Below are 53,411 nucleotides of genomic sequence, written 5' to 3'. Positions count from 1 at the left end.
TCGCGGCTTGCTGGCAGGAGGCGAGCGTCTCGTAGCGGGTCTCGACCAGGCGTGCCTCGGCGCACTGCGTGGCGCCATCGCCGCAACCCATGATCGCCATCACGTAAACGAAGGGACCCATCGTCTCTCTCCTGCCGGCCGACTCAACCAACCAGCTCGCCGCCCGTTGCATTGGTTTCGCCCGCGATCCTTCCTACATCGACCAAGATGCAGAATTCTGTGACCGGGGGCACTCAGGGAGATTCCCTAAGCTGGGGCGTCTTCCGCCGCTTCCTTCCCTATCTCTGGCCGGCGGACGACAAGCGCGTGCGCCGGCGCGTCGTCTGGTCGATGGTGCTGGTCGTCGTCGCCAAGGCGACCACCCTGATGATGCCATTCGCCTACAAGGCGGCAATCGACCGCATGGCGCCCGGGCTGGAAGCGGGCGTGAGCGTCGCCGGGGCGCTCGTCATCGCCTATGCCGGCGCGCGCTTCGCCGGCGTCTTTTTCGACAATGTGCGCAACACCGTGTTCGAGCGGGTCGGACAGGACGCGACCCAGCGGCTCGCGACCAACGTCTTCCGTCACTTGCACGAGCTGTCGCTGCGCTTCCACCTGGAGCGCCGCACCGGCGCCGTCACCAAGGTCATCGAGCGCGGGACCAAGAGCATCGACATCATGCTCTATTTCCTGCTGTTCAACATCGCGCCGACGATCATCGAGCTGGCCGCGGTCGCGATCATTTTCTGGGTCAAGTTCGGCTTCGGCATGGTGGCGGCGACCTTTATTATGGTCGCGGCCTATATCGTCTTCACCCGCGTGGTGACCGACTGGCGCAACAAACTGCGCGAGCAGATGAACGATCTCGACACCGGCGCCGTCGCCAAGGCCGTCGATTCGCTGCTGAACTATGAAACGGTCAAATATTTCAGCGCGGAAGACCGCGAGGCTGCGCGTTACGAGAAGGCCGCGCGGGCCTATGCCAATGCGGCGGTAAAGTCGGAGAACTCGCTTGCCTGGCTGAACATCGGCCAGTCGCTGATCACCAACCTGATGATGGCCGGCGCCATGGCCTATACCGTCTGGGGGTGGAGCACGGGGCGCTTCACACCCGGCGACGTTGTGCTGGTGAACACGCTGCTCGCCCAGCTCTTCCGGCCGCTGGACATGCTCGGCATGGTCTACCGCACCATCCGCCAGGGTTTGATCGACATGGCTGCGATGTTCGACCTGGTGGACCAAAAGGCCGAAGTGGTCGACCTGCCCAACGCCCAGCCGCTGATCGTCAGTGAGGGCCGGGTGAAGTTCGACAACGTCCGCTTCGGCTATGATCCCGAGCGGCCGATCCTGAAAGGCGTCAGTTTCCTCGTCCCCGGCGGCAAGACGCTCGCGATCGTCGGTCCTTCAGGTGCCGGCAAGTCGACCATCGCCCGGCTCCTGTTTCGCTTCTACGACGTAACGGGCGGCAGCATATCGATCGACGGGCAGGATATCGGCCGCGTCCAGCAGCGCACGCTGCGTGAGAATATCGGCATCGTCCCGCAGGACACGGTGCTGTTCAATGACACCATCGGCTACAACATCGCCTATGGCCGCGCGGGCGCGACCCAGCAGGATGTCGAGGTCGCGGCACAGGGCGCCGCGATCCACGACTTCATCGAGAAGCTGCCGGACGGCTATCAGGCGCAGGTCGGCGAACGCGGCCTGAAGCTTTCCGGTGGCGAGAAGCAGCGGGTCGCGATCGCCCGCACCCTGCTCAAGGACCCGCCGATCCTGATCCTCGACGAAGCGACCAGCGCGCTCGACAGCCGCACCGAGGCCGAGATCCAGCGCACCCTTCGCGATGTCTCGGCCCAGCGCACCACCATCGTCATCGCCCACCGCCTCTCGACCATCGTCGATGCGGACGAGATCGTCGTCCTGAACGACGGCCGCGTTGCCGAACGCGGCACCCACGCCAGCCTGCTCCGCCAGAACGGCCTTTATGCCGAAATGTGGGCGCGCCAGGCGGCGGAAGCGGAGCTGGAGGAGGCCTGATCGGGCGACGAAAAAGGAGCGCTGCCAGCTTACAGGCTGGCAGCGCTCCCGGTTGTTTCCGATCAGCGGAGGTTTAGGCGTAGGTGACGGTCGCTCGCGACCGGCGCCGCGAAGCCGCGCCGATCACGCCGAATCCGGCGACCAGCATGGCCCAGGTCGCCGGTTCAGGCACAGCCGTGACCGTGAGGTTTACGCCCGTCGAGTCGTTCGAGTAGTTGCCGGCATTGTCGAGTCCGAACCCGACAGCCTGGGACGCCGTTAGCGTAAAGGTGCGCGTGTAGGTGAAAACGGGATTGGAACCGTCGATCGTCCCCAGAGCAGTGAAGATGAGCGGCAGGCCACCCGAGGTGGTCTCGATCAGATTGATCCCCACACCAGTCGGATTGATGTCCTGAATGTTAAACGTGGCCGTGAACTTATAGGAGCCTGCCGTCGGCGCCACGAACGCGATGAACGTCTGGTCGGTGTCGTCGTCCGGATGCGCCAGCAGACGATCCTGCGGCACGTTCACGGTGCCGTATTGAAAGGCGGGCGATCCGCCCTTGGTGAAGCCCGGAACATCGTGATTGGGTGCCAGCTGCAGACACAGCGAGTTGTCGATGAAGCAGTTCGTGTTTGCCGTGAAGAAGCTGCCGGAAACGCCCGGCGTCGCGGCATTCGCTTCGCCATAATAAAAGTTTCCGGCACCTTGCGTGCCGTTGAAGCTGGTGAACGCATCATAGGTCTGGGCCGTTGCCGGACCGGCCAGCACCAACGCGCTTGCAAGCGCGACACAGTAGATTTTCATTTGAAACCCCCTTGGGCGAGTCGATGTCTACAGGACTCGCTGAGCGACCATTACACCGATTATTAACCAGTTAGAACATTGATTTTTCAAAGCTCGACTCGAGCGCGAGCACTTCCGCTTTACCGCTCCAGCCGCGCATGCAAAGTCGAGCGATGGCCGAAGCGGATGTTCGGAAGGCGTTTACTGACCAGGCTCAGTTCTGCGATCGCTCGGGCGCGCCGCTGACCGCCGCTATCGTGGGCGCGATCGGACTGGTGCTGGACGGCTCGACCGAAACCGGCCGAAGGGCCCTGGGCTGGTCGGGCGATCCGCGAGGCAGTGCCGACTCGGTGCCGCTCAGGCTGGCAGGCGGCTTTCACGCCTTGGCGAGACGCGGAGTGGAACGGCGGTTGACCCGTCTCTACAGAGGCGAAATCGAGAACGCGCACGCCGTGGTCGCCGAAACGCTGCAGCGTCGTGATGCCGAGCTCGTCGGCTGGCTCGACTCTCCCCCACAGACGAACGAAACAGGGCGCGCGGGGGCGATCATGGCGGGCCTGATGCTGCTCGCCGCGGAATACCGGCTGCCGTTTGAGCTGATCGAACTCGGCGCGAGCGCCGGGCTCAACCTCAACATGGACCGGTTCGGCTTTGTGCTCGGAGGAGTTCAGGCGGGCGATCTCGCCTCACCCCTTCAGCTCGCCCCTTTGTGGGAGGGCGGCCACCCTCCGGCCGCAGAGGTCAAGATCTTGGCGCGGCGCGGGGTCGACCAGAACCCGGTGCGCACCGCCGATCCTGCCGAGCGCGAGCGGCTGATCGCCTATTGCTGGCCCGACCAGCCGGAGCGGATGCAAAGGCTGCAGGCAGCGCTTGCTCTCGCCGACCTTTCCCCACCGCCGCTGGAGCAAGGCGACGCGGCCGACTTCGTCGAGCGCTGCCTGGCCGAGCCGCAGCCGGACGGCATGTGCCGTGTCGTCTATCACACGATCTTCTGGACTTATCTGCCGGCCGACAAGCAGGAGCGGATTCGCAACGCGCTAGCCGGCGCCGGCGCGCAGGCCACGCTCGAACGTCCGCTGGCCTGGCTGCGCTATGAGCTGCAAGGAGAGACGGGCGCTGCCGAACTGCACCTGCAGACCTGGCCGGGCGGCCGCGAGCGCCACCTCGCCACCGGCCACCCGCATGGCAGCCGGATCATCTGGCACGCCTAGCTGCTGGACCCCGGCCTTCGCCGGGGAGCAGCACCCTTTGGTTAAAACCTTCTCAACCATCTTCGGCGAAACAGGCACGTCACAAAGGGGTGCCCCGATGAAGTTGAAGCTCCGCTCGTTCGAACTCGGCCGTGTGCTTGAGGAGGCGCCGGCCGGCACGCGCTGGCTGTCGCTCGACTGTTTCGACACTTTGGTCTGGCGCGACACGGCGACGCCAGCGGACGTGTTCGCCGATCTGGAGTTTGCCGGCGGTGCAATGGAGCCGCGCCGCCGCGCCGAAGGTGCCGCGCGCCACAATGCCAAGCTATTCCGCGACAGCTTCGAGGTGTCGATCGAAGAAATTCACGGCCGGCTTCGCCCCGGTGGCGACGTTGCTGCGTCGGTTGCAGCTGAGCTCTCGGCAGAGGCGCGTCACTGCTACGGCTTCGAGCCGGTGAAGACCCTGATCCGCAATGCCAAGGCGCGCGGGCTGCAGGTGATGATCGTGTCAGACACCTATCTGAACGAAGACCAGCTTCGCACCCTGATCGGCCAGGCAGCCGGTCCCGATATCGCCGACGCGATCGACCGCATCTTCCCGTCCAGCGCCTATGGCATGAACAAGGCTGACGGGCTGTTCGAGCCCGTGCTGGAGGCGCTCGGCCGCGCGCCGGCCGAGATCGTCCATGTCGGCGACAACTATGTCGCCGACCAGGTCGCGCCGTCGGAACTCGGCATCAACACCGTTCACCTGGTGCAGTTCGACGAACAGGCGAAGACGCGCCTGCGCCTCGAAGCTGCGGTCGGCGCCCTGATTCACCCGGATGCGCGCGTCACCAGCCCCACTTTCCAGCCGCACCGTCCGCTCCTCTCGCTGCGGAACGAAGACGACGCCGCTTTCGCGCTCGGCCACGACGTGCTCGGGCCGCTGCTCCGCTCCTTTTCAAGCTGGCTGCGCGACGAGCGGGAGGCGGTCGCTGCAGAGACTGGGCGGAAGACGCACCTCCTGTTCCTGCTACGCGACGGCTTCCTGCCTGCCGAGATTTTCGAGGCGATCCATGCCGAGCCGACGCAGCGCGTCGAGATCAGCCGCCAGACCGCCTCGCGTGCCAGCCTGATCGACGAGGACGCGATCCGCGCGCGTCTGCTCCACGACGGCAAGCGCAACACGGTCGAGGTGCTCGCGCGTCAGTTCCACTTCAAACAGGGCGAGCTGGCCCGGCTCGGCAAGCTGGACGTGTCGGCCAACGACCCGAAGTTCGTCGAGCAAGTGCTGAAACCGGATACGATCGGCACCATCGTCCACCGCTCGGCCCGCTTCGCCGACCGGCTGATCGCGCATCTGAAGCGCGCCGGCGTGGCTGAGGGAGACGCGGTGATCCTCGCCGATCTGGGCTATCACGGCTCGGTCCAGGACAAGGTATCCGCCCTTCTCGAACAGCGCATGAAGCTGAAGGTCGCGGGCCGCTATCTGCTGCTGCGCGAGGAGCAGCCGACCGGGCTCGACAAGAAGGGCCTGATCGATGCGCGCCATTACGATTTCCGCACCATCGACGCACTGTGCGACCCGATTGCCGTCGTCGAGCAGCTCTGCACCGTCGCCCAAGGTTCGGTCGTCGATTACAAATGGGACGGCTCGCCGGTCCGCCAGGCGGCCGGCATCAAGTCGAACCAGAGCGCCACACGCGACCGCGTCCAGGCGGGGGCGCTCGCCTTTGCACGGAGCTGTGCCGAGCTGAACCTGCCGGGGAGTTCGGACGCGTGGCGCCGCACGGCGGGCCAGACCCTTGCGCGCCTCCTCTTCATGCCGACAGCGGAAGAAGTCGATGTGCTGCGCTGCTTCGAACATGACGTGAATCTGGGCACCGAGGCGCTGATGCCCTTGGTCGATCCTGAAGCGGCGCATGCCGGCCTGAAGTCGCGCGGCCTGCCCTATCTGATGCACGCCCAGCGCATCTACATTCCCGGCGAAGTGCGCGAGCATGGCCTGTCCCTGAACCTATCGATGCTCGCCTGGCGCCGTTTCGCGCTCGAGATCACAACGGGCGACATGGCGGGCGCAGCGATTAAGGTGCCCGTTATCCTTGCCGATGCGCAGGGCCAGGCAGTGATCGAGGCCGATGCCCATCCCACCCATGACGGCTTCTATGCCATGGCCGTGCCTGTCGGTGCCGGCCGCTTCACTGCTGCCGTGCAATGGGGCAGCTCCTTCGAATGTGTGCAGGTCGACTCTGCGCGTTTCCACGTTGTCGAGAGCTTCGGGATAACGAACGACCAGGGCTCAGTCGCCGCGCAGCTCGTCCATGACGGGCTGGAGCGGATCGCGGGCGATCTTTACCGCTGCTCGAGTCCGGCCGCGCTCACCATGGCGCCGCCGCCGAACCTCAGCCGGCCGGTCGACCTGCTGCTCCACATCGTCTTCCGCCCGGTAGTCCGCCGCGGCGAAGCAGGCGAACTCGCTCAGGCGGCTTGATCGGCCGCGTCGATCGCGGCCAGCACGGTGTCGAGCTCGATCCAATGCACCATGTGGCCGACATCGTGCGCCACATGGAAGCTGCTGTGCGGGACGGCCGCATGGAGCCGCTCGCCATGGATGAAGGGCACCACCTTGTCGCCGTCGCCATGAACAATGGCGATCGGCAGCTTCAGCTCGCCATAGCGTTTGGACAGGCGGATCTGCGCCAGCTGGACCAGGCCGGCATCGCCTGACGTTGCCCTGATCTGCTTCGGCCGCAGTGCCAGCCCGCGCGGAAACTCCTCGTGAAACTTCGCCGGCACCGGATTGGGCGCGAACACCTGCTTCAGCACGCCCGGTCCTGCCGCGCGCACGACAAAGGGCGAGGTCGTGTTCGCCATGACCGCACCGATCATGGGCCAAGCCGGCATCGACATCAGCAAGGGACTCGGGTTCTTGAACGGGAAGTACGGCCCTGCGACCAGCACCAACCCGGCCACTTCGTCCGGGTGATCGAGCGCCCAAGCCAGCGCCGGCAGCGTGCCCCAGCTATGCCCCAGCACCAGCGGCTTCTCGATCCCCAGCTTGGCGATGGCGGCGCGAGCCAGTCCCATCTGCGCCTCGGGCGTCCAGCGTCCTCCGCGCGGCCGGTCGCTATAGCCATAGCCGGGCCGATCGAACGCGATGACCCGGAACCGCTCCGCAGCCCGGTCGATCAGGCCGCTGCCCAGGAAATCCTGCACCAGCGCGCCCATGCCGTGGAACATAACGAGCGGAGGGCCGTCGCCCCGCTCGACATAGTGGAGCTTGATCCCGTCAACCTCGATGAACTTGCCAGCCGGCGGATGCTCCGCTTCGGCATCGCGCGCCTTTTTGCGGTTGAATAGCGCGGCGGCGCCAAGCGCGGCCGCGACGAGGCCGAGCTTGGCGGCCGTGGGGATGCGGGTCTTTGTCGACATGGCGGCCCCAACGTCTCGTGCGAGGCGAGGTTGCGCGCAAGAGAAAACCCCCGGCGCACAGCGCCGGGGGTCTCCAGTTCTTGAAGCTTACGCTACTAACGCGATCTGCTTAGCGGAGCAGGCTCAGCACGTTCTGCTGGCTCTGGTTCGCCTGGGCGAGCATCGCGGTTGCCGCCTGCGTCAGGATCTGGGCCTTGGCGAGGTTGGTCGTCTCGGCCGAGAAGTCCGTGTCCTCGATGCGGCTGCGCGCGTCGGACAGGTTGTTGACGTTGTTGGTCAGGTTGTTGACCACCGACGAAAGCCGGCTCTGGCCCGCACCCAGCGAGGCGCGGGTGGTGTTAACGTTGTCGAGCATGGTGTCGACGTTGTCGAGCGCGGTGTTCGCGTTGGTCGCGCTCGACACCGAGGTGCCAGAGGCGAGGTCGCTCAGCGAAGTGAACGACAGGCTGACCGAGTCACCGTTGTTGGAGCCGACCTGGATCGAGATGGAACCGGCCTGCGCCGAATAGGTCGTGCCCGACGCCGACGAGTTGAAGATGCGGGTGCCGTTGAACTCGGTGGTCGCAAGGATGTTGGTGATCTGCGACTTGAGCTCGGTGACTTCCTCGTCGAGGTTCGTGCGGTCGGTGGACGAATAGGTGCCCGAAGCCGACTGCACCGCCAGCTCGCGGATACGCTGCAGCATGTTCGTGACTTCCGCGAGCGCGCCTTCCGCGGTCTGCGCCCAAGAAATGCCGTCGTTCGCGTTGCGGATCGCCTGGCCCATGCCGCGGATCGAGGCGGTCATGGTCGAAGCAATGGCGAGACCCGCCGCGTCGTCCTTGGCGCTGTTGATGCGCTTGCCGGTGGACAGGCGCTCCATCGCCGTCTGCAGCGACGCCTCAGCCATACGCGAACCATTCTGGGCGCGCAGGGCGGCGGAGTTGGTCGAGATAACAGTCATAACAATCTCCGTTTCAGTTCCGGCTGCCGCTCCTTTCCCCCGGTAAAGCCGGAACGAAGCCAGAGCCGCCACAGCAGTGAACGGCCGAGCGTTGCGGGACTTTAGGGGCATCGTTACGCTTTTTTTCACCGCCTCTCGCGCGCGTGGGCGGCATTAACTGTGTCGTTAACCGCCGCTTTACCCTGTTGGCCGATATCGAAGCTCAACAGGGAAACGGGGAACGCCGATGCAGTCGATCATCCACAGCGAAGCCGCGGGCCAGGCGCATGCGGTGCTGCTGTCTTGGCTGCGGGGTCTCGGTCAGGAAGTCCGCCCCTATCGCGGCGAACGGGTCCGGACCGGCGACATGTACATCGTCACCGAAGGCGAAGCGATGCCGGCCCCCCGCGCGACCCTGGTGCTGGGCGACACCGGCGTCCGCCGGCTGGAACGCGCCACCGATACGACTCCCGCCCGACTGAGTTACGGCCGCGAGGATTTGGTGTTTGGCCATGCCTTTGCCGCCGCCCTGTTGCGCGGCACCGCCCCGGCCGCCGCGGACCCCAATACCCTCGCTTTGTTCGCGCTGGCGGAGCGCGTGGCAGAAAGCGACATCACCGTGCTGGTGAACGGCCCCACGGGCACCGGCAAGGAAGTGCTCGCCCGCCACATTCACAATCATTCATCGCGCCGCGAAGGCCCGTTCGTCGCCGTCAACTGCGCGGCGCTGCCCGAGGCGATGCTCGAGGCTCTGCTGTTCGGTCACACCAAGGGCGCTTTCACCGGCGCCGGTGCCGCCGCCCAGGGCTTCTTCCGTGCGGCGCATGGCGGCACGCTCCTTCTCGACGAAATCGCCGAAATGCCGATCGGCCTCCAGGCCAAGCTCCTCCGCGTACTGCAGGAGCGAGAGGTGGTGCCGCTCGGCGCCACGACCCCGGAAGCGATCGACGTCCGCGTCATCGCTTGCGCCAACCGCGACCTTCCCGCCGAAGTGGAAGCGGGCCGCTTCCGTGCCGACCTTTACTACCGGCTGAGCGTCTTCCCGCTCGCCACCTTGCCGCTTTCGCAGCGCCGCCAGGACATTGCGTCGCTCGCCGCGACGATGATCCTGCGTCACGCCGGCAGCCGCTCCGTCATTCCCTGGCCGACCCAGGAAGCGCTGGACGCGCTGCAGGGTCATGACTGGCCCGGCAATGTCCGCGAGCTCGAGAATGTGATCCAGCGCGCACTGCTGCTCGCGCCTGGCGACCGCATCGAGGCCGCGCACATCATCTTCGACGCGACCGCTCGGCCCCTGCCGGTCGCCGCGCCGGTCGCGGAGCCGACGCTCGGCAACATTGTCCGCCTTCACGAAGTGCAAGCGATCCAGGATGCGCTCGCCGCCTGCGGCGGCAATCGCACCGAAACCGCGCGGCGGCTCGGCATTTCCGAGCGGACGCTGCGCTACCGCCTCGCCCGCATCCGCGAGGCCGGCGGCAATGTGGCCCCTAGCCGGAGTGCCTGGGCATGAGTATTTCAGCCGTTTCCAGCGCCGATCGCGTGATGGCTATCCGCGCCCAGATCCTCGAGCGCAACGCAGCGCTGCAGCGGGCCAACGAGATCGGCAACGCCAGCGCGCCTGCGACGAACGCGACACCCGGCAACAGCTTCGGCGCGACGCTTGAAGCCGCGCTCAAGAGCGTCAACGAAAGCCAAAGCGCCGCATCCAAGGCCAGCGAAGCCTATGAGCGCGGCGAGACAGTCGATGTCGCCCAGGTGATGCTGGCGCGGCAACAGGCCTCCATCGCTTTCGAAGCGACGCTGCAGGCTCGCAACAAACTCCTGTCCGCCTATAAGGACATTATGAGCATGCCGGTTTAACCTAGATGGCAACGAACGCTCTTACCCCCACGCAAGGCGAGGTTCTGCCCGCCGCTCCCGCCGCCGGCACGCCGGTGCCGCCGCTGACCGAACTCGGCCGCAATCCGATGGGCGCGATCCGCAGCCTCTGGTCGCAGCCGGCGGTCCGCAAGTCCGCGCCGATGATCGGTCTGATCGGGCTACTCGCGTCCGCCGCGCTCGCCTGGACCATGGTCGCGACGCCGCCGCAGAAGATGCTCTTCTCGGGGCTCAACGACGCCGACAAGGCGGCGGCCGTCGAAGCGCTCGCCCAGGCGAATATCGACAGCCATATCGACAATGGCACCGGCACGCTGACCGTCGCCGAGGACGATTACTACAAGGCGCGTATGACGCTTGCAGCGCAAAACCTGCCCAAGGCGACGCCGGGCGGCTATGCGATCTTGGACCAGCTGCCGATGGGCGTCAGCCGCGCCGTGGAAGGCGAACGGTTGCGCCAGGCACGCGAGACGGAACTTGCCCGTTCGATCCAGGAGATCGAGGGTGTTACCGAAGCGCGCGTCCATCTGGCCGTTCCCGAGAACACCGTCTTCGTCCGCGATCATGCGGCGCCCTCCGCTTCGGTAATCGTGCGCTTGGCCGCGGGCCGCTCGCTGCCTGAGGATCAGGTGCGTTCGATCATCAACCTCGTCGCTTCATCCGTGCCTGGCATGAAGCCGGATGCGGTGACGATCGTCGACGGCGCCGGCTCCTTGCTGACCAAGCCGGGCGGCGCCAGTGGCATCGGCGCCAGCGACGAGCGCATCGACTTCCAGCGCCGTGTCGAAGGCAAGTATCGCGAGCAGCTGATCCAGTTGCTGACCCCGCTGGTCGGCGCGGGCAACTTCAGCGCGGAAGTCTCCGCCGAAGTCGACCTGTCGGAGACCCAGGCGACGCGCGAAGCCTATGGCAAGGAAGGCGTGCTTCGCGCCGAGCAAGGCCAATGGACCGGCAATCAGCAGGGTCAGCCTGCCGCCGAGGGCATTCCCGGCACGCTCTCCAACACGCCGCCCGCCGCCGCCGAGATCAAGACAGGGGCGGAAGCGGCTCCCAAGGCAGCGGCTGCGCCCAAGGTCCCCGACAGCATGAAACAGTCGGACCAATTCTCCCGCGCCTTCGAGCTGGACAAGGAGATTTCGGTCACGCGGGCCGTGCCGGGCGGGCTGAAGCGTATCTCTGTCGCCGTCGTCCTCCGCGAACCTGAAGGCGCCAAGCCGCGCAGCCCGCAGGAGATCGCGCAGATCAGCGACCTGGTCCGCGCTGCCGTCGGCTTCGATGCCGCCCGCAACGATCAGGTGACCGTCATCTCCCGCAAGTTTGCGGGCGCCACCGAAGAGGAAGGCACGCCCTGGTACGAGGCGGGCTGGTTCCCGGTTTTGGCGCGCAACCTGACGGCGCTGATCATTGCACTGCTCGTGATCTTCGTCGGTCTGAAGCCGATGCTGAAGATGCTGTCGCGCAAGCGTGAGGCTGCAGATGCGGAGGGACAGCCGGCGATCGGCCGGCCGCCGGTCAGTATCGAGCATGTCGAAGGCGCGCAGGGCTATGAGGATCGTGTCAAGCTGGTCCGCGACTTCACCCGAGACAATCCGGCGCGCGCAGCGCTCGCGGTTCGCGACATGATCCGTTCCGACGGGAAAGCCGCCGCATGATGCAGGAACCTGCCCGGACCTTCACGGGCGTCGAGAAGGCCGCCGTGCTGATGATGCTGGTGGGCGAGGACGAGGCCGCCGCCATCCTCCAGAATTTGGAGCCCGAGGAAGTGCGGATGCTGGGCAAGGCGATGTTCGCCGTTGCCGATGTCGGCGAGCCGCAAGTGGCCGAAGTGCTCGACGAATTCGTCGGCAAGGCTAAGGACAAGAACACGATCGGCTTCGATCCTCGCCCGCAGATCGAAACCATGATGACCAAGGCGCTGGGCCCGGACAAGGCGGAGAACGTCCTCTCGCGCATTACGCCGCGCGAAGAGGCCTGCGCGATCGATCTGCTCGACTGGCTGGAAGCCTCGGAGATCGCGGCGCTGATCAAGGACGAGCATCCGCAGATCGCGGCCGTGCTGCTGGTCAATCTGGATCCGGCCGTCGCCGCCCAGGTGATCGAGCAGCTGCCGGACGCGATGCAGCCCGACGTGCTGCACCGAATCGCGACGCTTGGACCCATTTCGCCCGACGCGCTCGACATGCTGCGCGACGTGCTGAGCCGCGCTGCCGGTTCGGCCAAGACCCCGGCCGCGATGCCGCTCGGCGGCGCCAAGGAAGCGGCGGCGATCATGAACAATGCCCGCAAGGCCACTGAGCAGCGGGTGATGCCGAAGGTCGCCAAGATCAGCAAGGAAACCGCCAAGGCAATCGAGGAGGAGATGTTCGTCTTCGATCATCTGCTGGCGCTCGACGACAAGTCGATGGGCACGCTGCTGCGCGGCGTCGAGGCCGATGTACTGGTGCTGGCGCTGAAGGGCGTGGACGAGGCCGCCCGCGGACGCTTCCTCGGCTGCATGTCCAGCCGCGCCGCCGACGGCATTCGCGACGAAATGGAAGCGCGCGGCCCGGTCAAGCTGTCCGAAGTGCTGGAAGCGCAGAAGACGATTCTCGGCATTGCCCGCCAGCTCGCCAAGGACGGCACCATTCGCCTCGGCGGCGGAGACGACGATTATGTCTAGGTTCGCAGGAGCTTCGGAAGCGCGTGCGGTGGACTTTGGCGCGCTGGGCGCGGCGATGTCCGGCCTGCGCGGCGGCTTCTCGGAAGGCGGGCCTGTGCACTTTTCGCCTGCGCCAGAGCCCAAGCATTTCCGGCCCGCCAACCCGGGCGTGAACCCGACTGCGGGCTGGGGCCCGTTCGACCCGCTGGGCGAGAGTGCAGCCTCAGCCTCTCCCGAGACTCCGGACCCGATTGCCGCTGCCCGCTCCGAAGGCTTTGCGGCCGGCATGGCCGCTGCCGAGCGGATGGCCGCCGAGCGCGGCGAGGCGGACGCTCAGGCGCTCGCGGAGATTGCCGGCCTGCTCCAGATGATGAGCGGCTTCGACCGCGATGCCCTCGCCAGCCGGCTGCGCGAGACCGTGATGTTCCTGGTGACCCGCCTGGTTGGCGAAGTTGGCGTCTCAGCCGATCTGCTGAACCAGCGCATCGAAGCGGCCGCCGCCCTGATCGCCGACAGCGCCGAACTCGCTCAGCTGCGCCTCAACCCCGCCGACCTGGCGCTGGTCGACGGCCATCAGCCGGACCGCGTCACGCTCGTCGGCGACGAGAGCATCGGCCGCGGCGGCTTCCGCATCGAGACCCGCTCCGGGGCGATCGAGGACGGTCCGGCCAATTGGCTGAAACAACTCGCTGCCGCGCTCGACCGCGCCGCTTTGCCGGGTGACTAGCTCCACCTTCCCGTTCGCGTCGAGCGCAGTCGAGAAGCGTATCTCGACTTCGCTCGATACGAACGGATGCAAAGGCGTTTGATGCTGAAGACCTTCGCTCAGGACTATCTCTCCGCCCTCCAGCTCGATTTCGCGCCGCAGCCGGAAGTGATCGGGCGCCTATCGTCGTTCGACGGACTGTTGATGGAGGCGGTCGGCCTGTCGCTGCCGGTCGGGACCGTGTGTCGCATCGGCTCCGGCAAGGGCGAGGTCGAAGCCGAAGTGATCGGCTTCCGTTCCGGCAAGACGATCATGATGAACCTGGGTGGCCCGGCGCCGCTGCTGCCCGATGCGCCGGTGCGGCCGATCGGTCAGCCCGGCGAAGCGCAGGTCGGCTCGGCCCTGCTCGGCCGTGTCGTCGACGGTGCCGGCAATCCGATCGATGGCCTCGGCCCGATCCGCGGCGCCAAGTCGTGGCCGCTCGCCGGCAAGCTGCAGAACCCGCTCGATCGCGCGCGCGTGACGGAGCCGCTGGATGTCGGCGTGCGCGCGATCAACGGACTCCTGACCATCGGCCAGGGCCAGCGCGTCGGCATTATGGCAGGCTCCGGCGTCGGCAAGTCGGTGCTGCTGGGCATGATCGTTCGCCAGGTGAAAGCGGACGTGGTGGTCGTCGGCCTGATCGGAGAGCGCAGCCGCGAAGTCACAGACTTCCTCGAAACCAAGGTCGTGGGCGAAGCCCGCAAGCGCGCAGTCATCGTTGCCGTGCCCGCCAACCATTCGCCCGTGCTCCGCATCCGCGGCGCGATGCGCGCCACCGCGATCGCCGAGGCGTTCCGCGCCGAAGGCAAGCGCGTGCTGCTGATCATGGATTCGCTGACCCGCGTCGCCCATGCCGGCCGCGAGATCGGCCTGGCATTGGGCGAACCCGCCTCCGCCCGCGGCTACCCGCCGTCCGCCATCGCCATGCTGCCCAATCTGATCGAGCGCGCCGGCAAGGACGCCAAGGGCGGCGGCTCGATCACGGCGATCTACACCGTGCTTGCCGATGGCGACGATGGCTCCGATCCGGTCGTCGACTCCGCCCGCTCCATCCTCGACGGCCATATCGTGCTGTCGCGCAGCCTTGCCGAGCGCGCCGTCTATCCGGCGATCGATCTCGGCCCCTCGGTCAGCCGCGTGATGACCGACATCGCCGCGCCCGAACATGTCGGCGCGGCCCGCATTCTCCGCCGCCACCTCGCCACCTATGAGGAGAACCGGGACCTGATCCTGATGGGCGCGTATCGCGGCGGCGCCGACCCGCAGATCGACCAGGCGCTCGCCTACCATCCCGCCATCCTCGATTATATCCGTCAGGACGCCGACAGCGCGGTGGGCATCGAAGAGGCGGTCACCGAGCTGGTCGGCATCTTCGGCGACGGCTGATGGCGCGCGACGCGAAGAAGCTCGGGCGGATGCTGCGCGTCCGTTCGCTGCAGCTCGACTTGGCACGCGCCGAGCAGGCAGCCGCCGCTGAGCGCGCGTCCAGCGCCGCGGCGCTCGCCGCCCGCATCGAGTCGTTGCGTCAGGACGTTGCCCCGCGCCAGGGCAGCGAACAGGGCCTGAGCCTCTTCGCCGCCGCCCATTATCGCGACCGGCTCGCCCGCAGCCAGGCGGAGGCGCAGCGCCGGGTCACCGCCGCGCACCAGCTGCTCGACCAGGCGCGAGACGCCGCCAACGCCGCCAAGCGCGACCATGGCGCGGTCGAGAAACTGATCGATCGCGAGCTGGAGGCCCGGGCGGCCGCCGCCCGCAAGGCGCTGGAAGACGCCCCTCACCCTACACGAGCGCTGGCACGGACCTTGCTGAAAAGCGGCTGATGCCGAACACACTTGCCACTGTCGCTGCCACGCCGGCTCTCCCGGCTACGCTCCTCGCCATCGCTCCGGCCGCTATCGTGCCCGGCGCCGGGGGCGAAGCCGCGAACTTTGCAGCGATAATCGGCGGAATAGCCGGCAATCCAATGATGCTCGACGCGGCGCCTCCCGCGGCGCCGACGCCACCGCCAGCGCCGGACAGCGGCACGTCTTTGCCGCTCCCCCGGCCAACCATTGCCGACCTGCCGGAACCCTTGCCACCGGTCGACGTGGAAGGCGTGATGGTTGGCTGCGGCTGGCAGCCCGAGCTGCGGCTGGGCAAGCTGGCCAACCCGACTCCGCAACTGCCGATCGCTGATGCACCGGAGAGGGATGGTCCCGATGCCATCCAGGCGCCGGAACCCGGCCTCAAGCGCTGGACCCTTCACACCAGTTCCGTTCTCGCCCTCAGCCGCACGCCTGTGCGGACCGCAATCTCCGACTACGAAATGCCCGCTCCGATCGACGCGGAGCCTTCTGCTGCTGAGAGCAAGACAGGCGAGCTGCCGGAGATTGCGGTCGTTCTCGTCGCACCCGCCGCCGTTCCTGAGCCCGTGCCGCCTGCACCGATCACTGTCGCGCCTGTCCCGGTCGCAGCCGAGCCGACCGACGCCACTGAAGTCCCCGCCGAGGCAGCGGCAGCTTCGCCAACGTGTACGACGGTCGTGCTTGCCCGCCCCACGCGCTCGCCGCACCCGATTATCCGCTATAGCCAGGCACCCGCACCGGATCCTGAGCAGGAAGCGCCGGACCAGCCAAGCCGCACCCTTCCCGAATTGCCGGCTGCGGCCGCCCCTCGTGCGTCAGCTGCAGTGGCGGCAGCACCCGCTCGTCCCGAGATTTCCATCCCGCCGGAGCTCGCCCGTCAGGTGGCACAGCTGATCCGTCCTTCGGTCGCTGAAGCCTCGCCGCCAACCAGCCAGGTTACTGCCCCAGTCGACCAGTCCGCGCCGACGCCGCACGCGGCAGCAGCTGCGCCGGCTCCTGCCGCACCGGCCAGCATTCCCGCGCCCTCCTCGCCGGTGGACCTTGGCCGGTCCGAATGGATGCAGGCGATGATCGACCGTATCGGCGACATCGTTCAGGCGGACGGCCGGCGCGAGGCGCAGATCAAATTGCTGCCGAGCGCACTTGGCGCCGTCGAAGTGATAATCGTCCAGCGCGACGAGCAGATGCACGTGACGCTGACCAGCGAGAACGCCCAGGCGCGGCAGCTGCTGAGCGACGCGGCGCCGCGCCTCCAGGAACTCGCCGAGGCCCGCGGCCTCCGCTTCGCCCAGGCGGACATCGGCGGCGGCCAGCCGCAGGACCGCCGCACGCCGTCCGAACAGCATAATCAGACCCCGCTGCGCCCCCGCTCCGCCGCGCCGGAGCAGGGCGCTCAAGATCAACCCAATGGCGACCTGATCGCCTGACCTAAGCTCCAAAAAGGCTCGACATCATGGCCACTGCCGCACTCCCGACCGACGCGCCCGCTCCCAAGAAAAAGGGCAAGAAGCTCATCCTCATCATCGCCCTGCTGGTGCTGATCGGCGCCGGCGTGGGGGCGGGCCTGTTCTTCACCGGCATGATCGGCGCGAAGGAAGAGGTCGAGCAGAAGGACATGCCGAAGCTCCTTCCCAAGGGCTCCAAGCCCAAGGCGGAAGGCAAGGAAGAGGGCGGCTCCAAGGAAGGCGACGCGCCCAAATATGAGTCGAGCTATTTCCAGCTGGAGAAGGAGTTCACCTCCAACCTCAAGGAGAGCTCGCACCTGATCCAGATCGGTCTCGCCGTCTCCACCCACTATGACGAAAAGGTCACCGAAGCGCTGAAGGCGCATGAGCTCGCGATCCGCTCCGCCGTGCTGATGGCGATCAACGACACCGACGAGGAAGCGATCTTCACTTCCGAGGGGAAGAAGGATCTGCAGCAGCGGCTGGTGAAGGCGATCAACGCCGTTCTGAAAGAAAAGGAAGGCTTTGGCGGCGTCAGTAACGTCTACTTTACCAATTTCATTGTTCAGTGAACGGAGATGGTTAAGGCCGCTTCACCAGCACCCGTTCAGGGCGCCGCCTCCGGGCGAGCGACGGCGCATCATGCGCCGGTGCTGGGAAGCGCGTCGGCCAATCCACTTGGCGACCTGCAGGCGCTGACCCAGGTCAACCAGCACGTCGCCCGCGCGCTCCGCACCTTGTTCGAGCCGATGCTCCGCCAGCCGGTCAAGGTTGCGGCCGAGCCGATCACGGTGCAGCGCTTCGACGAATATCTGACCGCGAACTGCAACGCGCTCGCCAGCGCGACGCTGATCGGCATGGCGCCGCTCTCAGGCCAGGCATTGCTGGTGATCGACGGCGGCTTCACCTTCCGGCTCGTCGATCTCTACTTCGGCGGCCCGGGCCTCGCGCCCAATCCGCTGCCACCCGAATTCACGCCGACCGCGGAAGCGATGATCGGCCGTCTCGCCAGAGGTGTCACCGAACGGCTCGCTTCCGGCTGGGCCGAACTGGCCGAGATCGAGTTTCAGGTCGGCCGTACCGAAACCAACCCGCACATGCTGTCGCACATCGATGGCGAGGACTGGGTGGTGCGCACGCGCTTCCTGCTGACGATCGGCGAAGGCCGGCCGGTGCCGATAGACCTCCTCTATCCCGCTGCCTCGCTGAAACCGATCGCCGGAATATTGTCATCGAAGGTGCAGGCTCGCCGCCATGCGGAAGACCCGAGCTGGACCAACAATCTGATGCGCGCGGCGATGAACGTGAAGCTGCCGGTGCGCTCCGTGCTCGCCGAGCCCACCATCCCGCTCGCACAGCTGATGAGTCTCAAGCTGGGCGACATCATTCCGATCAGCTTCGGCCCTGAAATCCCGCTGCTGGTCTCCGGCAACCGCTTCGCGCGTGGCGCGGTCGGCGCGTTCAACGGCCGCGCCGCCATTCGCGTGCACCGCATCGAACCCCTTGAGGACGAGAGTAACTGATGAGCGACATGAGCCACACCGGCCTGCCCAAAGACGTCGGCATCGCCGCCAATTTCCGGCTGCTGCAGGACGTCGATGTCCGCCTTTCGGTGGAAGTCGGCGGCACCAACCTCAAGCTGCGCGAGCTGCTGGCGCTGGGCGAATCAAGCGTTATCGAGCTCGACCGCTATGCCAATGAGCTGCTCGACGTGCTGGTCAACGGGACGCTCATCGGCCGCGGCGAAGTCGTGACCGTGGGCGACCGCTTCGGCATCCGCATCACCGAACTCGCCGACCAGGCGCCGCCCGCGCTGTGATCGGCACCTATCTTCTCAAGCTGGCGCTGCTGCTGCCGCTCGTCTGCGGCCTGCTGATCGCTTGCCTCTGGGCCTGGCGGAAGCTGGAGCAGAAGCTGCCAGGCAATCAGGGCACCCGCATGATCGCGGTCAAGGAAAGCATGATGGTGTCGCCGGGCCTGCGCCTCGCCGTGATCGAGTTCGAGGGCCGCAAACTGCTCGTATCCGTCGGCCGGGGCGGCGTGAACCTGGTCGACAAGATCGAGGCGCCGCATGTCTAGCTTCGTTCTGCGTTCCCCGGCGAAGGCCGGGGTCCAGAGTGCGCGCCAGCTGGGCCCCGGCCTTCGCCGGGGAACGCTTGGTTTCTGGCTCGTCGGCTTCGTCCTGGGCATACTCTTCTTCTGCGAGCCCACGTTTGCGCAAGCAGCACCTGTCGTGGCCCCACCCGCGCAGCCCGGTGCACCGGAGGCGCTCGACCGCGCACTTGGGCAGCTGGGCGGCGGCTCCGCGCCTTTGTCATTGAGCCTGCAGGTGCTGATCATCATGTCGCTGCTGACGGTGCTGCCGTCGCTGCTGCTGATGATGACCAGCTTCACCCGCATCATCATCGTGCTGTCGATCCTCCGCCAGGCCCTCGGCCTGCAGCAGACGCCGCCCAATCAGGTGCTGATCGGCCTGTCGCTGTTCCTCACCCTGTTCGTCATGTCGCCGGTGCTCAACCGCGTGAATGCCGAGGCGATCCGGCCCTATGCGGCCAACCAGATCCAGGCGACGCAGATGATCGAGCGCACCGGCAATGTGCTGCACGGCTTCATGATGAAGCAGACGCGCGTGAAGGACGTGCAGATGTTTGCCAGCATCGCCAAGCAGGGTCCGTTCGCGAGCCCCAATGACGTGCCCTTCTCGATCGCCCTGCCGGCTTTCGTCACCTCGGAGCTAAAGACGGCCTTTCAGATCGGCTTCCTGATCTTCCTGCCGTTCCTCGTTATCGATCTTGTCGTCGCGAGCGTGCTGATGGCGCTCGGCATGATGATGCTGTCGCCGACAATAATTTCCCTGCCTTTCAAGCTGCTCCTCTTCGTCCTGGTCGACGGCTGGGCGCTGACGATGGGCTCGCTCGCCAACAGTTTCGTGAGTTGAAACACATGACGGAAAAACTCCCGTTCGCTTCGAGCGCAGTCGAGAAGCGGCTGGTTGCAGCTTGTGGTTTCTCGACTTCGCTCGAAACGAACGGACGCGGGGGAAACCACTGATGGACGCATCCTATTTCATTGGCGTCGGCCGCGAGGCGCTCTGGGTGCTGGCGTTGGTCACTCTACCTGTGCTGCTGCCGGCGCTGATCGCGGGCCTGGTGCTCGGCATGGTCCAAGCCGCCACATCGATCAACGAAGCGACGCTGACCTTCGTGCCCAAGGTTGCCGTGGTCGGCATTTCGCTCGTCGTGTTCGGCAGCATGATGCTGGGCCTCTTGAGCGATTTCACCCTTTCGATCTTTGAACGCATTCCGGACTTAGTGAAGTGACACCTCTTCCCTGTGCTCCGGCGAAGGCCGGAGCTCTGCGCGAGATGGCACAAGGCTCCGGCCTTCGCCGGAGCACTCGGTAGCCGCCATGCTCGGCTTCGGCCTTCCTGCCGTCGAAGTGTCGCTGTTCGGCCTGATCTTCGTGATGGTGCGGATCGGGGCGGCCTTCGTGGCGGCGCCGGTGTTCGGCGCCGTCACCATTCCGCTGCAGGTGCGCATCGTGCTGGCAGGCGCGATCGGCATTCTGGTCGTCAACAACGCGCCGGTCGCCTCGCCCAATGCTCTGCTTTCGCTCGAGACCTTCCTCCAGGTCGCGCAGGAAGCCTTGGTCGGCCTCGCGCTCGGCTTCATCCTCCAGATCGCCTTTGCCGGGCCCTTGGTCGCCAGCGAAGCGCTCGGCAACACCATGGGCATCGGCTTTGCGACCACCATCGATCCGCAGCGCGGCGCAACGACGCCCGCGCTTGGCCAGTTCCTGTCGATTGTCATGACCCTGTTGTTCCTGGCGCTCGACGGGCATCTGCTGCTCGTCGATCTTGTCGTGCGAAGTTATCAGGTGCTGCCGCCGGGCGAGGCCTGGCTGACCGCTTCCAAGCTGCAGGCCATCGCGCTGTTCGGCGGCTATGCCTTCGCCGCGGGGCTGCTGCTGGCGCTGCCGGTCGGCTTTATCATCCTGTGCCTGAACCTGATCGTCGGCATGCTGTCGCGTTCGGCGCCGGCGCTGAACCTGTTCGCCGTCGGCCTTCCCGCCAGTCTCGCCACCGGCCTGGTCGCGCTCGCCATTGCTTTCCCCGCCATGGGTGATGCCATGGCCGGTATCATCCGCGAGGCGCTGGAAGCCACCGCCAATCTGGTGCTCGGCTGATGGCGGAGGAATTCGGCGAAAAGACAGAAGCACCGACACCGAAGCGCAAGCAGAAGGCGGCGGAAGAAGGCCAGGTCCTGCGCAGCCGTGAGCTGGCGACGGCCGCCGTAGTGCTGGCCGGCGTGCTCTGGCTCGCGCTGTCGGGACCGGCGCTGCTGGCGGCTCTCAAGACGGTGATGCGCGAAAGCCTCCAGTTCGGCCGCGCCGATGTCGAGGACTTTCAGCCGCTGCGCCCGATCCTGAGCGTGGGCCTGACGCTGGCGCCTTCGCTCGCTTTCCTGTTCGCGGTGACGATCGGCATCGCGGTCGCCAGCCAGGCCGGCCTCGGCGGCTTCAACGTGCAGCCAAAGCTGTTCGGATGGAAGAATTCGCGCATCAACCCGGGCGCGGGGCTCAAGCGCATCTTCGGCATGCACGGCTGGATCGAGCTCGGCAAAGGGCTGATGAAGGTCGTGCTGCTGGGCTCGATCGGCGCCTGGATGCTTTGGTCGATGAAGGGCGACGCACTTGGCCTCGTCGCCGGAGACGTCGAATCGAGCGTCGCAGCGCTCGGCTGGAAGCTGGTGGTGCTGCTGCTCGTCATGTCCGGCGGGCTGCTGCTGATCGCCGGCTTCGACGTGCCGATCCAGCTGATCCGCCTGCTCAACAAGCTGAAGATGAGCAAGCAGGAGATCAAGGACGAGCATAAACAGGCCGAGGGTTCGCCGGAGACGAAAGGCGCGCAGCGTGCCCGCATGCGCGAAATCTTCAAGGGCAGCGCGCGCAAGGCCGTCGAAGGCGCGCATGTCGTGCTCACCAACCCGACCCACTTCGCAGTCGCGCTTCGTTATGAGCGCGGCAAGGACGAAGTGCCGGTGGTCGTCGCCAAGGGGCGCGGCGACAAGGCGCTCGCCATCCGCGAACTGGCGCGCGAGATGGACAAGCCGGTGCTCGAATATCCGGCCCTCGCCCGCGCCGTTTATTACACCAGCCGCGAGGGGCAGCAGGTGCGCGACGACCTTTATGTGGCGATCGCAACCGTGCTCGCCTTTGTGTTCGGCGTGAACCTGCGCGCGGGCGGCGGCCAGCCGAACGTGATCGTGCCCGACACTGCCCTATTTGACGAAAACGGCGTTCGCGTCGCGCGAACCTAAAGCTTTGGCGCCGATGGCCGATTAGGCTGTCAGGAGAGAGACATGTCCGATTCCATTGCAGTGACGCTGGGCGCCGGCTCCGGCATCGATACCAAGGCGCTCGTCTCCTCGCTGATCGATGCGCAGTTCGCGGCCAAGACCAAGGCGCTGACCGCGCGCAAGGAAACGCTGACGGCGCAGATCTCGGCACTGTCCCAGCTGAAGAGCGGGTTGACCGGCTTCTCCTCGGCACTTTCCAATCTGGTCTCCGGCGGTTCTCTCTCGACGCAGCCGGTCAGCTCGGACACGTCCGTGCTGAACGTGGGCCTGCTGCCGGGCGCCAGCATTTCCGGGCTGTCCGCCAATGTCGAAGTGCGCCAGCTGGCCGCCGCGCAGGTCGTCAACTCGGGCACGGTCGCCGACAAGACGGCGGCGTTCGGCAAGGGCACGCTGACCATCACGCTTGGGGAGATGAGCTACACAGGCGACACGCCCACCGGCTTTACGCCCAAGTCCGGCGCGACCCCGGTGACCGTCACGATCGGCGACGGCCAGAACAGCCTCCAGGGCATTGCCGACGCGATCAACCTGGCAAAGGCCGGCGTCACCGCCTCGGTGCTGACCGACGCGACGGGCTCCCGGCTCGTCGTCAAGGGCGCTACCGGTGCCGAACAGGCCTTCACCATCGACGTAGCGGAAGATGCGTCCGCGCCGGGCCTGTCCGCCCTCGCCTTCAACACCAGCACGCAAGTGATGGGGCTCACGCGCAAGTCGGTCGATGCCTTGATCGCCCTCGACGGCGTGGAAGTGCGCCGCCCCGGCAACAGCGTCAGCGACCTGTTGACCGGCGTGAAGCTGGATCTGGTCAAAGCGGTCCCCGGCCAGACGATTACCATCGGCACCTCGGCGCCCACGTCCGCCCTGTCGCAAGCCGTCGCCGATATCGTCGAGACCTATAATCAGCTGATCACCATCGCGAAGACGGAGACCAGCTCCACCGACGGCGTGCTGCGCAATGACAGCGGCGCGCGGGAGCTCATGCGCCAGCTGGGCGCGCTCACCAATCGCGATCTGAACCCCAGTGCCGCTGACGGGGAACCGAGCACGCTCGGCGAGCTCGGCGTCCGCACCAATCGCGACGGCACGCTGACGCTCAACACCGCTGCGCTGCAGTCGGCACTTTCGAAGAATGGCCCGTCCGTCGAAAAAATCCTGACGGTCGGCCTCGGCTCCGCCCTGCGGCAGATCTCGATCGCGCTGACGGCGCCGACCGGGCCCCTCACCGCCAGCCAAAGCGGCTATACCCGCCTGCAGAGCGCACTCGCCAGGGAAGCGGAGAAGATCGAGCTGGACACGGCGACGCTGCGCGAGCGGCTGACGCGCCAGTTCGCCGGTATGGACGCACGCGTCTCCGCCTATAAGGCGACGCAGAGCTTCCTCGACCAGCAGATCAAGAGCTGGACGCGCAGCGCATGAGCTATGCCTCCCGCCTGACACGCGACCCACGTGAGACCTATCGCTCGGTCGACGTGGCGAGCCGCACCGGCGGCGCCAACCCGCACCAGCTGATCACCATCCTCTACGAGGATCTGTTGCGGGAGCTGCGGTTGGGCGCCCTGGCGGCGGAGCGGGGCGATCACCCGGACAAGAATGCTCGCCTGACCAAAGCCGTGGCACTGCTCTATGCGCTGGAGGCGGGGCTCGATTTCGACAAGGGCGGATCGGTGGCTGAGGCGCTGTCCCGCTTCTATCGCGGCTGCCGCGACGCGGTGATGCGCGCCAGCATCGACAGCAATGCGGCGCTGGTCCGCGATGTCATCGCTAATGTCGGCGAGATCGCGGAGAGCTGGAAGGCGATAGGCGGTCGCTGACAACCACGCAGTTTTCTCCAAAGCGGAGGAGACTGGCGCCAATTCTCTCCGTTTTGGATGTTAGCGTTCTTCTGAATGGAGCCATTCTGGCCCTAGCGAGCGGCCATGCAGGACGCGGGCGGCCGTCAAGGTGGCATCATCGACAGCCTGGCAGCTGCAAAAGCGCTGCTTCAGCCGCTGTTCGAAGGCGCACGCACGGAGCGTCTTTATGTGGCTCATCTCGGCAGCGACGGTGCGCTGATCCGCCTGCGCGTGCGCTACGCCAAGATGGACAAGCATATCGACTTTCCGTTGCGCACGATCGTCGCCGACGCCTTGGCTTATGGAAGCACAAGTCTGATCCTGGCGCATAATCACCCAAGCGTAGACGCGACTCCGAGCCGAACGGATATCGACGCAACGCGTAGCCTGATCCAGGCAACCCGCGTGTTAGGAGTGACCGTTCGCGATCATCTGGTCTTCGGCGGCGAAGCCTTCAGTTCTTTTCGCCAGCGCGGCTTATTGTGAGCGGCAGGACTTGATGGCGCCGGGCTCGGGCCGCTCGCCCCGCGCCTCGAAAGCGGCGAAATAGCCGCCCGCCTGGGGCATGCGCTCGAATCGCACCTGCGTATAGCCGACAGCCGCGAACTCGCAGCGAAGCAGCGTCGGCGGCGTGCCATGGTTCTGCGTCGGCCGGTCGGCATCGACAACGATCACCTGCCCGCCCGGCTTCAGGGCCGGCCGCAAGTGCCAGAGGAAGGCGTAGGGTTCGCCGATCTCGTGATACATATGAACCATGAGCACGCGGTCGAAGCTGTTTTCGGGCAGCTTCGGATCGGCCGGCTCACCGAGCTTCACGGAGACATTGTCGAGCCGCTCGCGATTGACGCGTTCGGCGAGCGCATCCCGCACTTCGGGCACGATGTCCTGCGCCAGCACGCGGCCGTCACGCCCCACCCGCTCTGCAAGCCGGATCGTGTAATAGCCTTCGCCTGCCCCGATATCCGCCACGGTCATGCCTGGCACGATGCCGGCGCGGTTCATCACTTCGTCGGCCTCGCGCAGCCGGTCGCGTGCTTCTTCGGTCGACCAGCGGCTTGAGACGATCTTGGCGACCGGGCGATCGGCTTTGGGAAAGGTGCCCGTCCGCTCTCGGGCCACGGCCGCGCCCTGCTCCGCCGGCGCCTGACAGGCGGTGAGCAGAACACACAAAGCAGCCGTTCGCTTTGAGCGAAGTCGAGAAGCGTATCTCGACTTCCTGGCTTTGGCAGGAAGTTTATCCTGAGCGCCTGCCTTGGCAGGCGGTCGAAGGGCTCGATACGAACGGAACTGGTTTGTGATCATTCCACGTCCTCGACCTCGACCTTCTCTCCGGTCACCCGCTGGCTTAGCGCAGCGGCCATGAAGGCGTCGAGGTCGCCGTCGAGCACGTCGCCCGGTGCCGTCGATGTCACGCCGGTACGCAAATCCTTCACCAGCTGATAGGGCTGGAGCACATAGGAACGGATCTGGTGACCCCAGCCGATATCGGTCTTGCTCGACGCGGTGGCGTTGGCTTCCGCCTCGCGGCGCTGCAGCTCGCGTTCGAACAGTTTTGCGCGCAACTGGCTATAGGCTTCCGCCTTGTTCTTGTGCTGCGAGCGCTGGCTTTGCGACTGGACGACGATGCCGGTCGGCAAGTGGGTGATGCGCACTGCGGAGTCGGTGGTGTTGATGTGCTGCCCGCCGGCACCTGAAGCGCGGAAGGTGTCGATGCGCAGTTCGCTCTCGTTGATCTCCACTTCGATATCGTCGTCGACGACCGGATAAACCCAGACGCTCGCGAAGCTCGTGTGACGGCGGGCGTTCGAGTCATAAGGGCTGATGCGGACCAGGCGGTGCACGCCGCTTTCCGTCTTCGCATAGCCATAGGCGTTTTCGCCCTTGAGCAGCAAAGTCGCCGACTTGATGCCCGCCTGCTCGCCCGCGTGATAGTCGATCAGCTCGACCTTCATGCCGTGGCGCTCGGCCCAGCGCGTGTACATGCGCTGCAGCATGCCGGCCCAGTCCTGGCTCTCGGTGCCGCCCGCGCCGGCGTTCACTTCGATATAGGTGTCGTTGGCGTCGGCCTCACCGGCGAGCAAAGCCGCGACCTTGTCCTTCTCGGCACGCGCCGCGAGCGCGGCCAGGCTCGCCACGCCTTCGTCCACCAGGGCCTCGTCACCCTCGGCCTCAGCCATTTCCATCAGCTCGACCGTGTCGTCGCGCTCGCGTTCGATCGCCCGCGTCGCCGAAATAGCTTCGTCCAGCCGCCGCCGCTCGCGCATGACCGCCTGCGCCTGCTTCGGATCGTTCCAGAGCGCCTGGTCTTCGACCTTGGCGTTCAGCTCATCGAGCCGCCGTAGCGCGCGGTCCCAATCGAGAAAGCGGCGGAGCAGTGCGAGTGCGTCGTTGATCTGGTCGACATGGGCTTGCGCTTCGGCGCGCATTGGAAATCCTACTCTAATCCGTTCGTGTCGAGCGAAGTCGAGACACGCTGGGGCACACGAACGTTTCTCGACTGCGCTCGAAACGAACGGTTTGCGTGACGGCCTAGTAAATCCCGCCTTCGCGCTCAAGGAAGTCGGCGTCGCCAGCACTGCCTTGGCGGACCTGGCGTTCGCCGCTGGGCACGTCTTTTTCCTTCGGCCGCGCGGCGATCTCGGCGCGGCGAATGGTGCGGCGGGGCTCGCTCTCCGGCTTGAACGCTTCCCAGATCACCGCCGGCTTGGGCTCGTCGAAGCCGGGGAAGACGCCGAACACCTTGCGGCCGGAGCGACGGTCGATCCGGATCATGCGGATGCCGGGGGCGGCGCGGAACGGCACCACCGGCATGTCCTTCATCGCTTCCTTGGCGAACTGCTTGAAGATCGGCGCCGCGAGCGTGCCGCCCTGCGCATAGCCGCCGAGCGAGCGCGGCTGGTCATAGCCCACATAGATGCCGCCGATCAGGTCCGCCGACCCGCCGATGAACCAGACATTCGTCGGGCCGCTGGTGGTACCGGTCTTGCCCATCAGCGGACGGCCAAGCTCACGCAAGGTCGTCGCCGTCCCGCGCTGGACCACGCCTTCCAGAATATGGACCATCTGATAGGCTGTCATCGGGTCCATCAGCTGGCGGGCGCGGATCGGCGGGCGCGGCATCGCCTTGCCGTCCCAATCCTTCGCATTGCAGTTACGCATCAGGCGGCAGCGATTGTCGGTGCGGTAGATGACCTTGCCGTTCCGGTCCTGAACATAGTCGATCAGCGTCGGCTTCAGCTCGCGGCCCAACGCGACCAGCTGCGAGAAGGCGTTGGTCATCTTGAGCGCGGTGGTGTCGCCGGCGCCGAGCGCGATCGACAGATAGCCCGGATATTGGCCAATCCCCATGCGCGCGATCGTGCGGGTCACCGCTTGCATGCCGGTTTGCGAGGCGGCGCGCACGGTCATCAGGTTGCGCGACTGTTCGATCCCCCAGCGCATCGTCTGCGGCCCGGCATTGCCGCCAGAGAAGTTCCGGAAGCATTTCTGGCCGAGCAGCGCCGACTGATAAACGCAGAATGGGCCATCGACGATGATCGAAGCGGGGGTCATGCCGTTGTCGAGGGCGGCCGCATAGACGAACGGCTTGATCGTCGAGCCCGGCTGGCGCAACGCCTGGGTCGCATTGTTGAAAGTGTGGATGCGGCTGTCGAAGCCGCCCTGCATCGCAAGGATACGGCCGGTGTTCGGGTCCTGAACGACAAAGGCGCCGGACACGACCGGAATCGACCGCAGGGACCAGCCATTGCCTTCCTGCTTGACCGCGATTGCGTCACCCGGACGGAGCGCATCGAAGGCACTGCCGCCTTTGCCCGCCACCGGCATGCTCGCGGCATAGGCGGGAAGGGTACCGGTCTGGCCGGAAGGAAAGCCGATGGTCGCCTGATTGCCCGCCTTTTGCAGCACCACGGCAACGCGCCAGTCCTGATAGCCGGCGCCGAGATTGGCGGCGGCCAGGCGCTGCGCCCAATTGCCTGAGATGTCGAGCTTCTTGATCGGTCCATGCCAGCCGCGGCCGCGATCGTAGCGGACCAAGCCGTCGCGCAAGGCGTTCTCCGCCAGCTGCTGCAGGCGCGGGTCGAGCGAGGTGCGCACCCAGAGCCCGCCGGCGTAAAGGCTGTGCGGGCCTTTGTTCGCGTCTTCGCCGAAGCGCTGGATCAGTTCGCGGCGGACATCCTCGAGAAAATAGCCGGCATTGGCTTCGAACTTGGTGCCCTGGCGCGGCACCGTGCCGAGCGGCGCCGCTTGCGCCGCGGCGCGTTCGGCGGCGGTGATGAAGCCGTTATTCTCCATTTCGCCCAGCACCCAGTTCCGGCGGTCGAGCGCGCGCTGAGTCCGGCGTTCCGGATCGTAGTTGGACGGCGCCTTGGGCAGGATGGCCAGATAGGCCATTTCCGGCAGCGTCAGCTGCGCCACATCCTTGTCGAAATAGGCGCGCGACGCTGCCTGCACACCATAGGCGTTTCGGCCGAGAAAAATCTGGTTGAGGTAAAGCTCGAGGATCTCTTCCTTCGAAAGCGCGTCCTCGATCCGGTAGGCGAGGATCGCCTCGCGCACCTTGCGGGTGTAGCTCACCTCGCTGGTCAGCAGCAGGTTCTTGGCCACTTGCTGCGTGATGGTCGACGCGCCGACCGGACGGCCGCTGCGCGTCATGTTCGAGATCAGCGCCGCAAGGATGCCCGGATAATCGACGCCGCCATGGCTGAAGAAGGTCTTGTCCTCGGCCGACAAATAGGCGTGGATCAGCTGCCTGGGATATTCGCCATAGGCGAGCTGGACGCGGCGTTCGCGCGCGAAGCTGTGGATCGGCGAACCGTCGATGGCGCGCACATTGGTCGGCAGCGGCGGCTCATAGGTCCGCAGCTTGTCGACCGAAGGCAGCCCCCGCGCGAAAATCAGCAGAATGAGCAGCCAGCCGAGCAGCGCCAGGCCGACGAGATAGGCAAGCCAGCGCACCCAGCGCAGCTGCCACCACTCGCCCAGTTTCTGCCGCAAGTCGCTCGCCCGCTTCAGCGTGAACCGCGTGCCGGCCGTCTCAGACTGTTCCATCCGGCCCCGGCTCTAGCAAGTTTCTAGCGCTTTGAAACCGGGATCAGCTGCTTCTCGACCGCCTTTGCCACCGCCATGGCGACCCGGGCGCGGCCGTCCGCCGAGCTCAACAGGCTGCGATCATTCTCATTGGTGATATAGCCGGTCTCGAACAGGACGGACGGCACGTCGGGCGCCTTCAGCACCACCAGCGACGCCTTGCGATGATAGTCCTGTCGGAAAGGCAGCACGCCCTTGGCCTGGCCATGCAACAGGCGGACGAACGCTGTTGCCCCCTCCAGCGACTCTCGGCGGGCGAGATCGATCAGGATCGAGGCGACCGCCTCGTCGCGCCCGCTTAAGTTGACGCCGCGCACCACGTCCGCCTTGTTCTCGCGGGCGGCAAGTGCCGCGGCTTCCGCATCGGATGCGGTTTCCGACAGAGTGTAGAGCGTGGCGCCATGCGCCTGATCGTCCTCTCCCGCGGAATCGGCATGAATGGACAGGAACAGGGAAGCCCCCAGCCGTCGCGCCATTTCCGAGCGCTCACCCAGCACCAGATAGCGGTCATCGGCACGCGTGAGCGCCACGCGCACGCGGCCGCTGGCAATCAGCGCATCACGTACCGAGCGTACGAGCGCAAGCGTCAGATCCTTTTCCTGCTCGCCACCGGCCGATTTCGCGCCCGGATCATGGCCGCCATGACCGGCATCGATGACGACCAGGGGAGCGTCTGCCGGTCCGGTTACGCCGGGCAGCGGCGGCGCAGGCAGCGGAGGATCGAGGAGCACCGTCAGCGCGCCGCTGGTCCGTGCCGCCTCGCCGGGGGACCAGACCGCAACGGCGGCCGCGCAGAGCAGCAACATGGCTGCTCCGCTCCACGTCCGTAGCTTCGCCCGTGCCGTCAAATCCGCGTGCGCCCCGAATGTCGTTGCGCTGCTCTTTACCCTAAAATGTTAACCACGTCATGCCGCCATGTCAGTCGCGCAGCACGGCCCAGGTCGGCGCATGGTCGCTGGCCTTTTCGCGGCCGCGATAGCTCTTGTCGACGCCGGCGTCCGCCAGCCGGTCTGCCGCCAGCGGGCTGAGCAGCAGGTGGTCGATGCGGAAGCCTGCGTCGCGCTGCCAGCAGCCCGCCTGATAGTCCCAGAAGGTCCAGAGCTGTGCAACCGGGTGACGCGCCCGCAGGGCATCGGTCCAGCCTTGGTAGAGCAGGCGCCGAAAGGCCTGGCGGCTTTCCGGCTGCATCAGCGCGTCATGCGCCATCGCGCGGACGGAGAATGTGTCGTCATCGGTGGGAATGACATTATAGTCGCCGGCCAGCACCACGGGCCGCTCTTCCGCCGACAGCCCCTCCGCGTGTGTGCGAAGCCGCTCCATCCAGCGCAATTTATAGTCAAACTTCTCGCCGGGCACCGGATTGCCGTTGGGCAGATAGATGGACGCGATGACGACGCCATTCACTTCGGCTTCGAGATAGCGGCTGTGCGCGTCCTCAGGCTCGCCGGCCAGACCACGCGTTCGCTCCACCGGATCGCTGCCGCGGGCGAGCACCGCGACGCCGTTGAACCCCTTCTGCCCGTGCCACACGGCGCCGTAGCCCGCAGCCCTGATCTCCAGCTCCGGGAAGCTGTCGTCGGCGCATTTTAGTTCCTGCAGGCACACGACATCCGGCTTCTGCTCGTCCAGATATTCGAGCAACCGGGGCAGCCGGGCTTTGATGCCGTTCACATTATAGGTGACGATGCGCATGCACCTCACCTAGCGAGGCGCAGTCAGATGGAGAAGCTGGAACCGCAGCCGCAGCCGCTCGCGGCCTGCGGGTTCTGAACCTTGAACGCGGCGCCCGACAAATCCTCGACATAGTCCACTGCCGATCCGCGGACGAGATCGAGGCTGATGCTGTCTACGACGAGCTTAACGCCATCGGTCTCGACCGCCGCGTCGTCCGGCTCGATGCTCTCTGCAAGCCCGAAGCGATACTGGAAGCCGGAGCAGCCGCCGCCCTCCACGGAGAGACGCAGCACCGCCGGCTTGCCTTGCCGGGCGGCGATCGCGGCGACGCGCTTGGCGGCGGATGGGGTTAGCTGGATATCGCTCACAGCAAGCGAGATAGGAGGGAGAGCGGCCGCGGGCAAGCGCGGCCCGCGGCTCCTCTCCCTAACCTTACTCGGTGCCGAGGGTGGGACCGCCCTGGGCGAGCGGCGCGGTCATCGCATTGACGCGCTGCTTCATGTTCGACGCATATTGCGCGGAGTCGAGATATGGGACCGGGTTGACGGCGCGGCCGTCCATCCGCACTTCATAGTGGAGGTGGCTTCCGGTCGAGCGGCCGGTCGAGCCCATCATGCCGATGACCTGCCCCCGCGTGACGCGGGTGCCCGGCGCGACCGTGATCTTCGACAGATGGCCGTAGCGGGTCTGGAGGCCGCGGCCATGCTCAATCTCGACCAGGTTGCCATAAGCGCCGACCCAGCCGGAGCGGCCGACCACGCCATCGGCGGTCGCATAGATCGGGGTGCCGACCGGACCGGGAATATCCACGCCGGCGTGCATCGCCGCAGTGCCGCGGAACGGGTCGGAACGGACGCCGTAAAGGCTGGTGAACTGCAGGTTGGCGACCGGCTTCATCGACGGCACCGACATGCTGCCCTGATCCGATGGCGTGCTCTGGCCGACCTGGTCCATCTTTTTCCAGGACTGGAACAGCGCCTTATATTCGGCATCGCCCGTCTCGGCCGAGGCGGCGACCGAGGTCGCGCCAGCCATGACCGCAAAGGCGAAACGGGCGAAGGAAAAGCGGAACCGGCTTCCATTCACCGCGTTGATTTGGGCTGAGAACAAACTCACGTCCTTCCGGCGACCAGCCTGGTCGGACACTTGCGGTCCGTCCCGGCCTAGATTTCGTGCTGCCTTGCGGGCCCCCCGCTTGGCTTGCCCGACTTGTCTGCAACTCACCGGTTAATGACAACCTACCGAATAGAAGTCGCGGGTCAGACCGGCCCTCGCGCGCGCCGAGTCGTTGAACGGAGGCTTCAACGCCCCCCGAAAATGCCGCGAAATCAGCTCGCGCCATGTTTCGGCAGGCGCCAGACCAGCCGATTCACAGCCGGAGCGGAACCATTTCGTGCCTGCGCCGACATGCTTTTCCTCATCCGCCAGAATGCGGCGGAGGATTCGCGCGGTCGGTTCGTCGCCAACCGCTTGGAATCTCTCGATCGTGGCGGGCGTGATGTCGAGACCCCGCGCTTCGAGCACCATGGGCACGACCGCGAGCCGCGCCAACGCATCATGCGCCGTCTCTCCTGCGGCTTCCCATAGCCCGTCATGCGCCGGCAGGGCGCCGTAGTGGCTGCCGAGCTGACGCAAGCGCCGGTCCAGCAAGGCGAAATGCATCGCTTCGTCGGCGCCGACTTTCATCCAGTCGCCCACGAACTCGGCCGGAAAGCGCGCGCCGAAGCGGCCGAGCAGATCGAACGCCAGATCGATCGCGACGAACTCGATGTGCGCTAGCGCATGGATCATCGCGATCCGGTTCACCTCCGACCCGATCTTGCCACGCTTCGGCATGTGCCGGGGCGCAAGCAGCTCCGGCCGCTCTGGGCGCGCCGGACGGTCCGGAAATTCTACGGAGAAGCGATGTGCCAGACGGCCGATGCGCCAGTCACGCGCAGCGGCCCGCGCCGCGCGCACTTTCGCGTAAGGATCAGCCGATGTGAGAACCGCAAGCGCGGCCTCGGAAACGTCCATCAGAGCGCCCGCGCCGCCTCCAGCACGGCCTTAGCGTGGCCGGGCACCTTTACCTTCCGCCACTCGGCCGCGATCCGCCCGTCCTTGTCGATCAGGAAGGTCGAACGGTCGATGCCCATATATTTGCGGCCGTACATGCTCTTTTCGACCCAGGCCCCGAATGCCTCCAGTAACTTGCCTTCTGCATCGGTAGCGAGGGGCACCTTCAGGCCATATTTCTCGGTAAACGCCTTGTGCTTCTTGGCCGAGTCCTTGGACATGCCGAGCAGGGCGACGCCGGCAGAAGCGAACTCACCGGCCAGTTCGGTGAAATCCTGCGCTTCCTTGGTGCAGCCGGACGTATCGTCCTTTGGATAGAAATAGAGGACCAGCGGCTTGCCGCGCCACGCGGCGAGGCTGGTTTGCTGCCCGTCCGGCCCTTCGAATGCGACGTCCGGCGCCTGATCCCCAACCGTCACCATCACTGACCCTCCCTGCTTCGCGCCACGACCTGCGCCCACTGACCGGCGACGCTCTGCCGCGCCTTCGCATAGCCTTCAAGCAGCGCGTCCCAATCGGCGAAGCCGCAGGCTCTCGCGACCAGGGCCTTTGTCGGTTCCGGGGGATCCTGCGCATCGGGTGCGACAAGGCGGAGGATGACGAGCAGCCGAGTCAGCATGTCGTGCGCGTCGGCAAAGCTCGGCGGCAAGCGGCCGGTGCCGACGAGTGCGGCGATCGCACGCGGCAGGTTCGAATCGAGCCCCTCGCCATGCTCCAGCTGAGCGGCGTGAACGCAGAACTCCAGATCGACCAGCCCGCCCTCGATCAACTTGGCATCCAGCGGACCGGAGGGCGGCTTGTGCTTCGCCATGTCGGTCCGCATCGAGACGATGTCGTTCAGCAAGGTCCTGAGATTGCGCGGCCGGCGCAGCGCTCCGGTGATAATCACCTGCACGTTGGCGCGAGCCTCGGCCGATCCGAAAATAGGGCGCGCCCGGGTCAGCGCCATATGCTCCCAGGTCCACGCGCTGTTGTTCTGATACTCCGTGAAGGAGTGGAGCGTGACCGCAAGCAATCCCTTGGCGCCCGACGGCCGCAGCCGCGTATCGACTTCGTAGAGCGCGCCAGCTGCGGTCGGTACCGTTAGCGCGGCTGTGACCCGCTGACCCAAGCGGTTGAAGTAGCGCGTCGCTTCCAGCGGCTTTGCGCCGTCGGAGCTGCGGTCCAGAGTCCCCGTGAACAGGTATATGAGATCGAGGTCGGAGGCATGGGTCAGCGCCTCTCCGCCGAGGCGCCCCAGCGCGAGAATTACGAACTCGCTGTCCGGAACGTCGCCATGCTGCCGCCGGTGGTCCTCCAAAGTGGCGGCAGCGAGGGTCTGCACCGCAGCCTCTGCCACCCGGGCATAGCCGGCGGCAACGTCGAGCGGATCGCTGGCGCCTTCGATCAGCTGCGCTCCGAGCGCAAACCGCCGCTCCCCCACGGCATGGCGCACATGATCGAGCAGCCGCTCATAGTCGCCGCCCTCGGACGCTGAGAAGGAGCGGACGAGATCCTCGACAGGCGGCGCGGGATCGAAAGCGCTGGCGTCGATCAAGCCGTCGAGCAGGCTTGGGCGCGTGCCTAGAGCAGCGGCAAGCGTCGGCGCGTGCGTTAGAATGTCGGCGAGCAGCCGGAGAAGCGGCGGGCGCGCGGCGAGCAGGCGGAAGAAGTTGATCGCGCTCGGCAGCCGGCCGACAATGTCGTCAAGCCGGTGCAGTGCATTCAGCGGATCGGGCGCCTGGCCGAGCACACCAACGAGGCCCGGCAGCACTTCCTCCAGTGCCTCCCTCGCGGCCGGGCTTTGCAGCGCCCGCACGCCGCCTCCGCGCCACCGCTCGATGACGGCGCGCGCAGGCTCTGCCGGCCTGAAGCCCGCCTGCTCCAACGCACCGCCGAGCGCCTCGCCGACCGGGATGCCGCCGCCGCCGCCATCGTCTAGCGCATCGTAGATGGTGCCGACCTGATCCACATACGGCCGCAACAGCTCGACCAGCTCCGCACCTGAGCCCAGACCATGAAGCGCGGCGACATTGTCGAGGGCAGTGGCGTCCGCCGGAAGCGAATGGGTCTGACGATCGTCGACCATCTGCAGCCGATGCTCGATCGTCCGGTACAGGCGATAGGCCTGGATCAGTTCGTCGGCCTCCTCGCCGATGATCCCTGCGGCCTGCAGACTGGTCAGGGCCGGAGCGGTCGCAGGCAGTCGAAGCGATCGGTCGCGTCCGCCATGGATCAGCTGGTGAATCTGCGTGAAGAACTCGACCTCGCGGATGCCACCGCGCCCGCGCTTCAGGTCATAGCCGGGGCCGAGCGCCGCGCGGCCATGCTGGTCGCGGATGCGGTGGGACATGGCGCGCATCTCCTTGACCGCGCCGAAATCGAGGGAGCGTCGCCAGACAAAGGGGCGGATGGCGTCCAAAAAGCGCTCTCCCAGCCGTCGGTCCCCGGCCGCCGCGCGGGCGCGCACAAAGGCGGCCCGCTCCCAGGCGACCGCACTCGATTCATAATAGCCGATTGCCGCATCGACCGGCAGCGCGATCGGCGTCACCTCGGGCGAAGGCCGTAAGCGCAGGTCGACGCGAAAGGCATAGCCATCGGCGTCACGGGCCTGCAGAAGTTCGATGACGCGCCGGCCATAGCGAACCGCTGCTTCGGCTGGCTCTTCCTTGCCCCGGTGCGGCAGCGTGTCGGGATCGTAGAGAAAGATCGGATCGATATCGGACGAGTAGTTCAACTCTCGCCCGCCATGTTTGCCGAGCCCGATGACGGCAAAGCCGACGATCGGCGCATCCGGAACCCGCTCGAAAATCGCCGTTTCGATCGCGAGATCAAGGCTGCGATCGGCAAGATCGCTGAGGCTTTGCGTCACTTCCTCGAGCGACAGCAATCCGGCCAAGTCGCCGATCGCCAGCACCAAGGCGACCCGTGAGCGGCCCATCCGCAGCCGTCGCGCAGGCGGCAAGTCGGCGCCGGATGGCTCGCATGCAGCCATCGCTCCGGCCAAGTCTCCGGCCGCGAGCAGATCGGCCAAGTCCGGAAATCGTTCGATCTGCGCCCGAAGAAAAGGCGCATGGCGCGCCGCCCGCTCCAAGGACTGCGTCAGCGAGGCTGCCGGCGTGGCGTTCATGCCACAGCCTTTGGCCCGTCATCGTTGCGCGGGCAACATGGTCGCAACTTCACTTATGTAAGGACGTTAGAAGGACATGCGCACCGCCAACCAGAGGGAGCAGGAGATGCAGGAAGGCCAGTTCATTGCCGTCTCGCTGCCGTCGCGCTCGGAAGGCGTGGGGCGTGCGCTGCAGGCGGCGTTCCGCGACGGCTTGCCGCTGCCGGCCGATATGCAGCGCTGTATCCAGCAGCTGGACCGGATCAGGGCCTAGACCTCGCCCGGATCAATGGTCGTGAGGGGCGTTCTCGGCATGTTCGGCATCGCGGCTGAGATCGTCGACCTGGCCCATGATCGTTTCGAGCGCGCCACGAGCGCCATTGCCCGGGCTGTCGCGGCGTGACGGCAGTGCGCCTTCGGTCAGCAGGGCTTCAAGCGCAACGCGGCCGCGCGCGACCCGGCTCTTGATCGTGCCGACGGCGACGCCGCAAATCTCGGCCGCTTCTTCATAGGCGAATCCGCCGGCGCCGACGAGGATGAGCGCCTCGCGCTGCGGCTGCGGCAGATGCATCAGCGCACGCTGCATGTCGGCAAGTTCGACATGACGGTCCTGGCTTGCGGGCGCGGCAAGCAGCCGGTCGGCGGCCAGATCGTCCCACTCGCCCTTGAAGCGCGCGCGACGCATTTGCGAAAGGTAGAGGTTGCGCAGGATGATGAAGGTCCAAGCGCGCATGTTGGTGCCGGCCTGAAAGCGCTTGCGCGCCGCCCAGGCTTTCAGCAGCGTTTCCTGCACCAGATCGTCGGCCGTGTCCCGATTGCCCGAGAGCGAACGGCCAAAGGCGCGGAGATGGGGAATGACAAGCGCGAGCTGCTGACGAAACTCTTCGTCGGACAGCGAGGCGTGCGGCGCGGCTTCCGGTTCGTCCTCGTCAATTCGGCGGGCGTGGGCTTCGGCCATTCAGAACCTTGACTCGAGTAGATGCAAGACGCCCGCAAGCGAGCGGTGAAACTCAGACGAGCAGAATGACGATGTACGCGAGGATCACAAGCGCAAGCGAGATTGCGAGGACGTAGCGGACCACGCCCTGCTTCGATGCACCACGCGCCTCCGTGGCGGTGCGGTGGAGATCGTCTTCGGCCATTTTCATTTCGCCCCTGCTACGGTCATGAGCAGGATAACGCCCGCGACCGAAGCAGGTTCCGGCGTTCAGGCCGGCACCGTCGCGCGATCGAAGAACAAAGCCTGTGCGATCGCCGCCTTGACCGTAGAGCGTTGAAACGGCTTGGTAATCAGGAACGTCGGCTCCGGCCTCTCACCCGTCAGCAGCCGCTCCGGAAAGGCCGTGATGAAGATCACGGGAACCGAGAACTCGGCGAGGATATCCTTCACCGCGTCGATGCCCGAACTGTCGTCGGCGAGCTGGATGTCGGCGAGCACGAGCCCGGGACGCCGGGCCTTGGCTTGCGCGACCGCCTCGTCGCGGGTGACCGCCACCCCGGTGACGTCATGGCCGAGATCTCGCACGATCGTTTCGAGATCCATCGCGATGATCGGCTCGTCCTCGATGATCAGCACCTCGGCGCGCGTCTGCTCCTCGATCTCCGCCAGTGCCTCGGCGACCAGCCGGTCGACCTCATCGGCATCGGCCTCGATCAGATAGCCGGTGTCTTCGGGCGTGAAGCCTTCCATCGCGGTTAGCAGCAGCGCCTGGCGCGGCAGCGGCGTGATGCGGGCCAGCCGCGCCCGCGCCACGGCTTCATTGTCGTTGCCGTCGGTGCTGACCGGATCGTCGTCGTTGGCGACGTTCACCGAGCCCCAGATCGCCTGAAAGGTCTTGTAAAGGCCGAGCCGCGGGTCGACGTCGCGGGGGAATTGGTCCGGCGCCTGCACGATCGCTTCCAGCGCCGCCTTCACATAGGAATCGCCATGTTGCTGACTTCCGGTCAGCGCGCGCGCATAACGGCGCAGGAAAGGGAGGTGAGGGGCCAGTTGTTGACCAAGCGACATATGTATTGGAACTCCCGCTTCGTTGTACCCGTCCATGGAGCGAGCCGAGCGGGCTTGGCAACCCCTCTTCCCCCCTGCAGCGGCCGGTGTGAAAATTATGACGCGGGGGTGGAACAAACGAAACGCTAATTGGTTTCACGACCGGCATCGGGCGGCTATTAGCGCCCGCGCCGTACTTATGGTTGATCAATCCTTGGGCACGCGGCGACGCCGGCTGTTGGGGGGTAATGTTGGGTTCAAACGCCAAGCGCAAGGTTGAGGGTAAGATGACACCGCCAGCCAAGAAGACCGTGCCGGACGGTTCGGTGGGCGATGCACTTCGCTCCGTCTATGAAAAGGCGGTGGAAGAAGACATTCCTCAAGAGATGCTGGACCTGCTCGGCAAGCTCAAATAGTTATTCGATCATGGCCAGCGCCGCTCCCGCGCGCGCGGTGACTGCCGCAATCGCGGACCGGTTCGCCCGGATGCCGGCAGGGCACCGCCTCATCATCCTGTTGACGCTCGCCTTGCTGCCGCTTGGCCTGCTGGCGGTGCTCGCCTCCCTCCAGATTTCGCGCAGCGCCGATCTTGAACGTCGCGCCAGCGTTCGCATCGCCGCTATGGAGAGCGCGCGCCGGCTGGGGTCGGAGTTCGCCGTCAACGGCACCGCGCTGCGCTCCGCGGCCAATCTGCTGGAGCGCGGCGGCGACCCGGACTCGATCTGCGCCCGCACCCAAAGCGTGCTCGCCACCTCTTTCGGAGAAGCGACGCGCTTCGCGTTGCTGTCCCGCGGCGGGCGGCTGACCTGCGGCGCCGGTGAGCTGAGTGCGCTGCTGCCAGGCGGTTCGCTCCAGGGGGACCAAACGGTTGCCCTTTCGGATCGCGGATTGCTGGTCATCCTGCCGAGCGACACCCGCGCCTTCGTCGCCCTCGCTTACTATCCGCGCGCGCAGCTCATCCGTACGCTGAAACCCGTCACCTTTGACACCTCCTATAATCTCGTGCTGAGCGGCGGCGGTACCACGCTGTCGCTGATCGAGGGCGTTCGGGGAGGCGCTCTGGGTCGGCGGGAGACGATCGCCACGCCGATTCCGAATGCACCCCTGCAGCTGATCTTCTCCGTGCGTGCGGCGCCGTTCACCGCGGCCGAAATCCTGACGATGCTGGTGCCGATCATCATGTGGCTCGTCGCGCTGGTGGTCGCCTGGATCGTGTTCAATCGGCTGGTGATGGCGCCGCTCGCTCAGCTGCGCGGCAATATCGCCAGCTACAAGCCGGGCGAGATCTTCCGGCCGCTGCGCCGCATGACCATTCCCGCCCGCGAGATCGAGGAACTGGGCCAGACCTTTCAATCGATTAGCCACACAGTCGCGGCGCATGAGGAAGAGCTGGCTCTCGGCCTGTCGCGGCAGACGCGGTTGACCCGCGAAGTGCACCACCGGGTGAAGAACAACCTCCAGGTCGTCTCCAGCCTGATCAACCTGCATGCCCGCGCGGCGAAGAGCCCGGAAGCGACCGCTGCCTATGCATCGATCAGCCGCCGTGTCGATGCGCTCGCGGTCGTGCACCGCAACCATTATGCGGAGCTGGAGGAAAATCGCGGCGTCAATCTGCGCTCGCTGGTCGGCGAACTGGCCGCGAACCTGCGCGCCACCGCGCCCGGTGACGCGAACCGGCTTGCGATCCTGATCGACGCGCCCATTATTCATGTCGGGCAGGACACGGCCATCCCGATCGCCTTTCTAACGACTGAGCTGGTCGAACTGGCCATGACGATCGACCCGACGGCGTCCATCCGCATCTCGGTACTGCGCCAGCCGCAGCCGGACCGCGCCTGCCTGGTAGTCGGCTCCCCCGCCCTGCGCGAAAGCGACCGCATCGAAGAACTGCTCGCCGCCCGATACGGCCGAGTGCTGGAGGGACTGTCGCGACAGCTGCGAAGCCCGCTCGAACGGGACCGAGCCGGAGGTAGCTTCCAGGTCTGTTTCCCCCTGATCATCGACGACGCCGCCTCGGCCCAAAAATAATTCAAAAATGTTCCGGAACGCGCGGAACCCTTCCCGACGAAGAGCGTTCTGCAGTTCGGATAGTGACCTTTTGCCCCCCCGCTCTCGCTATCCAAGACAATGGGCCCGGACACACCAGCCTCCCCCCGGTGGTGTCTCCGGGCCCAAATTTCTTCTGCTCTCCTCCGCGTTCCGAATCCTTTCCGCTAACGGAACAGTGCCGCCGCTCGCGCATTTGATCGGCGCGCGCTTTGGGTCGCGTCCAACAGGAGACAGACTATGCTTCGCAAATCCGTGGCGCTGGTGTTCGTGGCCGGCACGCTCTTTCTCGCCGGGTGCAACACCGTCGACGGCGCCGGCAAGGATCTTTCCTCGGCCAGTCAGGAAGTGAAGGAAGAGATCAACAAGTAAGGGTCAGGCCTTCCCGGCATCGACCGGGGAGGCCTCCTTCTTCCGCCTGCGTTCAGTGAACCAGATGGCGATCAGCGCGAGTTCGTAGAGCAGCACCAGCGGGATAGCGAGCAGTAGCTGCGAGATGATGTCCGGCGGCGTAAGCACCGCGGCGATCACGAAGGCGATCACGATCGCATAGCGCCGGCCGCTGATCAGCTGGGCCCGGGTGACGATTCCGGCCCGTTCCAGCAGCATCAGCAGCACCGGCGTCAAAAACGCGACGCCGAAGCCGAACATGAACTTGGTGACAAAGCTCAGATAATTCCCGACACCGGGCAGCGCTTCCTGCTGCACGCCCCCGACATCGCCTTCGAAGCCGAGCAGGAAGGTCAGCGCGATCGGCATCGCCACATAATAAGCAAGCGCCGCGCCCAGCCCGAACAACAAAGGCGTCATCAGCAGAAAAGGCAGCAGCGCCTGCTTCTCGTTGCGATAGAGGCCCGGTGCCACAAACTTCCAGAGCTGGCTGGCGAGCACTGGAAAAGCCGCCATGATCGCCGCGAAAAACGCCACCTTCACATCGACGAAGAAGGCCTCGAACACATCGGTGTAGATGATCCGGTTCTGCCCGGCGCGCAGCAGCGGCTGGACCAGGAAGGCGAAGATCGGGCGCGCGAAATAGAGGCAGACGCCGAAGGCGAGCGCCAGCCACATCAGTGAGATCAGCAGGCGGCGGCGCAGCTCGATCAGGTGATCGAGCAACGGCGCGCGTGTGTCGTCAATATCCTTCACCGCTCACCTTCGCTGGCGGGCGGCGGAGCCGGTGGCGGCGGCGGTTCCAGCGGCAGCATCTGCGGCGTGTCTGTCGCGATTGGATGCTCGCGCATGATGCGGGCATTCTCCTCGGCCCATTTCTTTTCCATCTCAGCCAGTTCCGATTCCCGGATCATGGCGTCGATGCCGGAGCGGAAATGGCGGGCGACGCCTCGTGCGCGGCCGATCCAATGCCCCATCACTCGCATCGCCTTGGGCAGGTCCTTGGGCCCAATCACGACCAAGGCGACGACCGCGCAAAGCAGCAACTCGGTGGGGGCGATGTCGAACATGAAGGGGCGGACTTAGGCGATAAAGAGCAGCGCCGGAAGAGCATGGCGGACCTCTTGAAGGCCGAAACTGCTTACCTAGATTCCGTAACGTCAGGCCGCCGGTTCCGGGGCCTGGCGCATTCGGCGCCGCCCGCTTGGGGGCGTCATGCAGTCAATATGCTCATGAGGAGATATCGATATGCGTAGCTTTGACCTGACCCCATATCGCCGGTCCATGGTTGGTTTCGACCGGCTGTTCGACCTGCTCGAGAACAGCGCCCGCAGCGCCGCCTCGGGCGACAATTACCCGCCCTTCGATCTCGAGCGTCTGGCCGAGGACCGTTACCGGATCACTCTCGCCGTCGCCGGCTTCAAGAAGGACGAGATCGACATCACCGCGCAGCAGAACCTGCTGCTGGTCACGGGCAAGAAGGAGACGGTTCAGCAGGATCGTTCCAGCTTCCTGCATGTGGGCATCGCCAATCGCAGCTTCGAGCGCCGCTTCGAACTCGCCGACTTCGTGCGGGTGGAAAGCGCCAACCTTGCCGACGGCCTGCTGACCATCGAACTGGTCCGCGAGATTCCCGAGGCGATGAAGCCGCAGAAGATCGCGATCGGCGCGACCGCCCAGCCGTCCGCCTCGAACGACACCAAGACGATCGAGCACAGCGCCGCCGCTTAAGCAGCGCACAAAAATGGGGCGGCCCACCCCCTGGTCGGGCCGCCCCTGTCTTGGCGAGATGGTGATGGACAGGCGGGCCGGAGCGGGGTCGACAAAGCTCCGGGGCCGCGTGCTTCGGCCGATACGCTACTCGGCCGCCATCGCGATCTCCTCCAAAACATCCCGATCGAGCACGCGAACACGCCCGCTCTCCAGAGATACGATTCCGGCATCGGCCCAGGCGCCGAGCTGCCGGTTGATGTTTTCGCGGCTGATGCCGGCAAAGGCGCCCAACTCGCTTTGGCTGAGGTCCAGCCTGAGCGCGGCGCCTTGCGCCCCCGTTTGCATCAGCCGCTGGAGCGTGCGCGCCAGCCGAGGGCCGGAGGCATAAGCGCGGTCGCTCTCAATCGTGTTGTTGGCATTGCGAAGCCGGCGCGCCATTTCGCGCAGCAGCCGCCAGGCCACACTGGGGTGTTTCTCCAGCACTTCGCGGAACGCCTTGGCGCCCAGCTTCAGATATTTGCCTTCGCCGAGAGCGGTGGCGCTCGCGGTGCGCTCGCCGCCGTCCAGCAGCGCGATCTCGCCGATTACGGCGCCGGGCTCGAGATAGTCGAGAATGATCTCCCGGCCGTTCGAAGCGACCATCGATACGCGGATGGTGCCATCGAGCAGGATGATCAGATAATCGCCGGCATCGCCCTGGTGCAGCAGCACGTCGCCCTTCTTCATCGGGCAGAGCTGCGCGCGCTCCAGCAGATCCTGCAGCTCGGCGGCTCCCCAGGAGGATATCAGCGCGTTGGACGGCATCATACGCGACAAATCTTCGGCGTTCATGATCATCCCCAACAAAGCCTCCGAACGCTACGCAACTTACATGCGGGCTCATTGCCCGGATTCGGCACCCACGGATGTGATCAACCGCACAGGAGAATCTTTTTCGTGGTCTTCACGACCGATTAAGCGCGGCGTGCGACAAAACAGCGTATGTTCGGTCCATCGAGCCTGTTCCGAAGCCGCTGGAAAGCGCTGATCTGGGCGGCCGGGATCGTCTGGCTGGCGCTGCAGGTCGCAGGACCCGCCGACATGCCGCCCAGCACCAATGGAAGTTTTCCGGTTCAAGGCGAATAGCTTCCTTCCACGAGCGCCCTTCCGACCTTATCTGGCGCGCATGGCATTCCTGATCGAGCGCGTCCCGGCGCGCGAACGCCTCCGCATGGGTTGCGCCCTCGCGTTCTGGGCGGGCACCTATCTGCTGTTCCTTGCTTGGAACCAGCTGCAGGATCAGTTTCCCTCGGCCATCTGGCAAACTCGGCGGCTGCTGACGACCGCCTTGGGCGCGGCGGTCTTCTATGGCTTCACGCTGCTCGCCGACAAAGTGGCGACGAGGTCGCTCAGGGAGCGGATCGCAATCCTGTTGGCCGTGGGTCTGGGCTGCTGCGCGTTCATGATCCTTGGCCGCGCGGCCATCGATCAGCTGATCGTGCTGGAGTTCGGTGAGCCACCTTCCACCTTGGACCGGCATCTGCGCTTCGCCTTGATTTGGGCAGGCTATTTCCTGGGCGGTTCGCTGGCCTTTCTGAGTTTTGCACCCGCTCAGGCCCATGAGGCGCCACCAGCCGAGGTATCCGCGCCTTCCGCAGTGGAAAGCCAGCCCAGCTTTCCAGAAGCGCTCTGGGTCAGCCGCGGCCGCGAAACGCTGCGCGTCGCGGTGGACGCGATCGACTGGATCGAGGCGGAGGGCGATTATGTCCGGCTTCATGCGTCGAGCGGCAGCGGATTGTTGCGCGGGACGCTCACCGGATTGGAAGCGCAGCTCGATCCGGCCGAGTTCGCGCGCGTGCACCGCTCGGCGATCTGCCGCCGCAACGCCGTGGTCGCGCTGATCCGCAAGCCCTCCGGAGCCCTCGCCGTGCGCCTGAAGACCGGCCAGGAAGTGCCGGTTGGGCGCAGCTACCGCGATTCCGTGGCGGCAATCGTCGGCTCCGGACGAGAGCTGAGCCGAGTCTCGGCCTGACGTTCAGCCCTGTCGTAGCGACGTTCGGCGCTGGTCCAGGATATCCAACGTCGGCTGCGGCGCTTCGTCGGACGCTTCTTCCCTGATCGCTGCCAAGGCTCCACCGCAAGCGATGAAGCCCTGTCCGACGCTCCTCCCCACCTCCCCTGTGCCGGGCAGGGCTTCGCCGGGATCAATGCGCGGCGAGTAGACCGGAACGGCGGATGCCTGGACGGTTGCGGGTAAAGGCGAGCGTCGGGTCGATCGGTCCGTCGAACTCGACGCCGATGCCTTGACCATCGCCCCAGCGAACCGCGCCGAAGATGGCGCCGATGCCGGGCAGGTCGATCTCGACACACTCTCCGGGCAGCGGCGGATAGGCGCATTCGCCTTTCAGCCCGTGCGCGGATATGTTGCGGACGGTGAGCGGCATCCGGTTACGTGAGCCGGCCCGTCCGATGACGCCGCGAAGGAACACCGCGAACCTTTTTTCCCGGACGATCGGGCCGATGCCGTCGTCGATACTGCCGAGCTGACCGTTCTCCATGCGCAATGATTAGACGTATGCTCGTGAAGGTCTGGTAAACGCGGCGCTTACCCTGTCAGCAAAGCTGTTCGACGGTGAGGCTGCCGGCGGGGAGCGGCCGCAGCAGTTCCTCGGCACCGGGCTCAGGCGACAGCCAGCGGCTCCACTCAGCGCGCTCGATGATTGCGATCTGGCGGCTGTGATAGGGCGCGACGTCCGGGCCGGGCTCAGTCGTCAGCATCGTGAACGCCTCGCTCTCGCCCCAGGGCCGCACCAATCCGGCGATGCCGAACCATTCTTCTCCAGCCTTGGTGAACAGCCATTTGTGCTTGCGCTTTGCCTTCGGGTCCGCGGGTGTGGTGAACTCATAGAAGCCGTCGGCGACGATCAGGCAGCGCCCGGTAGCAAAGCGCCGCCCTTCCGAGCGGAAGTTGTAGACCGGCTTGCCGTTCGGCCCGGGCCAGCTCCAGCGGCGCATCACCAGCTTAGGCTCGACACCCTGCTTCACGATTGCGGCGGGATCGGTGATGCGAATGCTGTCGAGCGGAGCCAGGTTCGGCAAGCCTTCCGGGAAGTTCAGCGGAATGCGGATCTGGCTGAAATCGTCCCGAACCTGGCCGAGCGCGATGCGGCGGCGGATTTCATTGCACATGTCGCCATCCTTGCCGCTGACGAAGAGGATGTGAAGGGCGACTTGCCTCGCCCGGCACAGCCGCTAACCGGCAGCCGATGAACAGTCTTCCCGCCGCGCCGATCGCCGAGCGCCGCCCGCATAGCTTCACGCATCATGGCGTCACGATCGAGGACCCCTATGCCTGGCTGCGCGATTCAAAGTACCCCGAGGTCACCGACCCGGACGTGCTCGCCTATCTGAACGCCGAAAACGCCTATTTCGAAGCAGCGATGGCGCCGCATCAGCCGCTGGTCGAGACCCTGTTCAAGGAGATGCGGGGACGGATCAAGGAAGCGGACGCCTCGGTGCCGCAGAAGGATGGCGACTGGCTCTACTGGCGCGCGTTCGACGAGGGCGCGCAATATCGCAAATGGTGGCGCTCGCCTGCAGTCGGTGGCGAGGCGCAGCTGATCCTCGACGAGCCGGCGCTGGCCGAGGGCAAGGAATATTTCCGGCTCGGCGGCATGGATGTGAGCCCGGACGACCGGCTGCTCGCCTTTGCGGTCGACGACAATGGTTCCGAACGTTTCACCATCCGCATCAAGGATCTGGAGACGGGCGAGCTGCTGCCCGACGTGATCGAAGGCACGCTGGGCGGCTTCCTCTTTGCCGGCGACGGGCAGTCCTTGCTCTACGGCTTAGTCAACGAGCACTGGCGCATTGACGTCGCCAAGCTCCACCGCCTTGGCGCGCCGGTCACCGAGGATGTCGAGCTCTACCGCGAGGCGGACGAAGGCTTCCAGGTCGGGCTAGGCCTGACCCAGTCGCGCAAATGGATCACGATCCACACCGGCGACCATGTCACTAGCGAAGTACGGCTGCTGCCCTTCGACAATCCTCGGACCGAGCCAATCATGGTGTCGCCCCGCCGGCCCGGCCGCGAATATGAAGTGGAAGAGCATGACGGCACGCTCTTCATCCGCACCAATGACACCCACACCAATTTCCGCCTGGTCACCGCGTTCGTCGAACGCCCAGGCGAATGGACCGAGCGCATCGCGCCCTCGACCGATTTCTACCTGATCGACGTCACCACATTCGCCGATTTCTTCGTCGTCGAGGGGCGGGAGCATGGCCTCGATCGCATCTACCTGCACGATTATGCCGGCGGCCCAGGCAAGCAGATCGACTTCCCCGAGGCGAGCTATTCGGCCGGACTCGACGACAATCCCGAATATGAGGTCGCGAAGCTGCGCCTGTCCTATGAGTCGATGGTGACGCCCGGGACGGTGCTCGACCTCGATCTCGCCAGCGGCGAGCGCACGATTCTCAAGGTCCAGGAGATTCCCTCCGGCTATGATCCGTCGCTCTACGCAACCGAGCGGCTGGAGATTGCGGTTCGCGACGGCACCAAAGTGCCTGTCTCGATCGTCTACAAGCGCGGCTTCGAGCGGCCGGGTCCTCTCTACCTCTACGGCTATGGCGCTTATGGTCTCGCCATCGAACCCGGCTTTTCCACCTCGCGGCTAAGCCTGCTCGACCGGGGCATGGCGTTCGCCATCGCGCATATCCGCGGCGGCGACGATCTGGGCCAGCAATGGTATCTCGACGGCAAGCTCGACAAGCGCACCAACACCTTTCACGACTTTATCGACGTCGCGCGCGGGCTGGTTGAGCATGGCTGGACCCGGGCGGGGCGGATTGCGATCGCGGGAGGCTCGGCGGGCGGCGAGCTGATGGGCGCGGTAATCAACGAAGCGGCCGAACTTTGGGGTGCGGTTGCGGCGCATGTGCCGTTCGTCGACGTGCTGAACACCATGCTCGACCCGACCTTACCGCTCACGCCGGGCGAATGGCCCGAATGGGGCAATCCGGTCGAGGACCGCGAAGCGTTCGAGCTGATCCGCAGCTACTCGCCCTACGACAATGTTACGGCCCAGGCCTATCCGCCCCTCCTCGTCACCGCGGGCCTCAACGACCCGCGCGTGACCTACTGGGAGCCCGCGAAATGGGTCGCGAAACTCCGCGCGACCAAGACCGATGACAACATTCTGCTCATGAAGACGAACATGGGCGCAGGCCATGGCGGCAAGTCCGGCCGGTTCGAAAGCCTGCGCGAGACGGCGGAGGAGTTCGCCTTCATCCTCTGGCAGCTGGGGTTAGCGAAGTGAGATCCTCCCCCGGACGGGGAGGGGGACCGCGTCGCGCAGCGGCGTGGTGGAGGGGGCCGTCAGCTGGCATCTCGCCCTGGCTCCCCTCCACCATGTTTCGCATGGTTCACCTCCCGGGGAGGATCTGAATGTTCGAGCTCCAAATCACACCCCAGCCCACTGATTTCGACGAGCTCGGGCACGTCAACAATGCGGTGTGGGTGCGGTGGCTGCAGGATGTCGCGACCGCCCACTGGATGTCGGCGGCCGAGCCGGCGCATGTCGAGGCCTTTATCTGGGTCGTGGTCCGGCACGAGGTCGATTATCTCGGCAATGTCGGCCCGGGCGAGACGGTGACTGCCCGCACCTGGGTCGGCGAAGCGCCGCGGGGCGCCCGCTTCGATCGGCATGTCGAGTTCGCCGGACCGGACGGCCGGGTCCGGGTTCGTGCGAAAACCACCTGGGCTATCGTCGATAAGGCGGCGGGGCGGATCGTGCGCGTGCCGCGGGAAGTTGCGGAGCGTTTCGTGCCCGCCTAAGTCAATACTCAACCGTCATTCCCGCGAAAGCGGGAACCCAGGAGTCGCACAAAGAAAAACTGGATCCCCGCTTTCGCGGGGATGACGAGAGAAGAGCGACGGCTAAGCCGCGCGTTCGCTCAGATAATAGCGGTCGGTCGCGTTCAGCGCCCCGTCCAGCTGATAGACGATCGGCTGGCCCGTCGGAATTTCCAGACCCGTGATTTCGGCATCCGAAATGCCGGACAGGTGTTTGACGAGAGCGCGCAGCGAGTTGCCGTGCGCGGAGATCAGCACGCGCTTGCCGGCCTTCAGCTCGGGCGCGATGCGGCTCTCCCAATAAGGCAGCACGCGCGCGATCGTATCCTTCAGGCTCTCCGTCTGCGGGATCGGCACGCCCTTGTAGCGTTCGTCCTTGGCGAGGTCCCAGGGGCTGCCCTCCTCCGGCAGCGGTGGGGGCACATCGAAGCTGCGGCGCCACAGCTTGACCTGCTCGTCGCCATGCTTGGCTGCCGTCTCTGCCTTGTTGAGGCCGGTCAGCCCGCCATAATGCCGTTCGTTCAGCCGCCAGTCCTTCTCCTCCGGCAGCCACAGCCGTCCCATGGGCTCGAGCGCCAGGTGCAAAGTCTTGATCGCCCGGGTCTGGAAGCTGGTGAAGCAGAGGTCGAAGTCCAGCCCGCGCGCCTTCATCAGCTCGCCGGCCTCACGTGCCTCCCGCACGCCCTGCTCCGTCAGGTCGACGTCCCACCAGCCGGTGAAACGGTTCTCGAGATTCCAGGACGACTGGCCGTGACGGATCAGGACGAGCGTGGGCATCTACTTTCCTTTCGTCATCCCGAACTTGGTTCGAGATAAGGGTGGAGCTTCGCCGATCTGGGCGCGAAGTTGCTGCAAAGGAGCCGCCAGGCAGCTTATCCCGAAACAAGTTCGGGATGACGGTTAAAGGTCTCCGATCATCGCCGCGAGATTGTCGAGGCAGTCATGCGCCAGTCGCTTGCAGCGGTCGGGCGACCAGCCGAACTCCGGGTCGGGATTGTCGTCATGATCCTTGAACGGCATCTCGAGCGTCATCGACACCGCGCCGTAGCGCTCCGCCAGCTGAGTCGTGGACATGGACATGTTCGCCTTGCCCGGCGCGGCGATCTCATAGCCCTTTTGCACCTGAAAATCTGGCGAGCGCTCTGCCAGCGTGTCACGAAAGCGGGCGAACAGCGCGCCCTTGGCTTCCGAATAGGACGGAATGCCTTCGAACCCGGCAAGGAAGTTGGCGGGAATGGCTTCGTCGCCATGCACGTCCATCGCGAAATCAACGCCGGTCGCATCCATCGCATTGCGGACGGCCAGCACTTCGGGGCTGCGATCGGCCGTCGGCGCATGCCATTCGCGGTTGAGATTTACGCCGGCGGCATTGGTGCGCAGATGGCCGCGGAAGCTGCCGTCCGGGTTCATGTTCGGCACGATGTTGAAAGTAGCGGCGGCGAGCAGCTGGCGCGCCGTCTCATCCTCGCTGTCGGTCAGCTTCTCAAGCGCGCCTTCCATCCACCATTCGGCCATGCTCTCGCCCGGATGCTGGCGCGCATAGAGCCAGACCTGCTTCGGCCCGGTGCCGAGCGTCAGGCAGTCGAGCGGTCGGCCATCGAGCGTCTTGGTCAGCTCGCGCTGAGTGACCCCGGGCTTGGCCGCCATGCGGGCGACCAGGTCGAAGTGACGCTCCATCGAGTAAGGGGCGAAATAGGCGACCCACAGCGAATTGGTTTCGGGCCTAACGGTGATCGTCAGCTGCTTGTCATTGTAGTTGGTATCGGCCTGGCGCCAATGAATTCGGTCTTCGGAAATGCGCGCGCGATAGCCCGGCCAGCCGAACGGATAGGCCGAACCGGCTGTGTTCGTGATCCGCAGCGTCAGCTCGCGCCCGGCGGCGTTGCCGACGCGAAAGTGAAACCATTGGTAGAAATCGGAGCCATGGTCGGTCTCGATTTCGAGATCGGCCTCAACCCCGTCGATGCTCAGGACACGGATATTGCCGCTGTCGAACGCGCTGCTGATACTGAAGGTCATCGCACGCTGATAGTGCGGCCCGACTCTCCCGGAAAGTCCCTGAACAACGCAGCAGCAAGACGTTCTGCCAGCTGCCCAGATTCGCGCTCCGACGCCTCGCCCCGCGCACGCCCTTCCCAGACCACCGTCTGGTCGGACCGGCGCTTCAGCTGCACGGAAAGCTGGGTGCCGACGACGAGACCGCCGCGATTGCCGCCCAGGCCGAAGCTGATGCCGCCGCCGACGCCGCTGCTCCAGCCGCCCGTCCCGCCGCCGATGCCGATTGACACCGGCGAACCGCCGCCGGCCCGCTCACGGGTGCCGCTGCGCACATCGACGACCGCGACATAGAGCCCCTGCCCCACGCCCGCGACATCGGCATAGCCCAAGCGGCGCAGCTGGTTTGCTACGGCGCTGGCATACATGCCGAACTCCATGCCGCTCGCGCCGCCGGGGGCGGGCTCGATGGCGACCGTGCCCCGCTCATTGACTTGCCCCAAGTGAAAGCGCGTCACGTCCACCGGCGACATTGGCGTGGTGCACGCGGCGAGCGCGGCGAGCGGCAGGAGCAGCGGGGCGAAGCGGCGTGCATTCATCTTGTTCATCCCTTTCAGACACCTACATAACGATTCGTGTCCGTAATTAGCTGCATGGTTGACGAGGAAGACCCTCTCGACTAGGCGGGCGCGTCCGATTTCCAGCCCAGATTCGAGCAACAACAATGAAGATCGTCAACTCTCTCAAGTCCTTGAAGGACCGCCACCGCGACAACCGCGTGATCCGTCGCCGCGGCCGCATCTATGTGATCAATAAAACCAACCGCCGCTTCAAGGCCCGCCAGGGCTAAGCTGTGGAAGAGGTGCGCGGCGTCGTTTTCGACGTCGGCAACGTCCTCTTCACCTGGGACCCGCGGTTCCTCTACGAGCGCCTGATCGACGACGATCGGGCGCTCGATGCGTTTCTGCGCGAGGTGGTCACGCACGAGTGGCACTTCCAGCATGATGCCGGCCGGCCATTCTCCGAGACCAGCGCCGAGCTCGTCGCCAAGCACCCCCAGCATCGCGAGCTGATCGAGCTCTGGGGACCGCGCTTCAACGAAAGCCTGGGACCTCCAGTCGAGGGTATGATCGACCTGGTCGAGGAGCTGGACGCCAAGGGCGTGCCGTTGTTCGCGATCACCAACTTCAGCGGCGAGTTCTGGGGTCCCTTCCGCGACACCCAGCCGGTGTTCGACCGGTTCCGCGACATCGTCGTGTCGGGCACCGAGCAGCTGATGAAGCCGCATCGCGAAATCTACGAACTGGCGCTTCGCCGCTTCGGCCTTCCTGCCGGGCAACTGATCTTCATCGACGACCGGGCGGAGAATGTCGCCGGCGCAAAGGCGGTCGGTATGCGAGGGCATCTGTTCCGGGATGCGCCGACGTTGCAAGCGGAGCTGAAGGAGCTCGGCTTGATATAAGCGTCATGCTGAACTTGGTTCAGCATAAGGCTTCCGACGCTTCCCGGCTCGACACTTATCCTGAAACAAGTTCAGGATGACGGCATGAGAATCGTCATCTTTGCGGTCGCCGCCCTGTTCGCCGCTCCTGCTCTCGCAGCCCCGCTCACCCACGCCCAGATTGCGCAGATCGACTTTATTGCCGCCGATGCGCTGAAGCAGACCGGCGTGCCCTCGGCTTCCGTCGCTGTGGTGACCGACGGCAAGCTCCAGTTCGCCAAGGCTTATGGGCAACAGCGCAGCGGGACGAACGCCGCCAGCACCGAAGCGGCATATCCGATCGCCTCGGTATCCAAACAGATCACCGCCGCCGCGATCCTGCTGCTGGCGGAAGAGGGCAAGCTCTCGCTCGACGATCCGGTTTCCAGATACCTCCCAGACCTTGCGGACTCCGGCAGGGTGACGGTCCGTCAGCTGCTCAGCCACACATCGGGCTATCGCGATTACTGGCCGCAGAACTACGCCTTCTCCGCCATGTTCTCGCCCATCCAGCCCCAGGCTATTCTCGACCGCTGGGCCAAGACGCCGCTCGACTTCGCGCCCGGCAGCCAGTGGCAATATTCGAACACCGGCTTCGTCGCCGCCGGCCAGATCGTCGAAAAGGTCTCGGGCGAGCCGTTCATGCGTTTTGCCCAGCGCCGCATCTTTCAGCCCCTTGGCATGAAGGTGGGCGACGCGGACCTCGACCTGACGGCCCGCGATGCCCAGCCTTTCACCCGCTATGCACTCGGGCCCGTGCGCTCCGCGCAATGGGTCAAGCCGGGCTGGCTCTACGCCGCAGGGCAGCTCGCGACCACGCCGAGCGAATGGGCGAAGTGGAGCATGGCGCGGATCGAGCGGCGGCTGATGAAGCCAGCAAGCTGGGAGGCGCAGGAGCAGGAAGTGCGGCTGACCGACGGCAAGTCGACGCGCTATGGCCTCGGCGTGTTCACCGACGAGGTGCGCGGCCACAAGCGTGTGCACCATGGCGGCGCCCATGTCGGCTTCCTGTCCGAAGACCGGGTCTATCCAAACGACAAGGCGGCGGTGATCGTGTTCGTGAATGCGGACTTCGGCGATGCGCACACCGTGATCGCGGACCGGATCGAGGGCATGATCCTCGGTCAGCACCCAGACACTGCCGCCGCCCGCGCCCTGTTCGACCAGCTGCGGCAGGGGCGGCCGGACCGGTCACGCTACACGGCCAACTTCAACACTTACCTGACGAGCCAAGTAATCGCCGACCACCGCGCCAGCCTGACTCCGCTTGGAGAACCGCAGAGCTTCATCCGGCTGCGCCCGGCGCGGCTCCGCGGCGGCTTCACCTCCGAAGTGTTCGAGGTGCGCTATCCGAAGCGCAAGCTGACGATCAGCATGCGCGCCGAGCCGAATGGCGGCAAGGTCGAGGAGTTCCTCATCTACCCGGCGTCGGAGTGACCATGCGTTACTGGCTGATGCGATCGGAGCCGGACGTCTATGGCTGGGACCATCTGGTCCGCGACGGCGCCACCGAATGGGACGGCATCCGCAACTACACCGCGCGCAACTTTCTGAAGGAAATGCAGCCCGGCGACCGCGCGCTCTTCTACCACTCGAACAAGGGGAAGGCGGCGGTCGGTATCATGGAGATCACCCGCGCCTGGCAGCCGGATGGCGAAAAGGGTGAGTGGGCGTCAGTGGCGGTCAAGCCTGTCGAGAAGCTGCCCCGCCCGGTTACCCTGGCGGAGATCAAGGCCGATTCGCGCCTGGCGAAACTCGAAATGCTCCGCCAATCGCGCCTTTCGGTTACGCCAGTGCGGGAGGAAGAGTGGGCGGTGATCCTGGAGATGGCGGGAAGCTAGCCTACCAGATGCGCTCGACCCCGTATCGATCGAACAACGCCTCGTTGCTGACGACAGGGACGCTCTCGACCATAGCCTGGGCCACCAGCAAGCGATCGAGCGGGTCGCGATGGATCAAGTCGAGCTTCCCCGCCCTGATCGCGTGCGCAGGAAGCACGGGCAGCCAGT

At 65.7% G+C, this 53,411-nt stretch carries 61 protein-coding genes (2 of these 61 only partly in view); 35 read left to right on the top strand and 26 right to left on the bottom strand.

Going from position 1 to position 53,411, the window contains the following annotated elements; all coding sequences use genetic code 11:
- A protein-coding gene (locus tag VGT77_RS07755) for a hypothetical protein (RefSeq protein WP_327461231.1) crosses the window boundary here: on the bottom strand, positions 1-121 show its 5' portion. 104 nt of this gene lie to the left of the window's left edge; only the first 121 of its 225 coding nucleotides appear in the window; the start codon lies at positions 119-121; its stop codon lies beyond the left edge, outside the window.
- An 86-nt stretch (positions 122-207) separates the two neighbouring features.
- Here VGT77_RS07755 and VGT77_RS07750 point away from each other — a divergent pair, with 86 nt between their 5' ends.
- The gene (locus VGT77_RS07750) at positions 208-2,016 is read left to right on the top strand and encodes an ABC transporter ATP-binding protein/permease (RefSeq protein WP_327461229.1); all 1,809 of its coding nucleotides are present in this window, start codon (positions 208-210) and stop codon (positions 2,014-2,016) included.
- A gap of 73 nt (positions 2,017-2,089) precedes the next feature.
- Here the strand turns inward: VGT77_RS07750 and VGT77_RS07745 are convergent, their stop codons facing one another.
- Positions 2,090-2,803, bottom strand: coding sequence for a PEPxxWA-CTERM sorting domain-containing protein (locus VGT77_RS07745; RefSeq protein WP_327461227.1), 714 nt, complete (start codon positions 2,801-2,803; stop codon positions 2,090-2,092).
- A 152-nt stretch (positions 2,804-2,955) separates the two neighbouring features.
- On the opposite strand from VGT77_RS07745, the gene VGT77_RS07740 reads away from it, so the two are divergent.
- Together VGT77_RS07740 and VGT77_RS07735 are read left to right on the top strand one after the other, a co-directional pair.
- Positions 2,956-3,993, top strand: a complete 1,038-nt coding sequence (locus VGT77_RS07740) for a DUF2332 domain-containing protein (protein WP_327461225.1) — start codon at positions 2,956-2,958, stop codon at positions 3,991-3,993.
- A gap of 97 nt (positions 3,994-4,090) precedes the next feature.
- Entirely contained in the window at positions 4,091-6,445 is a 2,355-nt protein-coding gene (locus tag VGT77_RS07735; RefSeq protein ID WP_327461224.1) for a hydrolase, read from the top strand.
- Here VGT77_RS07735 and VGT77_RS07730 read toward each other — a convergent pair.
- Together VGT77_RS07730 and VGT77_RS07725 are read right to left on the bottom strand one after the other, a co-directional pair.
- Complete coding sequence (locus VGT77_RS07730; RefSeq protein ID WP_327461222.1) at positions 6,433-7,386, bottom strand: alpha/beta hydrolase; 954 nt, start codon at positions 7,384-7,386, stop codon at positions 6,433-6,435. The two genes, VGT77_RS07735 and VGT77_RS07730, sit on opposite strands and share 13 nt — an antisense overlap.
- Before the next feature lie 109 nt (positions 7,387-7,495).
- Positions 7,496-8,329 carry a flagellin gene (locus VGT77_RS07725; RefSeq protein WP_327461220.1) on the bottom strand — a complete coding sequence of 278 codons (834 nt, stop codon included), beginning with the start codon at positions 8,327-8,329 and terminating at the stop codon, positions 7,496-7,498.
- 226 nt (positions 8,330-8,555) lie between these two features.
- Here VGT77_RS07725 and VGT77_RS07720 point away from each other — a divergent pair, with 226 nt between their 5' ends.
- The 19 genes from VGT77_RS07720 to VGT77_RS07630 all read left to right on the top strand — a co-directional run bounded on the left by VGT77_RS07720 (position 8,556) and on the right by VGT77_RS07630 (position 24,536).
- Complete coding sequence (locus VGT77_RS07720) at positions 8,556-9,818, top strand: sigma-54 dependent transcriptional regulator (protein ID WP_327461218.1); 1,263 nt, start codon at positions 8,556-8,558, stop codon at positions 9,816-9,818.
- Positions 9,815-10,168 carry a flagellar hook-basal body complex protein FliE gene (gene fliE / locus VGT77_RS07715; protein WP_327461216.1) on the top strand — a complete coding sequence of 118 codons (354 nt, stop codon included), beginning with the start codon at positions 9,815-9,817 and terminating at the stop codon, positions 10,166-10,168. The genes VGT77_RS07720 and fliE overlap by 4 nt, the downstream gene beginning before the upstream one ends.
- A gap of 5 nt (positions 10,169-10,173) precedes the next feature.
- Entirely contained in the window at positions 10,174-11,838 is a 1,665-nt protein-coding gene (gene fliF / locus VGT77_RS07710; RefSeq protein ID WP_327461214.1) for a flagellar basal-body MS-ring/collar protein FliF, read from the top strand.
- Positions 11,838-12,845 (top strand): flagellar motor switch protein FliG, encoded by a 1,008-nt coding sequence (gene fliG, locus VGT77_RS07705; protein ID WP_414713372.1) that lies wholly within the window; start codon positions 11,838-11,840, stop codon positions 12,843-12,845. Before fliF ends, fliG begins: the two co-directional genes overlap by 1 nt.
- Positions 12,838-13,551: a FliH/SctL family protein gene (locus VGT77_RS07700; RefSeq protein ID WP_327461210.1), complete on the top strand. Its 714-nt coding sequence runs from the start codon at positions 12,838-12,840 to the stop codon at positions 13,549-13,551. Before fliG ends, VGT77_RS07700 begins: the two co-directional genes overlap by 8 nt.
- 81 nt (positions 13,552-13,632) lie before the next feature.
- The gene (locus VGT77_RS07695; RefSeq protein WP_327461208.1) at positions 13,633-14,958 is read left to right on the top strand and encodes a FliI/YscN family ATPase; all 1,326 of its coding nucleotides are present in this window, start codon (positions 13,633-13,635) and stop codon (positions 14,956-14,958) included.
- Positions 14,958-15,392, top strand: a complete 435-nt coding sequence (locus VGT77_RS07690) for a hypothetical protein (RefSeq protein WP_327461206.1) — start codon at positions 14,958-14,960, stop codon at positions 15,390-15,392. The genes VGT77_RS07695 and VGT77_RS07690 overlap by 1 nt, the downstream gene beginning before the upstream one ends.
- A complete protein-coding gene (locus VGT77_RS07685; RefSeq protein WP_327461204.1) occupies positions 15,392-16,843 on the top strand; it encodes a flagellar hook-length control protein FliK in 1,452 nt (483 codons plus the stop codon). The genes VGT77_RS07690 and VGT77_RS07685 overlap by 1 nt, the downstream gene beginning before the upstream one ends.
- A 26-nt stretch (positions 16,844-16,869) precedes the next feature.
- Positions 16,870-17,433: a flagellar basal body-associated FliL family protein gene (locus VGT77_RS07680; protein ID WP_327461202.1), complete on the top strand. Its 564-nt coding sequence runs from the start codon at positions 16,870-16,872 to the stop codon at positions 17,431-17,433.
- A gap of 6 nt (positions 17,434-17,439) precedes the next feature.
- The gene (locus VGT77_RS07675) at positions 17,440-18,384 is read left to right on the top strand and encodes a flagellar motor switch protein FliM (protein ID WP_327461200.1); all 945 of its coding nucleotides are present in this window, start codon (positions 17,440-17,442) and stop codon (positions 18,382-18,384) included.
- The gene (gene fliN / locus VGT77_RS07670; RefSeq protein ID WP_171129437.1) at positions 18,384-18,680 is read left to right on the top strand and encodes a flagellar motor switch protein FliN; all 297 of its coding nucleotides are present in this window, start codon (positions 18,384-18,386) and stop codon (positions 18,678-18,680) included. The genes VGT77_RS07675 and fliN overlap by 1 nt, the downstream gene beginning before the upstream one ends.
- Positions 18,677-18,940, top strand: a complete 264-nt coding sequence (locus tag VGT77_RS07665) for a flagellar biosynthetic protein FliO (protein WP_327461197.1) — start codon at positions 18,677-18,679, stop codon at positions 18,938-18,940. Before fliN ends, VGT77_RS07665 begins: the two co-directional genes overlap by 4 nt.
- Positions 18,933-19,799 carry a flagellar type III secretion system pore protein FliP gene (fliP, locus tag VGT77_RS07660; RefSeq protein ID WP_327461195.1) on the top strand — a complete coding sequence of 289 codons (867 nt, stop codon included), beginning with the start codon at positions 18,933-18,935 and terminating at the stop codon, positions 19,797-19,799. The genes VGT77_RS07665 and fliP overlap by 8 nt, the downstream gene beginning before the upstream one ends.
- A 112-nt stretch (positions 19,800-19,911) precedes the next feature.
- Entirely contained in the window at positions 19,912-20,181 is a 270-nt protein-coding gene (gene fliQ, locus VGT77_RS07655; protein ID WP_327461193.1) for a flagellar biosynthesis protein FliQ, read from the top strand.
- Positions 20,182-20,269: 88 nt separating this feature from the next.
- Positions 20,270-21,046: a flagellar biosynthetic protein FliR gene (fliR, locus tag VGT77_RS07650; RefSeq protein ID WP_327461191.1), complete on the top strand. Its 777-nt coding sequence runs from the start codon at positions 20,270-20,272 to the stop codon at positions 21,044-21,046.
- On the top strand, positions 21,046-22,179 hold the full coding sequence (locus tag VGT77_RS07645) for a flagellar type III secretion system protein FlhB (protein ID WP_327461189.1): 1,134 nt from the start codon (positions 21,046-21,048) through the stop codon (positions 22,177-22,179). The genes fliR and VGT77_RS07645 overlap by 1 nt, the downstream gene beginning before the upstream one ends.
- A 42-nt stretch (positions 22,180-22,221) precedes the next feature.
- Positions 22,222-23,634, top strand: coding sequence for a flagellar filament capping protein FliD (gene fliD, locus VGT77_RS07640; protein WP_327461187.1), 1,413 nt, complete (start codon positions 22,222-22,224; stop codon positions 23,632-23,634).
- Positions 23,631-24,029, top strand: a complete 399-nt coding sequence (gene fliS, locus VGT77_RS07635; protein WP_327461185.1) for a flagellar protein FliS — start codon at positions 23,631-23,633, stop codon at positions 24,027-24,029. Before fliD ends, fliS begins: the two co-directional genes overlap by 4 nt.
- 105 nt (positions 24,030-24,134) lie before the next feature.
- The gene (locus VGT77_RS07630; protein WP_327461183.1) at positions 24,135-24,536 is read left to right on the top strand and encodes a JAB domain-containing protein; all 402 of its coding nucleotides are present in this window, start codon (positions 24,135-24,137) and stop codon (positions 24,534-24,536) included.
- Here VGT77_RS07630 and VGT77_RS07625 read toward each other — a convergent pair.
- From VGT77_RS07625 to VGT77_RS07580, 10 genes are all read right to left on the bottom strand, one after another.
- The gene (locus VGT77_RS07625) at positions 24,528-25,211 is read right to left on the bottom strand and encodes a class I SAM-dependent methyltransferase (protein ID WP_327461562.1); all 684 of its coding nucleotides are present in this window, start codon (positions 25,209-25,211) and stop codon (positions 24,528-24,530) included. The genes VGT77_RS07630 and VGT77_RS07625 overlap by 9 nt on opposite strands.
- 137 nt (positions 25,212-25,348) lie before the next feature.
- Positions 25,349-26,476: a peptide chain release factor 2 gene (prfB, locus tag VGT77_RS07620; RefSeq protein WP_327461181.1), complete on the bottom strand. Its 1,128-nt coding sequence runs from the start codon at positions 26,474-26,476 to the stop codon at positions 25,349-25,351.
- 103 nt (positions 26,477-26,579) lie between these two features.
- A complete protein-coding gene (locus VGT77_RS07615; protein WP_327461179.1) occupies positions 26,580-29,099 on the bottom strand; it encodes a PBP1A family penicillin-binding protein in 2,520 nt (839 codons plus the stop codon).
- A 23-nt stretch (positions 29,100-29,122) separates the two neighbouring features.
- Complete coding sequence (locus VGT77_RS07610) at positions 29,123-29,944, bottom strand: N-acetylmuramoyl-L-alanine amidase (RefSeq protein ID WP_327461177.1); 822 nt, start codon at positions 29,942-29,944, stop codon at positions 29,123-29,125.
- A 112-nt stretch (positions 29,945-30,056) separates the two neighbouring features.
- Positions 30,057-30,830 (bottom strand): exodeoxyribonuclease III, encoded by a 774-nt coding sequence (xth, locus tag VGT77_RS07605; protein WP_327461175.1) that lies wholly within the window; start codon positions 30,828-30,830, stop codon positions 30,057-30,059.
- A 23-nt stretch (positions 30,831-30,853) separates the two neighbouring features.
- Positions 30,854-31,180, bottom strand: a complete 327-nt coding sequence (erpA, locus tag VGT77_RS07600; RefSeq protein WP_327461173.1) for an iron-sulfur cluster insertion protein ErpA — start codon at positions 31,178-31,180, stop codon at positions 30,854-30,856.
- Between the two features lie 64 nt (positions 31,181-31,244).
- Positions 31,245-31,928 carry a M23 family metallopeptidase gene (locus VGT77_RS07595; protein WP_327461171.1) on the bottom strand — a complete coding sequence of 228 codons (684 nt, stop codon included), beginning with the start codon at positions 31,926-31,928 and terminating at the stop codon, positions 31,245-31,247.
- A 111-nt stretch (positions 31,929-32,039) separates the two neighbouring features.
- Positions 32,040-32,828, bottom strand: coding sequence for a ferritin-like domain-containing protein (locus VGT77_RS07590; RefSeq protein WP_327461169.1), 789 nt, complete (start codon positions 32,826-32,828; stop codon positions 32,040-32,042).
- Entirely contained in the window at positions 32,828-33,289 is a 462-nt protein-coding gene (locus VGT77_RS07585) for a peroxiredoxin (RefSeq protein WP_327461560.1), read from the bottom strand. The genes VGT77_RS07590 and VGT77_RS07585 overlap by 1 nt, the downstream gene beginning before the upstream one ends.
- Positions 33,289-35,976, bottom strand: a complete 2,688-nt coding sequence (locus VGT77_RS07580) for a glutamine-synthetase adenylyltransferase (protein WP_327461167.1) — start codon at positions 35,974-35,976, stop codon at positions 33,289-33,291. The genes VGT77_RS07585 and VGT77_RS07580 overlap by 1 nt, the downstream gene beginning before the upstream one ends.
- 76 nt (positions 35,977-36,052) lie before the next feature.
- Between VGT77_RS07580 and VGT77_RS07575 the strand changes: the two genes are divergently transcribed.
- Positions 36,053-36,229, top strand: a complete 177-nt coding sequence (locus VGT77_RS07575) for a hypothetical protein (protein ID WP_327461165.1) — start codon at positions 36,053-36,055, stop codon at positions 36,227-36,229.
- Between the two features lie 12 nt (positions 36,230-36,241).
- Here the strand turns inward: VGT77_RS07575 and VGT77_RS07570 are convergent, their stop codons facing one another.
- From VGT77_RS07570 to VGT77_RS07560, 3 genes are read right to left on the bottom strand one after another with little or no spacing between them, the layout of a single operon-like run.
- A complete protein-coding gene (locus VGT77_RS07570) occupies positions 36,242-36,913 on the bottom strand; it encodes a sigma-70 family RNA polymerase sigma factor (RefSeq protein ID WP_327461163.1) in 672 nt (223 codons plus the stop codon).
- A 52-nt stretch (positions 36,914-36,965) separates the two neighbouring features.
- Complete coding sequence (locus VGT77_RS07565) at positions 36,966-37,103, bottom strand: hypothetical protein (RefSeq protein ID WP_327461161.1); 138 nt, start codon at positions 37,101-37,103, stop codon at positions 36,966-36,968.
- Positions 37,104-37,162: 59 nt separating this feature from the next.
- Positions 37,163-37,963 (bottom strand): response regulator, encoded by an 801-nt coding sequence (locus VGT77_RS07560; protein ID WP_327461159.1) that lies wholly within the window; start codon positions 37,961-37,963, stop codon positions 37,163-37,165.
- A 227-nt stretch (positions 37,964-38,190) separates the two neighbouring features.
- On the opposite strand from VGT77_RS07560, the gene VGT77_RS07555 reads away from it, so the two are divergent.
- The 3 genes from VGT77_RS07555 to VGT77_RS07545 all read left to right on the top strand — a co-directional run bounded on the left by VGT77_RS07555 (position 38,191) and on the right by VGT77_RS07545 (position 40,360).
- Positions 38,191-38,358, top strand: coding sequence for a NepR family anti-sigma factor (locus VGT77_RS07555; protein ID WP_327461157.1), 168 nt, complete (start codon positions 38,191-38,193; stop codon positions 38,356-38,358).
- Between the two features lie 10 nt (positions 38,359-38,368).
- Positions 38,369-39,970: a sensor histidine kinase gene (locus VGT77_RS07550; protein ID WP_327461155.1), complete on the top strand. Its 1,602-nt coding sequence runs from the start codon at positions 38,369-38,371 to the stop codon at positions 39,968-39,970.
- Between the two features lie 258 nt (positions 39,971-40,228).
- On the top strand, positions 40,229-40,360 hold the full coding sequence (locus VGT77_RS07545) for an entericidin EcnA/B family protein (RefSeq protein ID WP_327461153.1): 132 nt from the start codon (positions 40,229-40,231) through the stop codon (positions 40,358-40,360).
- Between the two features lie 3 nt (positions 40,361-40,363).
- Here the strand turns inward: VGT77_RS07545 and tatC are convergent, their stop codons facing one another.
- Positions 40,364-41,134, bottom strand: a complete 771-nt coding sequence (tatC, locus tag VGT77_RS07540; RefSeq protein WP_327461151.1) for a twin-arginine translocase subunit TatC — start codon at positions 41,132-41,134, stop codon at positions 40,364-40,366.
- Complete coding sequence (tatB, locus tag VGT77_RS07535; protein ID WP_414713367.1) at positions 41,131-41,448, bottom strand: Sec-independent protein translocase protein TatB; 318 nt, start codon at positions 41,446-41,448, stop codon at positions 41,131-41,133. The genes tatC and tatB overlap by 4 nt, the downstream gene beginning before the upstream one ends.
- A gap of 178 nt (positions 41,449-41,626) precedes the next feature.
- Between tatB and VGT77_RS07530 the strand changes: the two genes are divergently transcribed.
- A complete protein-coding gene (locus VGT77_RS07530) occupies positions 41,627-42,109 on the top strand; it encodes an Hsp20 family protein (RefSeq protein WP_327461149.1) in 483 nt (160 codons plus the stop codon).
- A gap of 126 nt (positions 42,110-42,235) precedes the next feature.
- Here VGT77_RS07530 and VGT77_RS07525 read toward each other — a convergent pair whose 3' ends face one another.
- A complete protein-coding gene (locus VGT77_RS07525) occupies positions 42,236-42,922 on the bottom strand; it encodes a Crp/Fnr family transcriptional regulator (RefSeq protein ID WP_327461147.1) in 687 nt (228 codons plus the stop codon).
- A 150-nt stretch (positions 42,923-43,072) separates the two neighbouring features.
- On the opposite strand from VGT77_RS07525, the gene VGT77_RS07520 reads away from it, so the two are divergent.
- Both VGT77_RS07520 and VGT77_RS07515 read left to right on the top strand, forming a co-directional pair.
- A complete protein-coding gene (locus VGT77_RS07520) occupies positions 43,073-43,216 on the top strand; it encodes a hypothetical protein (protein WP_327461145.1) in 144 nt (47 codons plus the stop codon).
- A 40-nt stretch (positions 43,217-43,256) separates the two neighbouring features.
- On the top strand, positions 43,257-44,102 hold the full coding sequence (locus VGT77_RS07515; RefSeq protein ID WP_327461143.1) for a LytTR family DNA-binding domain-containing protein: 846 nt from the start codon (positions 43,257-43,259) through the stop codon (positions 44,100-44,102).
- A gap of 172 nt (positions 44,103-44,274) precedes the next feature.
- On the opposite strand, the gene VGT77_RS07510 is transcribed toward VGT77_RS07515, so the two are convergent.
- Both VGT77_RS07510 and VGT77_RS07505 read right to left on the bottom strand, forming a co-directional pair.
- On the bottom strand, positions 44,275-44,628 hold the full coding sequence (locus tag VGT77_RS07510; RefSeq protein ID WP_327461141.1) for a hypothetical protein: 354 nt from the start codon (positions 44,626-44,628) through the stop codon (positions 44,275-44,277).
- 55 nt (positions 44,629-44,683) lie between these two features.
- Positions 44,684-45,259: an SOS response-associated peptidase gene (locus VGT77_RS07505; RefSeq protein ID WP_327461139.1), complete on the bottom strand. Its 576-nt coding sequence runs from the start codon at positions 45,257-45,259 to the stop codon at positions 44,684-44,686.
- Positions 45,260-45,336: 77 nt separating this feature from the next.
- On the opposite strand from VGT77_RS07505, the gene VGT77_RS07500 reads away from it, so the two are divergent.
- Together VGT77_RS07500 and VGT77_RS07495 are read left to right on the top strand one after the other, a co-directional pair.
- Complete coding sequence (locus VGT77_RS07500; RefSeq protein WP_327461137.1) at positions 45,337-47,391, top strand: S9 family peptidase; 2,055 nt, start codon at positions 45,337-45,339, stop codon at positions 47,389-47,391.
- Between the two features lie 128 nt (positions 47,392-47,519).
- The gene (locus VGT77_RS07495) at positions 47,520-47,909 is read left to right on the top strand and encodes an acyl-CoA thioesterase (RefSeq protein WP_327461135.1); all 390 of its coding nucleotides are present in this window, start codon (positions 47,520-47,522) and stop codon (positions 47,907-47,909) included.
- Between the two features lie 102 nt (positions 47,910-48,011).
- On the opposite strand, the gene gpmA is transcribed toward VGT77_RS07495, so the two are convergent.
- From gpmA to VGT77_RS07480, 3 genes are all read right to left on the bottom strand, one after another.
- The gene (gpmA, locus tag VGT77_RS07490) at positions 48,012-48,704 is read right to left on the bottom strand and encodes a 2,3-diphosphoglycerate-dependent phosphoglycerate mutase (protein WP_327461133.1); all 693 of its coding nucleotides are present in this window, start codon (positions 48,702-48,704) and stop codon (positions 48,012-48,014) included.
- 123 nt (positions 48,705-48,827) lie between these two features.
- On the bottom strand, positions 48,828-49,946 hold the full coding sequence (locus tag VGT77_RS07485) for a M14 family metallopeptidase (protein WP_327461131.1): 1,119 nt from the start codon (positions 49,944-49,946) through the stop codon (positions 48,828-48,830).
- Entirely contained in the window at positions 49,943-50,530 is a 588-nt protein-coding gene (locus tag VGT77_RS07480; RefSeq protein WP_327461129.1) for a DUF4136 domain-containing protein, read from the bottom strand. The genes VGT77_RS07485 and VGT77_RS07480 overlap by 4 nt, the downstream gene beginning before the upstream one ends.
- Positions 50,531-50,646: 116 nt before the next feature.
- Between VGT77_RS07480 and ykgO the strand changes: the two genes are divergently transcribed.
- From ykgO to VGT77_RS07460, 4 genes are all read left to right on the top strand, one after another.
- The gene (gene ykgO, locus VGT77_RS07475) at positions 50,647-50,772 is read left to right on the top strand and encodes a type B 50S ribosomal protein L36 (RefSeq protein WP_055755695.1); all 126 of its coding nucleotides are present in this window, start codon (positions 50,647-50,649) and stop codon (positions 50,770-50,772) included.
- Positions 50,773-50,775: 3 nt separating this feature from the next.
- Positions 50,776-51,384, top strand: a complete 609-nt coding sequence (locus tag VGT77_RS07470) for an HAD family phosphatase (protein WP_327461127.1) — start codon at positions 50,776-50,778, stop codon at positions 51,382-51,384.
- An 84-nt stretch (positions 51,385-51,468) separates the two neighbouring features.
- Positions 51,469-52,839: a serine hydrolase domain-containing protein gene (locus VGT77_RS07465; protein ID WP_327461125.1), complete on the top strand. Its 1,371-nt coding sequence runs from the start codon at positions 51,469-51,471 to the stop codon at positions 52,837-52,839.
- 2 nt (positions 52,840-52,841) lie between these two features.
- Entirely contained in the window at positions 52,842-53,243 is a 402-nt protein-coding gene (locus VGT77_RS07460) for an EVE domain-containing protein (protein ID WP_327461123.1), read from the top strand.
- Position 53,244: 1 nt separating this feature from the next.
- Here VGT77_RS07460 and VGT77_RS07455 read toward each other — a convergent pair whose 3' ends face one another.
- Positions 53,245-53,411: the final stretch of a type II toxin-antitoxin system VapC family toxin gene (locus VGT77_RS07455; protein WP_327461121.1), read on the bottom strand. The gene runs 220 nt beyond the window's last position; 167 of the gene's 387 nt are visible here — the last part of the coding sequence; the start codon falls outside the window, past its right edge — the gene reads right to left on this strand; its stop codon occupies positions 53,245-53,247.

Origin of the sequence: Sphingomonas sp., assembly GCF_035944535.1 — a bacterium.
Taxonomy (GTDB): Bacteria; Pseudomonadota; Alphaproteobacteria; order Sphingomonadales; family Sphingomonadaceae; genus Sphingomonas_B.
This window is presented reverse-complemented; position numbering and strand designations above follow the sequence as displayed.

What these genes read in the sequence shown, in the direction of transcription:
- fliR (WP_327461191.1), top strand. Translation starts at nt 20,270, where the DNA reads ATGCTCGGCTTCGGCCTTCCTGCCGTCGAAGTGTCGCTGTTCGGCCTG.
- VGT77_RS07495 (WP_327461135.1), top strand. Translation starts at nt 47,520, where the DNA reads ATGTTCGAGCTCCAAATCACACCCCAGCCCACTGATTTCGACGAGCTC.
- VGT77_RS07745 (WP_327461227.1), bottom strand. Translation starts at nt 2,803, where the DNA reads ATGAAAATCTACTGTGTCGCGCTTGCAAGCGCGTTGGTGCTGGCCGGT.
- VGT77_RS07675 (WP_327461200.1), top strand. Translation starts at nt 17,440, where the DNA reads ATGGTTAAGGCCGCTTCACCAGCACCCGTTCAGGGCGCCGCCTCCGGG.
- VGT77_RS07685 (WP_327461204.1), top strand. Translation starts at nt 15,392, where the DNA reads ATGCCGAACACACTTGCCACTGTCGCTGCCACGCCGGCTCTCCCGGCT.
- VGT77_RS07610 (WP_327461177.1), bottom strand. Translation starts at nt 29,944, where the DNA reads ATGTTGCTGCTCTGCGCGGCCGCCGTTGCGGTCTGGTCCCCCGGCGAG.
- VGT77_RS07510 (WP_327461141.1), bottom strand. Translation starts at nt 44,628, where the DNA reads ATGGAGAACGGTCAGCTCGGCAGTATCGACGACGGCATCGGCCCGATC.
- VGT77_RS07560 (WP_327461159.1), bottom strand. Translation starts at nt 37,963, where the DNA reads ATGTCGCTTGGTCAACAACTGGCCCCTCACCTCCCTTTCCTGCGCCGT.
- VGT77_RS07590 (WP_327461169.1), bottom strand. Translation starts at nt 32,828, where the DNA reads ATGGACGTTTCCGAGGCCGCGCTTGCGGTTCTCACATCGGCTGATCCT.
- VGT77_RS07735 (WP_327461224.1), top strand. Translation starts at nt 4,091, where the DNA reads ATGAAGTTGAAGCTCCGCTCGTTCGAACTCGGCCGTGTGCTTGAGGAG.
- VGT77_RS07700 (WP_327461210.1), top strand. Translation starts at nt 12,838, where the DNA reads ATGTCTAGGTTCGCAGGAGCTTCGGAAGCGCGTGCGGTGGACTTTGGC.
- VGT77_RS07740 (WP_327461225.1), top strand. Translation starts at nt 2,956, where the DNA reads ATGGCCGAAGCGGATGTTCGGAAGGCGTTTACTGACCAGGCTCAGTTC.
- xth (WP_327461175.1), bottom strand. Translation starts at nt 30,830, where the DNA reads ATGCGCATCGTCACCTATAATGTGAACGGCATCAAAGCCCGGCTGCCC.
- ykgO (WP_055755695.1), top strand. Translation starts at nt 50,647, where the DNA reads ATGAAGATCGTCAACTCTCTCAAGTCCTTGAAGGACCGCCACCGCGAC.
- VGT77_RS07585 (WP_327461560.1), bottom strand. Translation starts at nt 33,289, where the DNA reads ATGGTGACGGTTGGGGATCAGGCGCCGGACGTCGCATTCGAAGGGCCG.
- VGT77_RS07630 (WP_327461183.1), top strand. Translation starts at nt 24,135, where the DNA reads ATGCAGGACGCGGGCGGCCGTCAAGGTGGCATCATCGACAGCCTGGCA.
- VGT77_RS07565 (WP_327461161.1), bottom strand. Translation starts at nt 37,103, where the DNA reads ATGAAAATGGCCGAAGACGATCTCCACCGCACCGCCACGGAGGCGCGT.
- tatB (WP_414713367.1), bottom strand. Translation starts at nt 41,448, where the DNA reads ATGTTCGACATCGCCCCCACCGAGTTGCTGCTTTGCGCGGTCGTCGCC.
- VGT77_RS07725 (WP_327461220.1), bottom strand. Translation starts at nt 8,329, where the DNA reads ATGACTGTTATCTCGACCAACTCCGCCGCCCTGCGCGCCCAGAATGGT.
- VGT77_RS07555 (WP_327461157.1), top strand. Translation starts at nt 38,191, where the DNA reads ATGTTGGGTTCAAACGCCAAGCGCAAGGTTGAGGGTAAGATGACACCG.
- VGT77_RS07615 (WP_327461179.1), bottom strand. Translation starts at nt 29,099, where the DNA reads ATGGAACAGTCTGAGACGGCCGGCACGCGGTTCACGCTGAAGCGGGCG.
- VGT77_RS07485 (WP_327461131.1), bottom strand. Translation starts at nt 49,946, where the DNA reads ATGACCTTCAGTATCAGCAGCGCGTTCGACAGCGGCAATATCCGTGTC.
- fliS (WP_327461185.1), top strand. Translation starts at nt 23,631, where the DNA reads ATGAGCTATGCCTCCCGCCTGACACGCGACCCACGTGAGACCTATCGC.
- fliN (WP_171129437.1), top strand. Translation starts at nt 18,384, where the DNA reads ATGAGCGACATGAGCCACACCGGCCTGCCCAAAGACGTCGGCATCGCC.
- fliE (WP_327461216.1), top strand. Translation starts at nt 9,815, where the DNA reads ATGAGTATTTCAGCCGTTTCCAGCGCCGATCGCGTGATGGCTATCCGC.
- fliP (WP_327461195.1), top strand. Translation starts at nt 18,933, where the DNA reads ATGTCTAGCTTCGTTCTGCGTTCCCCGGCGAAGGCCGGGGTCCAGAGT.
- fliG (WP_414713372.1), top strand. Translation starts at nt 11,838, where the DNA reads ATGCAGGAACCTGCCCGGACCTTCACGGGCGTCGAGAAGGCCGCCGTG.
- VGT77_RS07680 (WP_327461202.1), top strand. Translation starts at nt 16,870, where the DNA reads ATGGCCACTGCCGCACTCCCGACCGACGCGCCCGCTCCCAAGAAAAAG.
- VGT77_RS07695 (WP_327461208.1), top strand. Translation starts at nt 13,633, where the DNA reads ATGCTGAAGACCTTCGCTCAGGACTATCTCTCCGCCCTCCAGCTCGAT.
- VGT77_RS07730 (WP_327461222.1), bottom strand. Translation starts at nt 7,386, where the DNA reads ATGTCGACAAAGACCCGCATCCCCACGGCCGCCAAGCTCGGCCTCGTC.
- VGT77_RS07520 (WP_327461145.1), top strand. Translation starts at nt 43,073, where the DNA reads ATGTTCGGTCCATCGAGCCTGTTCCGAAGCCGCTGGAAAGCGCTGATC.
- VGT77_RS07465 (WP_327461125.1), top strand. Translation starts at nt 51,469, where the DNA reads ATGAGAATCGTCATCTTTGCGGTCGCCGCCCTGTTCGCCGCTCCTGCT.
- VGT77_RS07525 (WP_327461147.1), bottom strand. Translation starts at nt 42,922, where the DNA reads ATGAACGCCGAAGATTTGTCGCGTATGATGCCGTCCAACGCGCTGATA.
- VGT77_RS07505 (WP_327461139.1), bottom strand. Translation starts at nt 45,259, where the DNA reads ATGTGCAATGAAATCCGCCGCCGCATCGCGCTCGGCCAGGTTCGGGAC.
- fliD (WP_327461187.1), top strand. Translation starts at nt 22,222, where the DNA reads ATGTCCGATTCCATTGCAGTGACGCTGGGCGCCGGCTCCGGCATCGAT.
- gpmA (WP_327461133.1), bottom strand. Translation starts at nt 48,704, where the DNA reads ATGCCCACGCTCGTCCTGATCCGTCACGGCCAGTCGTCCTGGAATCTC.
- VGT77_RS07750 (WP_327461229.1), top strand. Translation starts at nt 208, where the DNA reads ATGCAGAATTCTGTGACCGGGGGCACTCAGGGAGATTCCCTAAGCTGG.
- VGT77_RS07575 (WP_327461165.1), top strand. Translation starts at nt 36,053, where the DNA reads ATGCGCACCGCCAACCAGAGGGAGCAGGAGATGCAGGAAGGCCAGTTC.
- prfB (WP_327461181.1), bottom strand. Translation starts at nt 26,476, where the DNA reads ATGCGCGCCGAAGCGCAAGCCCATGTCGACCAGATCAACGACGCACTC.
- VGT77_RS07720 (WP_327461218.1), top strand. Translation starts at nt 8,556, where the DNA reads ATGCAGTCGATCATCCACAGCGAAGCCGCGGGCCAGGCGCATGCGGTG.
- VGT77_RS07580 (WP_327461167.1), bottom strand. Translation starts at nt 35,976, where the DNA reads ATGAACGCCACGCCGGCAGCCTCGCTGACGCAGTCCTTGGAGCGGGCG.
- fliF (WP_327461214.1), top strand. Translation starts at nt 10,174, where the DNA reads ATGGCAACGAACGCTCTTACCCCCACGCAAGGCGAGGTTCTGCCCGCC.
- VGT77_RS07530 (WP_327461149.1), top strand. Translation starts at nt 41,627, where the DNA reads ATGCGTAGCTTTGACCTGACCCCATATCGCCGGTCCATGGTTGGTTTC.
- fliQ (WP_327461193.1), top strand. Translation starts at nt 19,912, where the DNA reads ATGGACGCATCCTATTTCATTGGCGTCGGCCGCGAGGCGCTCTGGGTG.
- VGT77_RS07570 (WP_327461163.1), bottom strand. Translation starts at nt 36,913, where the DNA reads ATGGCCGAAGCCCACGCCCGCCGAATTGACGAGGACGAACCGGAAGCC.
- VGT77_RS07690 (WP_327461206.1), top strand. Translation starts at nt 14,958, where the DNA reads ATGGCGCGCGACGCGAAGAAGCTCGGGCGGATGCTGCGCGTCCGTTCG.
- VGT77_RS07645 (WP_327461189.1), top strand. Translation starts at nt 21,046, where the DNA reads ATGGCGGAGGAATTCGGCGAAAAGACAGAAGCACCGACACCGAAGCGC.
- VGT77_RS07550 (WP_327461155.1), top strand. Translation starts at nt 38,369, where the DNA reads ATGGCCAGCGCCGCTCCCGCGCGCGCGGTGACTGCCGCAATCGCGGAC.
- VGT77_RS07545 (WP_327461153.1), top strand. Translation starts at nt 40,229, where the DNA reads ATGCTTCGCAAATCCGTGGCGCTGGTGTTCGTGGCCGGCACGCTCTTT.
- VGT77_RS07515 (WP_327461143.1), top strand. Translation starts at nt 43,257, where the DNA reads ATGGCATTCCTGATCGAGCGCGTCCCGGCGCGCGAACGCCTCCGCATG.
- VGT77_RS07500 (WP_327461137.1), top strand. Translation starts at nt 45,337, where the DNA reads ATGAACAGTCTTCCCGCCGCGCCGATCGCCGAGCGCCGCCCGCATAGC.
- VGT77_RS07460 (WP_327461123.1), top strand. Translation starts at nt 52,842, where the DNA reads ATGCGTTACTGGCTGATGCGATCGGAGCCGGACGTCTATGGCTGGGAC.
- VGT77_RS07480 (WP_327461129.1), bottom strand. Translation starts at nt 50,530, where the DNA reads ATGAACAAGATGAATGCACGCCGCTTCGCCCCGCTGCTCCTGCCGCTC.